We start from the raw sequence: 57,671 nt of genomic DNA on the forward strand, positions 1-57,671 counted from the left end.
TCACCTGCGGGAGAGTTTCTACCACCAATTTGCCCCCAAAATGCCTCTGCGGTAACTGCTGTTGTGTTGGGTGTGCCATCCGCATTGACTACTTCCAAATTTGGGAATATATTCTGCCCAAATACTAAAGAACCATCCCTACCTGCCAATGTTCTGGTCAAAGCTCCGTCCGATGCCAAGATGGCGTTGGTAAATGTAGCAACCTCACCTCCTTGACGGATATCTATCAAAAAGCTAAAACTAAAGTTTTTATAATCAAAACTATTTAAAATGCCGCCCAACCAATCTGGATTGAAATTACCGATAAGTACTTCCTGACCACCGGTAACCTGAGGCAGACCTGTATCGGTTACCAATGCCCTACCTTGGTCGTCACGAGCAAAACCTCTGGAATATATATTACCCCATTCATCCCCTACGTTCAATTCAAATCTCCTAAAAAATTCTCCTCCAAAGTTTAAAGTTTCTAGACCATCTGCAAGTGCAAGAACTTCACTATCATTTTTAGTAAAGTTGGCCGTAATGTTCCAATTGAAATCAGTGGTTCGAATTGGGTTTGCTGTCAAAATAATCTCAACTCCCTTATTTTGAATATCGGCTCCATTAATAAAACGTGTAGCGATACCCGATCCCTGAGGTACTTGTTGACCGAACAACTGATCGATACTATTGGATTTATAGTAGTTGAAATCTATCCCCAAACGACTATCTAAAAATCTAACATCAAATCCAAATTCCAATGATTGGGTTCGTTCTGGTTTTAAATCTGCATTGGGCAAAACAGTACTTAATTGAATGAAACCTCCGGTTTGAAGATTTGCAACTCTAGATAAACTAAAAGGAGATGTGTCATTACCCACCTCTGCATAGTTGGCTTTTAACTTTAGAAACGAAATGGCATCTGGCAAGGTCATCATATCTGAAAGTACAGCACTTAAACCAGCAGAATAATAATCAAATCTATTGTTTTCAATAGGTAAGGTAGAACTCCAGTCACTTCTATAAGTCAAATCTAAAAACAGGGCATCTTTATACGACCCTTGACCAAATCCATACAATGAGTTAACTTCTCTACGATTCAAATCTTGGCGCGCAGATAGGTTTTGGGCATTGCTAATAGCAAATATGTTTGGTGCGTTCAAACCGTTGTTACTGGTCTCTACAAACTTTGAATTGGCTATCCTGTGGTTACCGCCCACGCTTAGATTAAAAGCGAAATCATCATTGAGCTGTTTGTTATAGCTCAAAAGAAAATCGGTGTTCCATTCCAAAGCGCTATCGTTTCTGGTTACATAATTTCCATTATCCGCAATAATGTACGAATCGTTAAAAAACCTGTTTTCCCTGGAAGTTGATCTTTGGTCAACCGCTGTACGTGCCAATAAGCTCAGGTCATCGGTAAAATTATAAGTCAATGATAGGTATCCCAAAACTCTGTTGTTGATAATTTCATTCAAGTTTCGATTGATGGTCCAATACGGGTTGGCCCCTCCATTGTTGCCAGGATCCCAATAATTCTGTCTTACGTTTCCGCTGGCATCTACATATTCGAACACCTCTATGTCCTGTGTTCTAATGTTACGGGGCAGCCTGTAGACATGTCGCAAGGGATTGGCAAAATTTTCACCTGTTGCCAATTGATTGTCAATATTGGTCCTGATATAGTTGATTCTTGCGCTTAAATTCAATTTCCCTTCAATGATCTCATTATCCAATTTAAAATTGGCATTATGCCTATTCAATTCATTTCCTTGAACAATACCCTCCCTATCTTCATAAGTATATCCAAAAAATGTGCGGACCCTTTCACTGCCAGAGCGTACAGAAATATTATAGGCTTGATTAATCCCTGTTTGAAAAAAATCTTCTATGTTGCCAGATTGTGCCGAATAGGGTAATTGACCCGTAATATCTGGACTTGGTGACCAGTTGGCTACTTGAGATCCATCAAGGGCACCTCCCCATGAACCCAGTGCCCCTGTAAGAGGTAATCCCGTATCTGGATTAAAATATGATCCATTGCTTCCTTGACCAAATTGGTTTTGATAATCAAATAGAATGTTGGCGGTCTCAACAGTCGTTGTCGCATTAAAATCTATAGAAAACCCTTCTGCAGATCCTGATTTAGTCGTAATGATAATGGCTCCATTGTTTGCACGGGCTCCATATAGTGCAGCAGCATTTGCACCTTTCAATACGTTGATGGAAGCAACATCATCTGGGCTGATATCAGAAATATCACCTCCCAACGGCACACCATCAACCACATATAATGGTTGGCTACTTCCTGCAATAGAACGGTTACCTCTTAATACTACTTTAGAAGCTCCGCTAACACCATTACCCGATCTTTGAATAGAAAGTCCGGCAACTCGACCAGAAAGACTGTTCACCAGGTTTTGTTGTGGTCTTGCCTCATCAATACCATCCGTCTCAACGGTCTGCGTAGCATAAGTAAGGGATTTCTTTTGTCGCTTTACACCCAATGCAGTCACCACTACCTCATCCAATTGGCTTGCATCTTCCTGCATCACCACATTGATCGTATTCGAGGTTCCGACCGTAATGCTTTGTGTTGAGGTTCCTAAATAGGAGAACACCAGAACATCTCCTTCGGAAACCTCAATAGTATAATTCCCGTCAAAGTCCGTTTGTGTTCCATTTGTTGTACCCTGTACCACAATACTTACTCCTGGAAGAGGCCCACCATCGGAAGCGGCGGTAACCGTTCCTGAAACCGTTTTTTGTACCACTTCCATTTCAACAATCTCCGGAGTCTCTTTTTTTGGTCTTGGCGTTACAGCAATGGTACTATTTATTCTTCTAAAATTCAAAGCGGTCTCTTTACTGATCCGCTCTAAAAGAGCGTATACCGAATGAGGTCCTTGAGCAATGAAAAATTTTGTCTTTTTGTTCACATCTTTCTCGTCATAATTGAACTTGAAAGTTGATTGGTTCTCGATTTCTTCAAAGACATCCAACACTTTTACCTGCCGAACGGAATCCCATTCGAGATAGACGTCTTTTATACTTTGTGTATACCCCTCATTGGCCATTGCAAAACAGCAAAAAACCAGTTGCAAAACAAATATACGAGAGAGCATAGCGATCGTTTTAAATGATTTTAATTTCATATTTTTACATCAGTTTAGTTGATATTCTTAATTAAGCTTTTGATGATAAGTTTGTTTCCATTGAAAGTCCCATTTTCTTTGGAACAAACTTATTTTTTTAAGGATCATTTTTCATTTTTATCAGTTTTAGCGTTAGTTTATTTTTATTCAAAAGATATCGTTATCGCCCTTTCACTTTCCTCATCTATTTTAAAGGAAAATTTTTCAACAAAGGCCATTCGTTCCAAAACCCTTTCTAGGCTCTCACTTGGAAATTCTCCGGTATAGTTAATACGCCTATTTAAGTTACGTACCGTAATATCTACATCGTACCAATTTTCCAATGTTTTTTCAATTTCATCAAAATCGGCAGCTTTAAAGACCAGGATTCTCTCTGCCCACTTATAAAAATCCATATCCTCATATGAGGAAATATCCAATTTTCCACCCTCCGTATCATATGTAGCCTTACCACCGGAGGCAGCAATAATTTCAACATTCCGATTCTCCGAAGCAGCAGCGACGGAAATTTTACCCGTAACCAAACCTACCTCAACTTTTTCTCCTTTATTGGCTTTAATATTAAAGGAAGTCCCTAAAGCTTTGGTCAACAAACCATTGGAATTCACCAAAAATGGTTTTACAGAATCTTTTTCGACTTTAAAAAATGCCTCTCCCTCTAAAAAGATCTCACGCTTATCCTCAAATTTTGAAGCATAGGTAATCTTACTGTTATTATTAAGGAATACGGTAGATCCATCCGGTAATGTTATCCTTGACTTTTGCCCTTTAAAGTTTTCCTTTACTATATACTGAACCGGAACGACTACGGATTCAATTTCCGTAGATGTCAAAAAATAATGTCCTACCGCTAAAGAAATCATAAGCATAATACAGGCCGCCGCTTGAAAAATTAATGACCTATTTATTTTCTTAACCGTAGAAGTTCCTTTTCTTTTCCCTAAAATGGATTTCAATAAATCCTCCTGACTTTTATCATCAATTTCGCTATGGGAATAAAAACTCAAGGATAGTATAATCTCCTTGGCTGCCAATACAACATCTTTCTTGGATGGATTTGCGGCCAACCATTTTTTCCAAAAAAAATGGGAGGCCTGATTTGGCCTCAATACCCAATTTCTAAACTCTGGGTCGGCCAAAAAATCTTCAAGTTCATATTCGTGATAATCCATACGCACGGTCTCTTCATATTATAAGACTCCAGACAATGCTAAATGACATCAAAAAAATCGAACTTTTTTAAACAATTTTTAACATATGTACGAAATTACCCCTATTTTATCCAAAGCGTCCCGCTTTCATTCCTAATGAAATCTTTATCCAAATAGTTTATTTCTGCATAAATCCACTCCAAAAAATATTGATATGCATCATTTTATATAAGGCCGCTATTGGAAATGGGTGATTTATATGGAATATTAACAATTTAACTTGTTCAGATTTGAACATAACAGGGAAAATACAGTACTGCACCAAAAGCCCCTTCTCTAACAATTAAGATATTAGGCCCCGACAAAACAATAGAATAGTTACTGAACCTCTCTTAAAAGTTTGCATGTTTTTTTAGCTCTGAAAGAGATCTATATATTAGGTTCCTAGCTGCGCGAACACTAGAAAACCGCATAACATCCTTAATTTGATGATATGAAAGTCCGTTGTAGTAAAAATAGTATATAGCCTCTCTTTGTCTTCGGGTCAATTTATTCAAAGATTCCTGCATCAACTGAATTTGCTCTTGGCGAAATTGCCTATTAATGAGAATACTTTCATGGGAGGGGGTCAAAAGAAACTCATATGAACCCGTTGAAAAATTCAACTTTAAATCCTTTTTTTGCTTCTTTTGTTCCGTAATGACCTTGTTTCTATAGCATTTTATCAAGAAGGCCTTTACGGAAATTACTTTATGGAGTTTATGGCGTTTCTTTCTAATGGTTATAAAAGTCTCTTGTAAAGAATCCTTCAATAAATCGGTATCACCAGAAAATTGTCTGCCCAAATTATACAACAACTGAAAATAATGATTGTATATCTTAACAAATGCAGCTTCACTGCCATCACAAAACAACCTCCATTCCAACTCAGAATCAAACACCTCTGACTTCCTTGTCAAATCACTTTTTACATCATTCTTGCCGTAATCCAATAAAACTTCAGTAAATGATGGCATTACTTAAATGTTAAGTATTTGCCAACAATATATAAAAAAAGTTTGTATTAGCATATTTAATAGATTGAACTCTTTTGGACTTTTGGGTCGTAACAAATTAATGCTCTTGTATATAGATGATAGCATTTTAGTGCTGCATAGTCACATTACGGAAGGAAAAAATGATAAGAATCGAGTGCAAAAATCAATTTTAGGCTATTTCAGAAAAGTTCAAATAAGTTCTTTACCCTATTCCGCCCTTTGACTAGAAATAGATTGATATTTCAAAATAAACCCAGCCGTTTTGGATGGAGGATCCTCTAAAAGGTCGCTTTGGCCCAAATAACGATAATTTAATCTCAGTACGGTTTGCGGTGTCGGCCTAAAACTGATGGCCGGCATTACGCTCCAAACATCTTCGGCAATATCACCATTGGTTCCCCTAAAGGTACCCCTATTAAAATCTACATATTCCAGTCTACAGGCCAAATTTACCATGGCGTTCTCCCGGTCCAGTATTTTCTTTTTCAAGATTGGCTGCACAATATTAAGATATCCACCTTGTTGTTCCCCAAACTGTTGGGTAAAAGTATCTGGTATGTCCAACTTGACCCAGGCCCATTCCCCTGCGATATAGGTATCCCATTTAGGAGTCCATCGAGATTTTTCAATCTTTTTAAACTTCCTCTATCCGTTCTTCATAAGAATCCTTTGTCCCGTTCCGTAGCTTTAAGAATTCCCTTATTTGAAATTCTAGATGTGAGGGGTATCTATTTTAATCTCTACGTCATCAAACTTTTTAGAAAGCCCTTCCAGTTTACCAATGGAGTTGCTGAACCTAGTTATTTCTCGGGTAAGCACCTCCATATATTCTTCCCTGGCCACTAATAGGAAAAAGTCAAGATGAGCTCATTCTCTTAAGCTAAACGTTCCTCATGAATCTTGGAAATTAAATGCTTTAACATATTTTCGACGGGAGGTTTTTCATATACACCATCAATGCCCGACTTTTCGGAAAGGGCCTGGACCTCGTCATTTACAAATCCGGTCAATCCAAATATTGGAATGTCAATACCCTTGCTCCGAATTTGTTTGGCCAAATCATAACCGTTTATCCCGGGCATATTGATATCCGTAAAAATCAAATCGGGATTTATCGCTTCTACCTGATCAAGTAGCACTTCCCCATCTTCCAACATGGTGATGTTTCCTCCAATTTTGCTGAATACCACTTCAGAGAGGGTCCGCATGAGAATATCATCATCCACCACCACAATATTTAACTTTTCATCGCCCGTATGCACAACTTGATCTTTGGTCTGGGTTGGCATGGGTTCTGGAATTTCCAATTCTTTGATGGGAAAATCTATGTTAAAACAGGACCCGATCCCCACCTTGCTGGTTACGGTTAATTCCGCTTGGTGCGCATCCACAATTTTCTTTACGATCATAAGTCCCAATCCCGTGCTTTTTTCACCTGCCGTGGACTTTACCGAGGTTTTGACAAAGGGGTCGAACAAATTGACCATTTCATTTTTGGGGATACCTTGTCCTTCATCCTTTAAGGATAGTAATAAATGATTTCCCTTCTGTCGGGCCTTCAAATATATCGATGTGCCCTCATGAGAAAATTTTATGGCATTGGTAATCAAGTTATTGAATACCTGGTGCATCTTGTTCCGATCAAAAGCGGCCTCCAGGTCATCCACTTTAATATCCCCGACCAGGCTGATGTTCTTTTTGTTGGCGAAGACCTGGTTAAATTGAATACTGTTCTCCAGAAAACGGCGAACGTTTACCATTTCTTCCTCAAGCTCAATGTTTCCGGATTCTATTTTACTAATGTCCAAAAACTCATTGACCAGGTTTTGGGCAAACTTTGTGGAAACAAAAATATTCTCCAGCTCTTGGATTTTGGATGGGTCCTTTAAAATAGGCCCTAATTCATTAAGCAATGATTTGGAATAAAATTCGATAATAGCCAATGGGTTTCTAAGATCGTGTGCCGCTATTCCAAGAAATTTGTTTTTAAGTTGGTTCAACGTATCCAGTTCTTGATATTGGTGTTCCAACTCCCGTTTTTGGTTGTAGAGGGTAACAAAAATGTCAACCTTTGCGGATACGATGTCCGGGTCGAGCGGTTTATACAAATAATCGACCGCACCTTCCGAATATCCTTTTATGACATATTCCTTCTCTTTGTTTATCGCCGTGGCAAATATGACCGGAACATTCTGGGTATTCTTCTTGCTCCTAAAGATTTCCACAAATTCAAAACCATTCATTTCAGGCATTTGGACATCGGTAATGACCAAGGCAAATTCATGCTTTCTAGCTAATTTCAAGGCCTCGTTCCCGCTGGTTGCCGAAATTATTTCCCGGTCTTCCCTTTCAATAATCTGTTCCAGGGAATATAGGTTTTCCACCAGATCATCTACGATAAGAATTTTTGCTTTGTCCATTTTAAAAGTATTTAGCGGCGGTATTATAAAGTTTATTTACGGGTACAATGTGGTCTACCTTATCAATGGCTTCTATAACCGCACTTGGCATTTTTTTGGCAAAAGCTTCCTCAGGATTTTGCACAATAATTTTTCCTTTTCTTTTGAATACACATTTGGCCCCGGCCGCTCCATCTGCATTTGCCCCGCTAACAATTATGGCAATCAGGCGTTCTCTTAGATTGTAGGAGAAAGATTCCAACGAGACATCGGCGGAAGGCCTGGAAAACATCACTTTTTCACTCAGATCAAGGCTTAGGGTCATATCTTTTTCCATAATGCAATGGTATCCTGCGGGAGCCATATAGATGATGCCTTTTTCCAGAGGCATTCCATGTTCTATGGCCCGTACCTTTATGTTCAACTTTTTGTCCAAATACCTGACCAGGTAATCTTGCGTGCCGGTTTTTCTATGCAATAGCACTACTATGGCGGCTTTCATACTTTGGTCGGCATCCAATAAAAAGTGTTCCAAGACCTCTATGGCTCCAGAAGAACCACAAAAAAGCACCACTTTGATGGTTTCTTGGTTATCCTTTTTTTCTATATATCTTGAGTTTGCCATTGACTATTTCCAGTTCGTTTAACACCGTTGAAAAAACTGCACTTTCCTTTGCCCCCAAAATAAGATATCCACGGGGAGCCAGACTATCCATAAACAACCGTAATACCTTATTTTGCTGCTCCGTGGTCAGATAAATAAAGACATTACGGCACATAATCATATGCATTTGGTTGAATGAGGTGCCATTCACCAAATTATGCTTGGTAAATATCATGTTCTTACCTAATTCCTTGTTCATTTTTACTTTCCCGTAATTCGCTACATAATAATCCGATAATGAAAGTGCACCTCCCGATTTTATATAATTGGCAGAGTATTCTTTCATTTCCTTTAGCTCATAAATCCCTTTTTTGGCTTGGGCAAGTACTTCGGAGTTAATATCCGTACAGTATTGAACCGATCTCTTTAGCAGCCCTTGTTCTTTTAACAATATGGCAAGGCTCAAAGGTTCTTGTCCCGTGGAGCATCCCGCATGCCAAATATTGATTCTGGGATAGGTTTCCAACACACCGAATACTTCTTCCCCTAAAAATTTGAAAACCTCAAAATCCCTGAACATTTCCGTGGTGTTCACCGTAATCTCGTTCAATATATCATCGTCACTAAGTTCCTGATTGGTCAGAAAATATTTGAAAGCGGCAAATGAATCGCATGATTTCAACTTCATGAGCCGCAATACCCTTCTCCTCAATGATTCCATTGCGTATCCCGAAAAATCGAGACCGTAAAGTTTGTTGGACAATTGTATAAAATCACCCAGGTCGTTTTCAGATATTTCCAGCAGTGCTTCCATTAATTATATAACCAAACTCTTAACAGGGACAATAACTTTTCAACATCCAAGGGTTTGGACATATAGTCGCTTACTCCGGCTTCCAGGCATTTTTCACGATCTCCCTTCATGGCTTTAGCGGTCAACGCAATAATAGGAAGCTTGTCGTGGCCCATCTCCCTAATTTTCTTAGTAGCCTCATAGCCGTCCATAACCGGCATCATAATATCCATTAGCACAGCATCGAACTCGCCATTTTTCACCTCATCCACTGCTTCGGCACCGTTGGTGGCAATAGTTACGGCCACCTGTTCTTCTTCCAATACAGTTTCCAGGGCGTAGATGTTTCTCATATCATCGTCCACGATAAGGATCCGTTTTCCTTTGATGATATCGTCAGAATCGAATTCCTTGGGAGGCAAAACAGGATAATCGGTCTGTGTGGAGTTGAGCATGTTCAAAAAGAGTTCCGTCTCTTCCGATAGACGATCAAAAGATTTCGTGGTCTTTAATACTACAGAAGTGTCTTTGTGGCGTTCTATCTGTTTCAGTTCTTTTTTGGTTAGTTCACGACCTGTAAACACAATTACCGGAACTTCCTTTTTCTGCATTTTTAGCTCGCTCAATAGTTCAATACCATCAATATCGGGCAGACCAAGATCCAGAACGACCAAATCTGGATGTTCGTTTTTAAACAATCTACGGGCATCTTTGGCATTTTTTGCCGCAACGGCCTCCAAGTGCTTGCTTTTGATCATTTCCTGCAAGGCCTTGTTGTTTAATTCGTCATCTTCAATGATCAGTACTTTTTTCACACCTGTACCGGCAATGGTCCTTGAAATATTGGAAAACGTTTGCTCAAGGATATCAAGGGCAATGGGTTTTACCAAATATTCCACCGCACCCAATTCCAGACCTAACTTGGTCTTGTCTATTCCAGATATAATATGCACGGGAATATGGGCATGTGCTTCGCTTGCTTTTAGTTTTTTAAGTACGGTCCATCCATCCATTACGGGCAACTGCATATCCAATATAATGGCATTTGGACGGTATTCTTCCACGTGTTGCAGGGCGGTGTCACCTTGGTTGGCAACCAGTACCTTAAAACCGTTTTCCCTGGCCTGGTCCAAAAGGACTTTGGCAAATTGAAGGTCATCCTCGACCACCAGCAGCGTACTATCGCCTTCTTGCAACTGATCGCGATCATCTGCAATAACCGCCTCAAGCTTTTTGCTTGAAACCCTTTTCTTCACATTTGTTATTTCCGGTCGGTCAACACCATCTATTTCAACTACAGGTTTTGTTTCTTCTTCCAATGGCATACGGGCTTCCTCCGCAGCCTTTTCCATACTTGGTCCTTGCTCGACCACTTCTGAGCTGTCAAATGGCAGGAAGAGAGTAAAGGTAGAACCTTCTCCAATTGTACTTTCCACAAAAATCTCTCCGCCCAGTAGCCTCACCAATTCTTTGGAAATACTCAGGCCAAGACCGGTTCCCCCATATTTTCTTTGCGTGCTGCCGTCCTCTTGTACAAAAGCTTCAAATACAGATCCAAGCTTTTCCTCCGCTATACCAATTCCGGTATCGGTTACGGCAATTTGTAGTACTTGTTCCTGTTTTAAAAGTGCAGGGCTCGTAAATTTTGATAGTGCTTTACTATTTTTGAACTCCAAAGTAACCGTTCCTTCTGAATCGGTGAATTTGAAGGCGTTGCTGAGCAGGTTTTTTACAACCTGATTTAATCTTTGTTCGTCCGTTATGAAGGTTTCCGGGAGGGATTCATCAATATTCAAGACAAAATCCACCCCTTTATCCTGTGCTATGGCGATAAATGTTTTTTTACTTTCCTCGGCATAAGCGCGTAAGTCCTGCGTTTCCATTTCCAGTTCGATTTTTCCTGATTCTACCTTGGCCAGATCCAGCACTTCATTGATCAAACTGAGTAAGTCTTCGCCAGATTTGTTGATGATTTGCGCAAACTCGATCTGTTTTTCCGTGAGATTGTCTGTTTTATTACCCTGAAGCAACTTTGAAAGGATGATCACACTGTTGAGCGGTGTTCTAAGTTCATGGGACATATTGGCCAAAAACTCCGATTTGTACCTACCACTTTTTTCAAGTTCTTCGGATTTAAGGACCAACGCAGCCTGGGCTTGTTCCAATGCGGCATTTTTTTCAACGGTAAATAAGTGTTGCTCTTCCAATTGTTGGGCTTTCTCCTCCAATAGCACATTTGCTTTTTCCAGCTCTTCCTGTTGTTGTCTCAATTCTTCTTCCGAAGCCTGCAATTGGTTGGCCTGTTTGGTCAATTCTTCATTGGACACCCTTAGTTCTTCTTCCTGTGCTTCCACTATTTCTTTCTGTTTCTGCACCTGAAACTGAATTTCTTTTTGTTCCGTAATATCCACCGCTATTTTCAGCACTTTATAAGGCTGACCCTCCATATCGAGAATGGGATTGTACGAACCCTGTATCCAAACGGGTTTTCTATCTTTCCTTCTCCGCTCGAACTCCCCTTGTTTGAACTCCCCGTTTTTGAGTCCTTTCCAGAACCCTTTGTATTCGCTGGATCCGGCATAGGTTTTTCCAACGAATATTTTGTGGTGCTTGCCCTTAATTTCGTCCAGGGTGTAGCCCATCAGGTCCAGGAAAAGGTCGTTGGCGGTGAGCACGTGCCCATCAAGGTCAAACTCAATGGCTGCATTGGATCGGTTGATGGCAGAGATCTGGTTATTGACCTCTACGGAAAGTTCCTCCGTTTTTATCTGCTGTTCTTTTTGTTTAGTGATGTCTACCGCCACCTTGAGAACCTTGTAGGGTTGGCCTTCCACATCCAAGATAGGGTTGTACGACCCTTGGATCCAAACGGACTTCCCTTCTTTCCCCCTCCGTTCAAACTCCCCTTGCTTGAACGCCCCTTGTTTGAGCTCTTTCCAGAAGTTCTTATACTCGTTAGACTTGGCATAGGTGTTTCCCACAAATATTTTGTGGTGCTTGCCCTTGATCTCGTCCAAAGTATAACCCATTAGATCCAGAAAAAGATCGTTGGCGGTGAGGATGTTTCCATCAAGGTCAAACTCGATCGCGGCATTGGACCGGTTGATGGCCGAAATCTGATTGTTGATCTCTATGGAGAGTTCCTCGGTTTTACCCCTTTCGACCACTCCTTTGATAATAATTCCGATAGAAGAAGATATTTCTTCAATAAATTCTTGCTGTGCACCATTGAAACCAGTGGTTGTGCCAAACTCCATCACCCCAATGATTTCTTTATTGTGCTTAATGGGAATTATGGTTATTTCCTTGGGTTTTGTTTTTCCTGCACCAGAATTTATTTCTAAATAATCCCCTGGGACATCAGCAATAACAATGGTATTCCCTTCAAGTGCACATTGACCGATCAAACCCTCGCCAAACTTGAAACTATTGGGCAATCTTGTGGTATTTTTAAAGGCATAACTTCCATACAACTTCAATTCATCCGATTCGGAAACAAAAAGATTCTGATTCAAATAAAAGGTACCCACGGACGCTTCCAAGAGCTTGCTTATTACCCCACTCAATATAACCGTTAGTGCGGTAACATCTTGAACCTCTTTGGTAGCTTCATATACCTGGGAAATGGCCGTTTTTATCCAGTTCTGTTTTTCGATTTCCCGGGTTCTTTTTTCCAACTCCTCCTGTTGCCGGGTCTCTTCGGATAGATCACGCATTATTCCGGTAAGAATCAATTTATCCTCGACCCGAACTTCTGTAATGGAAATGTTAATGTGAAAAATGGTTCCGTCCTTTTTTCGGGCCAATACTTTATGGTCCATGCCGATCATGGCGGAATTCCCGGTTTTATTGGAATTGTCCGTGGACCCGTCCTGATTTTGAACGAATTCATCGGATAGTAATACGTTTATATTCTTTCCCTTTATTTCCTCTTCTTTATATTGAAATAAAAGTTCTGCGGCCCTGTTAAAAGATTGGATCAACTTAGCTCCGTCCATGGTAACAATGCCATCGGCCGCAGTATCTATGATAGCCCTGCTTTTGGCCTCATTTTGGGCCAGTAACTCCGCATTTTCACGTAGGTTGACGGTCATTTGGTTAAATGAAGTGGATAACAACCCTATCTCATCATTGGATATAACCTCAACTTGTTTGTCATAATCTCCACTATTTACGCTTTGAACAGCTTTCATTAGTTTGTTCGTGGGAAGTACTATTGTTCTTACCAGTTTTTTCAAATTGTTATATGCAAAAACCCCGGAGATGATCATAAATAACAACAGACCGATAATGGAAATCCAATTAAGGATTTTTACCATGGTCGCTTTACTTTCCATTTGCGTTAGTTGAGAGGTATTGATCAAGGTCATTTTATCACGGATCTGTTCTATGATAGGCGTGGCTTCATTTTCGATTATCTTTTTTGCCTTGTTTAACCGTTCAGGTGTATTGTTCGTTATGTTACCAATACTATTTAAAGCCCTTAACTGGGCCGCTTCTAAAGCATAGATCAGTTTTTCGGTCTTGGATAGAAATCTTTGGTCGTTTCCTTCCCAATCCCGACCAATTTTTTTGAGTGCTTCCAGTGTTGGAACTATATCCTTTCGCCAAATAGCTTCCCTTTTGTTTTTTTGCTTTTCTTCCGAAAGCGTGACCCAATTGAGCAAACTCAATTCAGATTCGTAGATACTGCCCAATAATTTCTCTGAATAGTGAACGGTTGGTGCGTTTACCTTGGACACCTGAATTGCATTATGACCCAACCAGGAAATAAGTACAAGGGATAATAGCATTAACAACAGCGATAAAGCGGTTGTCCATATAAATGAATGGTTTAATTTATCTTTTACCGATACTCTTTTTAATGTTGACCCCATAGATTTTTACAATAAATACTATAATTCTTGTAAGTTTTTACTTATAACGAAAAAATATTCCATTTGTATATATATGGAGGTAAAAGTTTTTAGCCTATCTGAAAATATGAAGCCATTTCATGAATTTTCAGCTTTGGTTTCGGCCGCTCTATTTTGGCCAAAGGACTCCATATCCATCTCGACAATTTCTGTTAGAGACATTTTGAAATTCTCGGGTTCTCTAGCATTTTCTGGGGGATATACCCATCTTTGGCAGCCTGTAATTTCCTTTCTGGTTTCCTGAATTACATAATCGTATGGCTCGCATTCCTCTTTAACAATTTTTCATTGTTCTAGAAACAAATAAGTTTGACCTATCCATGACAAAAATCATGTTTTTGATTTTAACGATATTCTACATTTGATTTTTCTTTGATAATCCTTAATTGAACCAACTTATGAAAAATCAAATTTTCTACATTTGTTTGCTTTTGATCTTGCTGAATACCACAATGGCAAGTGCACAGTTGACCGTTGATGCGGATATTAGGGCCCGTTTTGAATACCGCCATGGATTCGGGAACCTGTTTCCGGACAATGCAGACCCCGCTTCCTTTGTAGTTCAGCGTTCCAGACTCAACATTGGTTACACGGAACAAAGGCTTAAACTCTTCTTAAGCGTACAAGATGTGAGTACTTGGGGTGATACCCGGCAAATATTGAGTAATGATGGCAATGATTCCTTTGCGTTGTTTCAGGCTTGGGCTCAGGTATATATGGATGAAAAATGGTCCATAAAAGCGGGTAGACAAGTTATTTCCTATGATAACCAACGTATTTTTGGTGGATTGGACTGGGCCATGCAGGGACGGTTCCATGATGCCGCCCTGATCAAATATAAAGATGATGGTTTTATTGCGGATTTTGGTTTTGCCTTCAATCAACAAAATATTTCCAGTGAAGGAACGGCATTCAATATTCTAGGAGCCTTTACCTATAAGACGATGCAATATGCTTATTTGAAGAAAAAATGGGAGAATGCTTCCGCAAGTTTCCTTTTCCTGAACAATGGCTTTCAAAAGTTCGATATCATCAATAATCCGGACGGCACTTTCAACAGGCAGACCACAGGTACGTATTTCGAATTTCCAATAGAAAGCATCAAATTTTCTGGAAGTGCCTATTATCAATTTGGAAAGGCCGCAGCGGATATTGATCTAAGTGCCTATCAATTTTCATTGGAAGGTTCCTATAAACCCAACAAAACGCTCTATGCCCTTGGCTTTGAATTATTGAGCGGAACCGACCAAAATGGCGATAACAAGAACAAGTCATTTTTTCCACTGTACGGTACCAATCACAAGTTCAACGGATTCATGGATTACTTTTATGTGGGCAACCACGCCAACAACGTAGGGCTCAACGATCTTTATGCCAAAATGGTTTTTAGCACGGGTGAAAAATCCTCCTTCTTATTGAAAGGGCATTATTTTGCGGCCAATGCCGATTTATCCAACGGTGCCGATAAATATTTGGGTACCGAACTTGATGTGGTCTTTAACCAAAAACTAATGAAAGGGGTTACATTGAATTTAGGGTACTCCCATATGTTCGCCGCTGAAAGCATGAGCCTTATAAAAGGAGGTAGACCCTATGACAATACCAATAATTGGGCATGGGCACAATTATCGATCAAACCCAATCTGATCACTTGGGACAATAAAAAAACCATTTTGCAAAACTAAAAGGTTATTATGCTGCTACTACCGTACAAATATTCAAGATGGCGTACCATCGCAATTATGTCCATAGCGGCCATTATTGGGTTGGGGCTGTTCCTTGCAAAAGAAGCAGAGGTGGTATCCTATATGTCCGACGATCCAAAAGCCTGCGTCAACTGCCATGTAATGACCCCGGTCTACAATTCGTGGATGCACAGTTCGCACCGTGAATGGGCCAACTGCAATGATTGTCACGTGCCCCATAACAATATTGCCAACAAGTATTTTTTTAAGGCCAAGGATGGTCTGTACCATGCTTCCATCTTTACCTTAAGAAAAGAACCAGAGGTGATTTTTATGAGGGAAGCCTCACAAGAAGTAGTGCAGGATAATTGTATTCGATGTCATGTACAACAAGTAACCCAAACCAAATATGACGGCTGGATTACGGACCATACACAAAACCGTACCGAACGTAAGTGCTGGAGCTGCCACCAAGAAATACCCCATGGCAGCGTACATGGCACCTCTACCATACAATATAATATAGCTCCCCTACCTACAGATACCGGGGAGACCATAATCCCGGAATGGATCAAACAAGAATTAAAAACCAGCAAAAATGAAGAATAAAATCCTATTTATCATCACCGTTATCGTCGTCTTTTTACTAGGGTTATTGGCCTCTAGTATCATCAATAGAAAAAATGAGGCACGTTATAAGTTTGTGCCCAAAGTGGACATATCGGAAACAGAACCGCGCAATGAGGTCTGGGGAGAAAACTACCCCAAGGAATACCAATCGTTCCTGCAGACCTCAGAATCTGAATTTGCCACCTACCAAGGTGGTTCCGCCATGCGTGATATGTTGGAGGAGGATCCCCGCCTGGTGGTGTTATGGGCCGGCTATGGTTTTTCCAAGGATTATAATCAGGGTCGAGGCCATTATTATGCCATAGAAGACCTTCAGAACACCCTTCGAACCGGTGGTCCAAAAGGTAAAGGGGACGGTCCCATGCCCGCCACCTGTTGGACTTGTAAAGGTCCGGATGTTCCCAGGTTGATGAAAGAAAACGGCATAACGGAATATTATTCGGGAAAATGGGCGGATAAGGGATCCGAAGTAATCAACCCGATCGGGTGTGCCGATTGCCACGATTCCAAGACCATGAAACTGAAAATATCACGCCCTGCCCTGGTTGAGGCCTTTGAGGCCATGGGGAAAGATATTAATAAGGCTACACACCAAGAAATGCGCTCATTGGTATGTGCACAATGCCATGCAGAATATTACTTTAACAAAAACCTACCGGGCAGGGAAGGGGTTCCATATCTCGTATTTCCATGGAAAAACGGTACTTCTGTAGAGCAAATGGAAGCTTACTATGATAGTATCAACTTTAAGGATTGGACACACAAGATCAGTAAAGCCCCTATGCTCAAGGCACAGCACCCGGGTTGGGAAGTGTTCCAGACCGGTATTCATTCACAAAGAGGGGTTTCTTGCGCCGATTGCCATATGCCGTACAAAAGTGAAGGTGGACAAAAGTTTACGGACCACCACATTCAATCGCCCCTTAACAATGTAAATAATGCCTGCCAGGTATGCCACAGGGAAAATGCCGATAATTTGATCCAGAACGTATATGAACGCCAGAGAAAATCTACGGAAACCCGTTTAAAACTGGAAGGCCTCTTGGTAAAGGCCCATGTGGAAGCGGGAAAATGTTGGGAATTGGGCGCTACCGAAAATCAAATGAAAGAGATTCTAATGGACATAAGACATGCCCAATGGCGATGGGATTATTCCGCAGCTGCCCACGGATCTTCGTTCCACTCACCTGTTGAAACAGGGCGGGTTATCGGCAGTGCACTGGTAAAGGCCCAAGAGGCCCGATTAAAATTGGCCCGCCTGTTGGCCGAGTTGGGGCATAACGAACCCGTGACCATGCCAGATATTTCTTCTAAGGAGAAAGCTCAGGAGTTTATTGGTCTGGATATGGAGAAGTTAGAGCATGAAAAAGCGGTCTTTTTAGAAAATGTACTTCCAAAATGGTTGGAAGATGCCAAGGAGCGGGAATCCAAAATGCCCGTTGGCACAAAATAACCTTAAATTAAAAAGACCGGCTCATTTGTTCTTTCGTTCCAATCGAAAATTCTGAATGGGCCTTTCTTTTGACCTTTAAACTTTGGTAAGGAATTTATCATATACGTAAACAGATATGGGCAGATTATTTCGTTTTTTTTCTTCACCTGTACTGGCTTTGGCCCTATTATTTGTATTTGCCATGGCCATGGGTATCGCTACTTTTATTGAAAATGATTTTGGCATAGCCACTTCCTGGAAGTTAATATACGATGCCCTCTGGTTTGAGTTGGTCATGTTGGGACTTGGCGTGTGCTTTTTGTTCAATATTCCCAAATATCGTCTTTGGCGAAAAGAAAAATGGGCCGTGTTGTGCTTTCACTTGGCCTTTATCCTTATACTTATTGGCGCAGGCATCACCCGTTACCATTCAGAAAGTGGGATCATGCGTATTCGCGAAGGGGCAGAAAGCAACCACATCATTTCAGATGCCGACCATTTAAGTGTACGTATAAGCGGCAAAGGCACTACCAAGGTCATAAAGAAAAAGTTGGACCTATCCTCCAAAGGAGGTAATGATTTTGAAATTAAGAACAGCTATGATGGAAAACCCCTGCACATCTCCTATGCTGATTATATTATTGATGCGGAGGCACAAATAGTAAGTGATTCCCAAAAAGGTGAAGCACTACTAGAAATGGTAGTTTCCGACGGGGTAAAAAAAAAGACGGTCATTTTAAAAAAAGGTGAAATTGAATCCATTGGGGAACATAGACATTTAATCGGATTTGAATCCGGTAATCAAGACGCCGTGAACATCCATGAAAAGAACGGGGCCTTTTTTATTAAAGGCCCTGCCCCCATGGACTTCTTTATTATGGCATCACAAACGGCCGGAAAAATAACTGAAGACAGTCTACAAGCCATACAGCTCAAGACTTTGTTCCGTTGGCACGATATTTCCTTCGTGCCCAATACCTTTCACAAAAAAGGTCGAGTCGGTTTGGTTTCCTCACAGGACCGCCCGAAGGACAATGATGATAACAAAGACGATGTTCTTAAAGTGAGTATCAACTACGGCGGAGAGGAAAAAATGGCCAACCTTCTGTACCGAAGAGGTTTTTTGGCCAGCTCCCATAGTATTGACCTGAATGGCACGAACCTTCGCCTTTCTTATGGCTCCGATTCCATTGTGCTGCCCTTTGCCCTAAAGCTGATCGATTTTCAATTGGAACGTTATCCAGGCTCTTCAAGCCCTTCCTCTTATGCCAGTGAAGTGCAAATTTTGGATGGGGGCAAAGCCGAACCCTATCGAATTTACATGAACAATGTATTGGATCATAAAGGCTATCGCTTTTACCAAGCCAGTTACGATACCGATGAACACGGAACGGTATTGGCCGTTAATAAGGACGCTGCCGGCACATGGATTACCTATTTGGGTTATCTGCTCATGGGCATAGGCATGTTCTTTACCCTTTTTGGAAGGACCTCACGTTTTCGCTTGATCAATTCCAAACTCCGAAAATTGCAGAAAAAGCGAACGACTTTGCTCACGGCATTAGTATTGATCGGATTTCTCGGAAAAGCACAGGAACCGGAACCCTTTACCATGGCCGATAAAGAGCATGCGGAAGCGTTTGGACATTTGTTCGTACAAGATTTGGACGGTCGCATAAAACCAGTGAACACCTTGGCTTCGGAATTTCTTAGAAAGCTGTCCGGCAGACCTTACCTTAAGTACAACAATGAACGTTTGACCGCCGATCAGGTATTCTTGGCCATGCATGCCTCCCCCAATGACTGGAAAAGGATTCCTGTAATTAAATTGGACCGGGAAAAAGTGACGGCACTCCTGCCCTCACTTCCCGAAACTTCGAACGGATTGGTAGCATTCAACCATTTTTTGGCCGGTGATGATGGCTACCTTTTGGCCAACGAAGTGGAACGGGCCAACCAAAAAAAACCGAGCGAACGCAATGAGGAAGATAAGGAACTCATCAAAATAGATGAGCGTTTCAATATTCTTTTCAACGTGTTATCGGGCAATTACCTAAAGCTTTTCCCCAATAAGAACGACCCTAACAACACATGGTTTACGCCCACCCACCACTTTACTGATTTTCCAAAGGAAGATGCCAATTTTGCCAAAGGTATTATGCCACTGTATTTTAGGGATATCATCAATGGTGCCTATGGGGCGGCACATGAAAAACTATCCTATTTGGCCGTTTACCAAAATACTTTGGCCAAGGACATTATTCCTTCCGAACGAAAGCTCAATGCCGAGTTGTGGTATAACAAACTGAACATTAATTTTTGGATGTTCCAAGCGTTCTTTACATTAGGAGCAATCTTGCTGATTCTTTCGGTAATCACGGTTCTTTCTCCCAAAAAATGGATCTACACACTCTGGAACTTATTTTTCCTATCTACCCTCATCGCTTTTTTGATTTTGACCGGTAATTTGATGCTACGCTGGTACGTGGCCGGCCATGCTCCATGGAGCAACGGGTACGAGATGTTGGTCTTTGTGGCATGGGCCTTGGTATTATCGGGCATGATCTGTTTTAGGCGGTCGGTATTTGTCCTTCCGTTGGCCACCCTATTTTCAGGCGCCTTGTTGTTTGTAAGCTATCTGGATTGGCTCAATCCTGAAATCACCAATCTGATGCCCGTATTAAAATCGTACTGGTTAAAAATACACGTGGCCACTATTGTAAGTAGTTATGCACCTTTGGCCCTAGGGGCCGTATTGGGCATGATGGCCCTTATATTGGTGCTTTTTAGGACCAGTACCAACCAAGATATAATCCAAAAGCATATTTTGGAGCTTACCTATATGAACGAACTGTTGCTCACGATCGGTCTCTTTCTACTCGCTATCGGCACCTTTCTAGGAGGGATATGGGCCAACGAATCCTGGGGCAGATATTGGGCATGGGATCCCAAGGAAACCTGGGCCTTGATCAGTGTTATCGTATATGCCATTGTGCTCCATTTGAGGTTTGTACCCAGGCTCAACAATCACTTGGTATTCAATATTGCCAGTATGTTCGCCTTTTGGTCCATTATCATGACCTCCTTTGGTGTAAATTATTATCTGACAGGCCTTCACAGCTACGCGACGGGTGACCCGGTACCGATACCTAAATTCATCTATGTACTAGTTACCATTATGTTCATGTTGGCATTATGGGCCATTATAAAAGAGAGAAATAGTAGGTCATAGCTTTTTAATTTTTTAAAATTAAAAAGCTATGATTTAATATGCACCCTCTATTTTTAAAGTTGCAACCCGAATTGTACACCGATTTTGATGCTTATTAAATAAGAAGAAATATTAAAATGTATGTATAATACAGCTAAAGGGACTTTTTGAATAATGTAAAAAAAAAGCTAAAGAAAGGTTATTTAATTGATTTGACCAATTGGAATGGGAGGGTCAATGGGTTCAGCATCACAAGGAATTTCTTGTGTTGTAGCTGGGGATATTTCAACTCCATTAATAACGGTTGCAGGATGTTCTATTGTTTGTGTACAATTATCAGAACATCCGATAAATAATAAAACTAAGAAGAGAAAAGATAAATATTTAATCATAGAAATATTTTGTATAAAAACAAAAAACCCAGTAAAATCAATGTCTTACTGGGCTTATCTGCTCCCCCTCTTGGGCTCGAACCAAGGACCCTCTGATTAACAGTCAGATGCTCTAACCAACTGAGCTAAGGAGGAATATTTCGCCTTAAGCGGCTGCAAATATAATTTTTTCTTTAAAACAGAACAAAGAAAAAATAAATCATTTTATTTAAAAAGCCATTTATATAAATCGTTCCCGTTAGCAAATAACAACAAAGCTATTAATAGGAAAAAACCGGTCATTTGGGCGTATTCCAAAAATTTGTCACTAGGCTTTCTTCCGGTAACCATTTCATACAATAAGAACATTACATGACCACCATCCAATGCGGGAATGGGTAAAATATTCATAAAGGCCAGGATTATGGATATAAATGCCGTAGCGTTCCAAAAGGCGGGCCAGTCCCAGGCGTCGGGAAAAAGACCTCCAATAGCGGCAAATCCCCCAACTCCTTTATAAGCCCCGGTCTCGGGATTGAATATTTTCTTCATTTGTTTTACGTACCCGGATAAGGTATTTATGCCCTTATCTATACCCGCGGGAATAGATTCAAAAAAAGAATAATCGATTTTCTCTATTTTCAATAATCCTTTTTCCTGCATTTTTTCTAGACCGATCAGTCCGGGACGAATGCCTATGGTTGCAGAATCACTAATATGTACAGGTATTTGTACACGCTGGTTTTGGTTCCTTAAAACGGTCAATTCAACCTTTTCGGATTTAAAACCTTCCAATACGGGCTTGACCTCATCAAAATATTTGATCTCTTTTCCTCCTATGGCAATTATTTCATCTTCGGGCAATAATCCGGCATCTTTATTTTCCGAATCCTCGGAAACTTCGCTTACAACAAAAGGTCTCCGTAGGGAAAGGAACCTTATCTTATCTTCATCATCCAATAGGGTAGCGATAAAATCCACGGGGATTTCCTTATCGAACGTACGGCCATCCCGCTCAATGGTTATGGTATTACCGTTGACAATTTCAATGGGCAGGGCACTGTATTTCTCCACTTTTTCCCCATCGACCGCCACGATCAGATCTCCCGTTTGCACACCCAGCTTATCCCCGATGCTTTTTTCCGTTACCCATAAACCATCCTTGAGACTATCTGCAGGAATAAACTCTTCACCATAGGAATAGGCCATTCCAATGTAGATAATAACCGCCAAAATAAAGTTCACGGTTACCCCGCCCAACATAATGATCAAGCGCTGCCAGGCTGGTTTGCTTCTAAATTCCCATGGTTTGGGCTCTTCCTTCATGACTTCGGTATCCATACTCTCATCTATCATACCGGATATCTTCACATAGCCCCCCAGGGGCAACCAACCTATTCCATATACGGTCTCGCCTATTTTCTTTTTGAACAGGGAAAATTTTACATCAAAAAACAGATAGAATTTCTCTACCCGGGTCTTAAATAACTTTGCCGGAATAAAATGCCCAAGCTCATGTAAAACAATAAGCAGAGAGAGGCTTAAAAAAAATTGTATGGTCTTTATTAGTATGGGACTCATTAGTGTCTTCTATAATTAAAATCGGACAAAAGTACATTTTTACGGGGTCTTAAAAAAAGAAAGTAGGCAGGGCACGGGTATTTTAAGAATATTTTATAGGCATTTATCCCAACTTAGCTTGAAAGCTCAGGGTTACTGGTGTACCTTTGCAAAAAAAAGATGCGTTCTTTTTTGGGTAAATTCAAGCTTTTTGGAATTGTTCTTTTGGGACTATCCGTTATTATCATCTATCTCTTTTACAATGCCCTAAAACCCAAAAAAACACTTCTGGTCTATTACCCGGCCATGGTGAGTACGGCATTGGTAGCCGAGGAAATCCGGCATGTTCGCAAGTACCATACCATTGCCGATTTTTCCCTGACCAATCAAAATGGCAAGACCATTACGCAGGCCGATTATAAGGACAAGATATATATTGCGGATTTCTTCTTTACCACCTGCCCGAGCATATGCCCGGTCATGACAAAGAATATGGCAGAAATTCAGGAGAAAATTAAAAATGATGATGAGGTCATGCTCTTGTCCCATTCCGTAACTCCCATAATAGATTCTGTTGCCCAACTTAAAAAATACGCACTGGAAAAAGGGGTGCTTGATGAAAAATGGAATTTGGTGACGGGAGACAAAAAAGATATCTACGAATTGGCCCGAAAGTCATACCTCGCCGTTAAAACGGATGGTGATGGCGGTCCTTTTGATATGATACATACCGAGAATTTTATTCTGGTGGACAAGGAAAGAAGAATACGGGGTTTTTATGACGGAACTAAAACGGAGGACATGGAGAATTTGATGGTAGATTTAAAAATATTGAAGGCTTCCTACAAAGAATGAAAAGTTAGCAGTTTTTAGCTGTTATCGGCAATACGGATTCAAGCTTCGACACCTAAAGTTTAAACCCGTTTTTTAATTTACGATTTATCTTTTAATGAAGTATCCTGTTCAAGCCAGCTTATCGAATGTTGTAACCGTCCCCTAATTTATTTTGGAACCTGAACTTTATTTTTTTGGTGTTTATAGGCCGTAAACCTCATCTTTTTATACTATTTTTGTCCTTACTTAAAATGAATCTAAATAAAAATTGGAGGTTACCGTTGCGCATCTTAAACGAGGTCAAAAAGGAATCATTAAAGAGTTTCCAGAGGATTTGCTGCCCATCAAGCTATTGGAACTGGGCTGCTTGCCCGGAAATGAGATAGAATTGGTGCAAGTGGCCCCTTTAAAAGACCCCATTTACATTAATGTCAACGGGTCTCATATTGCCATAAGACGGGCCATGGCACTTCAAATTGCCCTGGAACTGGTCGAGGAAGAAAGTGGGAACCTATGAGCAAGCAAATAAACGTAGCCCTTATAGGCAACCCTAATACAGGCAAGACATCGGTCTTTAACCAACTTACCGGACTAAACCAAAAAGTAGGTAATTATCCGGGCATAACCGTAGAAAAAAAAGAGGGGGTCTGCAAACTTCCCAGAGGTGTAAAAGCACATATTTTAGACCTCCCCGGAACCTATAGCCTGAACACCACATCCCTTGATGAGAGCGTTGCCGTAGAACTTTTGTTGAACAAAAACGATAAAGATCATCCAGATGTGGCCCTTGTGGTTTCTGATGTGGAAAACCTAAAAAGAAACCTGCTCCTTTTTACCCAGATCAAAGATTTGAAAATCCCCGCCATTTTGGTCATCAATATGGCGGATAGAATGTCACGCAAGGGTATCAGTATAGATTTGGCACTGCTAGAAGAGAAGCTCGATGCAAAAATAGCGCTGATAAGTACCCGTAAGGGAATAGGCATAGATAAACTAAAAGAGCTTATCGGAGATTATAAGAACCTCACAAAAGTCCCCAACGTAGATACTACGGTAATTGCCCCCGAATATTTTGAAAGATTGCGCCATACGTTTCCCAATGAGGATATATATAAACTGTGGTTGGTCATTACCCAGGATGTCAACTTCATGCCCATTGAAAAGAACCTGATCAAAGATGCCTCCTCTTTTACCACTAAATCCAAATCCGAATTAAAACGATTACAACAAAAAGAAACCATTCTCAGGTACCAATTTATCAATGGGATCTTAAAAGAGACTTATAAAGTAGATACCAGTGCGGCCAAAGGTTTTCGGGCAACATTGGACAAGGTCCTGACACACAAAATATTAGGATATCTTATTTTCTTTGTTATTCTATTGACCATTTTCCAAGCCATTTATGGCTGGAGCGAATATCCCATGGACATGATCGATGGGTTCTTTGCGTCCGCCACGGAATGGGTGAAGGACACATTGCCAGCGGGAGCGTTCACCAATTTGATCGCAGAAGGCATATTGGCCGGTATTGGCGGTATCGTCATCTTTATTCCACAAATTGCCTTTTTGTTTCTGTTCATTGCCTTACTGGAAGAAACAGGATATATGAGCAGGGTAGTGTTTCTTATGGATCGCATTATGCGCCCCTTTGGCCTAAGTGGCAAAAGTATAGTTCCCTTGATTTCGGGAACCGCCTGTGCCATTCCCGCCGTAATGGCCACCCGAACGATCGAAAATTGGAAAGAAAGATTGATCACCATTTTGGTAACTCCTTTTGTTACCTGTTCGGCCCGCCTGCCCGTCTATCTTATTATTATTGCCTTGGTCATTCCCGAGGGGCGGTTTTTAGGGCTCAGTTACAAAGCGCTGACATTAATGTTATTATACCTATTGGGATTTGGAGCGGCCATCCTGTCCGCCATGGCCCTCCATAAAATTTTAAAAATCAAGAGCCGGTCATTTTTTGTGGTAGAAATGCCCAATTATAAACTTCCACTGCTCAAAAATGTAGGCTATACCGTATTGGAGAAGACCAAAAGTTTTGTTCTTGGGGCCGGTAAGATCATTCTGGCCATTTCCATAATACTCTGGTTTTTGGGCTCCAACGGATTTTCGGACAACTTTAAAAATGCCGAGAAGCTCGTTACGGAACGTATTCAAAAAGAAGGTTTCAATACACACAGCCGATCCTACATCCAGAGCAAGCTCCAAGAATACAAAAGCAGGACCAAAGTGAGCATTCTTGAACAGTCCAATGCAATCGGTATATCGGCCTTACAGGATTCCCTGGCCGCCCATACAAAGGTATTGGAAGAAAGTGCCCATAATCAAGAAATTGCCAGTTATAAATTGGAACACTCCTATATGGGGTATATGGGCAAGGCCATTGAGCCTATTGTTCGGCCCTTAGGCTATGATTGGAAAATAGGCATAGCTGTACTTACTTCTTTTGCCGCCCGGGAGGTTTTTGTGGGCACATTGGCCACTATCTATAGTGTGGGGAACGATGAGGAGGAAACCATTAAATATAGAATGGCCGCGGAGGTAAACCCCATCACTAAAAAACCCTTGTTCAATTTGGCATCGGGCATATCCTTACTTCTTTTTTATGCATTCGCCATGCAATGCATGAGTACCCTGGCCATTGTTAAGAGAGAGACCAATTCCTGGAAATGGCCAATGGGCCAATTGGCCTTTATGAGTCTTTTTGCTTATCTTGTTGCTTTGATCGCTTATCAAATCTTGAAATAAGATGGACACACTTCAACACATTTTAGTTTATATCACCGTTGCCATGGCCGTAGGTTATATGCTGAAAAAGTTTGTCTTGCCCAAATCCCTTCTCTCCTCCAAAAAAAGAAATACCAAGGCTTGCGGACAAGAAGATTGTGGATGTCATTAAACGAGTATGTCTCTGGGTCTAATTCACGACATCGCACCAAAATCACGTTAAAAAAACGATAAATACGTCCTAATAAAATCAAAAAGAGCATGGGAAAACGTGTGCCTATGCTTTAGTTTGTATTGTAACGATCATCCTATGAAGACAAGCGTATTTCTTCCATTTCTATTATTTATTTTTTCTTCGTCTATAATTTACGCACAGACCTTAAGTTCCAAAATCCTGGACAGCGTTACCCAAAAACCAATTCCCTACGTAACCGTTTTGTTGAACAACAAAGGAGTGATCACCAACGAGGAAGGCCGGTTTACTTTCTTGTTGGATAAAAAAATAAAGGAAACAGATTCCCTGTTCATATCCTGTATCGGTTATGAATCTCTTGGAAAACCGTTAAATCTATTTGAGGGAAACACCATATATTTAAGTCCGAAGGCCATAGAACTGAAAGAGGTCATCGTATCCAATAAAAATTATACCCCTCGGGAAATCATAGCACGGGTACAGGACAGTCTTCAAAAAAACTATCGCCATGGCTTTACCAAAAAAAGACTGTTCTTGAGGGAAACCTATCACAATGCCATAGAAAAATCCGATTATCGCATTAAGGAATCTACCATTGCCGCCCTCAACAGACCATTTTTGGATAGTGCATTGCGCAGCATTCCCAAAAAGGATGCCTATTACACCGAAATGTTGGGCGATCTTTATGGCAATAGTAAAAAGGATGAGCAGAAGCTACATCTTATCAAGGCTTCGGAGCTGTACGATAAGAGCAAACGGCTAAATCTTGAAGTCCTGGAAGAACGCTTTAATGAAATCATCAAGAAAAATGTAAAAACCGACTCCTATTTTAAGTTAAAATCCGGGCTTTTTGGCACCAAACTCGATGCGGACGAACTTTTTGAAGCCGATGTTGATTCTACCGATGTTGCCGCTTTAAACGAACAGTTGGAAAAAACCAAAAAAGACAAGGAGGCACAAAAAAAATTCTTTGCCGCTTACAAACGGCGTACATTGGGCAACCTGTATTCCAAACTCCCTATTTTTAAGAATACCGATTACAACGTACTATGGAAACCAAGACGTTATGAGCTCACCTTGGAAGATTACACTTATATAGGGGACAAGGCCCTGTATGTTATCCGTTTTGAGCCCAAGGGTTCAGAAGATTTTAAGGGCAGGTTATATATTAATTCTGAAGATTTCGCTTTAGTAAAAATGGATTTTGAAAACGTGGAATCGCTTCGGAAATTCAAACTTTTGGGAATTTCCCTGAACACCTATTTGGCCAAGGGCAGTATTCTTTTTGGAAAAGATGATGACGGTCTTTACAGTTTAAGGTATTATGAGGTCACCAAAGGAAACCGTATTGGATTTAAAAGACCCGTTCAAATCATAGAAAAGAACAAAAATGTAAAAGGAAGAAGAAAACAGAACGAACTACACCTTAAGATCGATGCCGCTTTCAACGGTCAAAACAAGTATGAAGTGGTGGTTTTTGATGTAAACCCCATTGATCGGCCGCAATTTGAATCTTTTAAGGAAATGAACGATGTACTCCCCCAATATATGTCCGATTACGATCCGGAATTCTGGAAGGGATATACCATTATGGAACCTAACTCTGCCATAAAGGAATTTAAGTCCGAAGTACAGACAAACAAATAGTTAGGATCCCTATACGAAATCTCCAATAAAGGAATACAGTAACAAACCCCACCCGACTACCAATAACAAACCTCCAAGCGGGGTGACCGGTCCTAAAAATGCCAATTTCCTTCCTTTTGACGCACTCAGGCAAAGGCCGTAAATACTAAAGGAAAATAGAAAGGTGCCGATCAAAAAGCAATAGCCCATACTTTTCTCCAAACCGGTTTCCAAATTAAAATTAAACCCTATGACCAACAATAACATGGCATGGTACATTTGATATTTTACGCCGGTCTCAAAACTTTTCAACTGTTCCTCCGTAAAACGTTTTTTTAAGGCATGTGCGCCAAAAGCACCAAAAACAACCGCCAATAATCCGTAAAGAGTTCCTAATACCTGTACTGTTAAAACCATAGTTTATTTGTGAATTTAAAGTTTATCATTCATTGTTGGACATGGTCAAATAATGGGTTTTGTGTATGGCCCGTTGCGGAAAATGTCCGACGGGATTTTCCGCTAGAAAATTTGGCCACAATGTGTCATACGCCGCATTAACGGTCCGTGCTTTTATTAGTGATCATACTCTTTTACTTTAACCTTAAAACTCATTTCATTTAGAAATACAGTCCATTTTGCCATACTGGATGTTCTTGAAAAGCTTAGCTTTTTTACATTACTTAACGATAAGTGAGTCGTTCTAAATTCATCATTTGACCAACTTTCAAGTGTTTCTAGTGCAATTATGAAACCCCCATCAACAGCGATATTATAGTCTGACAAATCAACACAGTCCCAACCTTTTTTTTTCTTCGAAACAAACCGTATATCCTCTGTATTTATAATCTCTTGGGGAAATTTATCTTTACCATCGTATATTTTAACTCTATATAAAATACTATCGCAATAATTTTTTCTTACATGAAAGAGTAATTTATCCAAAAGAACAGGTTTGTCATTTTTAATCAATGTGCCAATTTCAGCTCCACTTATTGCTTCGCTCCAAATCCATGACATCATCCCTCTTCTTTTCGCTCCAATATTTACTGGCTGATTATTATTTGGCCTTATGACAACTTCTTGAAGTTTGAATATTCTTTTCTTTAAAGTTATATTCAAAGATTCAGCATGTTTTTTCTTTAATTCTCCAATTTTGAATTCAACACTTTCGTATCCTACATGCGAAAATTTAGCTATTTTTTCATCATCAATACCAGTAATATCGATATTATACAAACCTTTTTTGGATGAAATGGCACCCCTATTTAACCCAATAACGCCAATATTTACATAAGCCATAGGTTTTTTATTCTCATCGATTAGTTTCCCGGAAACTATCTGAGCATTTAATGATGTTTGTCCAATTGTTACAATGACAAATATTAAAAATACTTTCATAGATAGGAACTTCTTTTGTACGACCACTAACGTTCTACATAAAAACAGTAGTGGATCAATACGTACTTGCTTTAAATAGCAATATACTTAAATCAACATAAAAACGGTTCGGGTTTGCACCCGAACCGCTATTGCTTTTATACCTTATTGTACGTTCGTTTTTTCCTCGATCAATTTGGGGAATGTAACCCCATTTTATTGCCTTCCGAATCAAGAAACAATGCGAAATACCCACTTTCATCGGCATGAGCGGTTTTTGGAACAATGATTTTTCCACCATTTTTTTCGACCCTATCAAGAATTACCTGAAGGTTGTCTCCGCCATTTAGATATATGGTTACACCATCTGCCGAAGGCTGGAATCCCTCTCCTTTCATGATAACACCAGTAACCATCTGTCCTTCGTATGGAAATATTCCCATTTCCATTCCCGGCATTTCCATTTGCTCAATGTTAATGTCCAAAATTGCTTGATAAAAATTGACTGCTCGTAAAATATCCGTTGCCGGAATTTCAAAAAGGGAAATAAAACTTTTCATATTATCAGTGGTTTGCTCTTGGCTAGAAGCTACTTTTTGTACTTCTGGATTAGATTTATTTTGATTGTTACAAGCTATAAGATTAAAGGCAAGTATTACAGTAGCGCTTAGTATATATTTTTTCATTTTTCCTGTTTAAATTAATGACATGAAATTAAATTATTGGCAAGGGTTAAAATTGTAAAAATGCGACACTCGATCTATTTGTAGAAAAGCGTTGAAAGCACCATGTTTTCATTTCCTGAAAATTCTTTCGGACTAACTCCGGTAAACTCCTTGAAGTCTTTGCTAAAATGTGCCTGATCATAGTATTCATTTTCATAGGCAATATTGGTCAGGTTTTCCTCTTCGTTAAGCAACATTTTTAAGGCACTTTGCAAACGAATCACTTTCCCCAACTGTTTTGGGCTGATACCGATTTGTTTCACAAATTTTCTTTCAAGTTGTCTCCTTTTGGATAGATCTTCTTTAAGAATATCATGTATAGACGTACTCCCCTTTGTTGATAAGAGGGCATCTACGGTTGTTTTAACAATATTGTCAACCGTTGACCGTTCCCTTAGTTTCTTTAGAAGAAAACGTTCGATTATCTCTATTCTTTGTTTAATACCAATTGCTTGAATTATTTCTTGTTCCAATTTTTTCGCGGTTTTTTCTCCAAATAAGATTTCTATCGGTGTTTCCTTGTTTGCCAACGTCTTAATGGGCACAGTTACGAAATTGGCAAAGCCATATGGATAAAAACGAATTGCAAATGTGTTTACATATCCTGTTGGTTCTATGTAAAAGGGTTCAATGATTTGCCCTAATACCATTGCACGAGGTTGTAGAATAAAATTATCTTCGACAGTATATCGTTTTATATCATCCCCGAGTATAAATGCCATTTCAATGCAACCATCAGGTATGATCCGTTGTCTTTCCGCATCAGTCTCGGCAGGTACTTCCAAAGTCCAATAGCAACTTACGAGCGATTCTAAATCTGGATGGGGCTGAAAAGTTTGATAATTCATTAATTGTTTATTTTTTCTATGTGATGCACAATATCCAACTAAAACTTGTCCGAACACCGGATTGCTTTAACCAGTGTTGTTTTTCGTTCGACATAAATGGTTGGCAACTTTTAATATTTGGCAAGTAGGGTAGAAAACAAGCGATTATTTTCAGTTTAGCCACAAGCCAAAACTTTTGTTCCGTTTTATTTTTTTGTTCATAAAGCCAAATCCAATCCCGATAACTATCGGGATGGCGAACTTGGTTAAAAGCTCTAAGCTTTGGTTCAAGCACCAAAACCCGTATTAATCATAATTGCTGATCTTAGTTTTTATTTCAGTTCTTTCTGATAAAGGTTATATATAGATAAAGGCAACTTTTTTGTTCCAACTTTTTTGAATCCCATTTTTTCATAATAATTACAAAGTTTTGGGTTTTTAGAATCAGCATCGAGCCTTAAATACTCGCAATTATCTTCTTTTGCATTATTCTCTATTTCTTGAATTATTTTGATACCAAAGCCTTTCCCATTGTATTTTTCCTTCACCACTAACGAGTGAATATATTTAGCTTTATGTTCTTGTTTTCCCCAATACAAAATATCTTCATTTAAAATTCTAACCATTCCTAAATTTTCCTTATTCAAAGTTTCAATAAAGAAAAATTCATTTTTTTCAATACCTTCTTCAACCCATTTTATTTTTTCTATAGGAGGATTTTTCCAATATTGCCAATGGTCAATATTCATTTTGTTAATTTTTTCAGCAGTCTCTTTAAATAACGCTAAAACTGTTTTTTTTTCGTGATTTTTTATTTGATTGAAAGTAATATTCATTGCGTATTTTTAATTACGGCCAACAAATTAGTATAAGCGTATATCATGATTACAGCGATAAAAAATACCAAACGATTAATGCGACTTACCGATACTTTGAGTTTTACCGAAATAAAATAATCAATTAGGAGCCTCTTCCGGTTCTATTTTTTCTTCCAACTGGTGAAATAAATCCATGGTCCTAACAGAGTCTTTTAGGTTAAGGTACAACTTAACTGAATCCTTATACACCAATTTTATCTTCCGATCAGCAATATTATCTACAAAAACATGTACTTTTTTAGTGGTCGATGAATCTTTGAATTCCCTAAAAATACCTTTCTCCTTTTCAAGGGCGGAGAATCCGTTCAAACGTTCCATAGGAGGTATCCGTGCTACAAAAACAACACTATCCAATTCATCGTAGCTTATATCCACATAATAAAATCCCGAAACAATCTGGATACCCTGGGGCTTTACCTTGATCCAATTCTTATAGTGCATGACCAAAACGGAAAGACAGACCACTAGGGTAATGACCAATACCAAATTCCAAAACCAATGTCTCTTTTTATCTGTCATATTATTTCTTATCCCGATATTTTTCCATCCAAGCCAAGGTATGTGCAATTTTTGTAATCAAATTACTGGGCCTGCTGGCAATACCGTGACTCGCCCCGGGAATCTCTACCAAAACCGTTTCCACTTTTCTCAATTTTAAGGCATGATACAGTTGTTTTGCCTCACTTGGAGGTGTTCTCAAATCGTTCATGCCCACCATGACCATGGTAGGGGTCTCTATATTACCAACGAGCGAAAGCGGTGAAAATTTCCAATAATCTTCAAAATTTTCCCAGGGCTGACCCGGATAACGGGAATTGGCATACCAAAAATAATTGTCCGCCACCAGGGTCTTACTGATCCAATTCATTATAGGTTTGGCCACAACGGCCGCCTCAAACCTGTTATTCTTCCCTATCATCCAGGCGGACATAATACCTCCTGCGCTTCCTCCGGTCACAAATAACCGATCTTCATGCGCAATTCCTTTGTCAATACAATAATCGACCCCGTCCATAACATCATTATAATCCTCCCCGGGGTAATTATTATACAGCAAATTCCCAAACTCTTCCCCATAACTTGTACTCCCACGGGGATTTGGATAAAAAACAATATAGCCCGCAGCGGCATAAAGTTGCATTTCGGCAGAAAACCGGTCTCCGTAATTTAAGATGGGCCCACCATGATTCTCAACTAAAAAAGGATATGTTTTAGAAGCATCATAATCCGGAGGATATACTACCCAACCCTGGATATCCCGTTGATCTACCGACGATTTGTACCAAACCTCCTCTACTTTCCCCAATTTTTTATAATCCAAAAATGCCTTGTTCAAGGCGGTCAACCTCATCGGGTTTTTTGCTTTTGGCGACACATATACCAATTCGGCCGGATAAGCAGGCCTGCTTTGGGTATAAACAATACCTCCCTGGTCCGAAACGCTAAAAGAACCACTGGCATAGGGTCTCCCAATGGTTGTGCCCCCCATATTGTCCGCCAACGTTTTAATGGCCCCATCCAAGGAAATATGCCCTATTTTGCTATTGCCCTTATCGTCATAAGCAAAATAGAGCCCGTTGCTTTTGGTATTCCATTGAAGTTGGGACACACTCCTATCCAAACCTTGGGAAACGACCTTTTTACCGCTTCCATCAACCTCCATTATATGCAATTTTCGTACTTGATAGGCTTGTACTTTATCTTCAAAACCAATATAGGCTATATATTTACCATCTGGGGAGACCATTGGATCCGTATCCGGTCCGTTTCTGTCCGTAAGGGCCATAATTGTTCCGTTGTCCACGTTTACGGCATAGATTTCACTATTTCTAAAATCATATTCCCAATCCTCTTTTCTATTCCCAGAAAAGAAAATCCGTTTCCCGTCCCTGCTCCAGGATAGGGTACCTTTATGATGATAATCTCCTGTGGTAATCTGCCTTGGAGCCCCACCGTTTGCCGGAATGGTAAAAATATGATGGAATCCGGGTTCTATATACCCCCTGCCATCGGCCTCATGGTACAGCCTGTCCGTAATCCTCGGGCTATCGGCCCATTTCGCACCCTTGGGCTTCTGTGGCATTTTAACCAGTACGGGAGCCGTTTTTTTCACGTTCATGGAAAAGGCCAGTTGCTTTCCGTCCGGTGACCAGGTAAGCGAACCGGGGTTAAAGGGAAGTTGTGATATCTTGGCCAATTTTCCGGTCACCGTCCAGTACATATATATTTCGGAACCCTCATCCGTACTGCTGGTAAAAGCCAAACGATCTCCAGAAGGTGACCATTTGGGCGTGGACTCCCCTACTTCCCGGGATGTCAGCTTTTGATGTTCACTACCGTCCGTCTTTAGCATCCAGAGGTTTCCGGCAGCTTTGTCCTTCATAATATCAAACCCCATTCTCTTGTATATCACCCAATCCCCGTTGGGCGAAATCTGTGGTTCCGATGCATACTGAAGGGCATATACATCCAAATAGGAAAAATTGGTCTTTTGGGCCCGACCGGATTGAACCAAAAATCCAAATAGGAAAAGAAGTGTGAATTTGCGCATCGTTCAGGTATTTTGATGCTCCTAAAGGTAACCGAAAACGTTACCGCTTCAAAATGACACATTCGATCCTATAGAAAGAATGTTCGGCAAGGACGATAAGGGCGACCGGTTTTATGAGCAAATACGGTCTGTATCCACTTAAAAAAAGAATAGCAATTATTTCGGCCGGTCGATAAACTATTTCTTTGGCAAACGATGAAATGTATGGGTTATTGAAAACTGACGAACTTATCAAAGTTTTAAATCAGTCCCGCACCGGATTATGGAAAACTTGAGGAGCCTCCCAGAAACTGCTATCCCAGACCTACATCCAAGGTCATCATAATAATAAAACCGGCAATAAAGCCCATGGTAGCGATGTCCGTGTACTTGTCCTGTTGGGTCTCCGGAATCACCTCCTCTACGACCACAAAGATCATGGCCCCTGCCGCAAAAGACAGTGCATAGGGTAAGATGGGCTGAAAGGTCAATACCGCCCAGGCACCCAATACGGCCGCGATGGGCTCAACTATGGCCGAAGCCTGCCCGTACATAAAACTACGGGTACGGCTTAATCCCTGCCTTCGCAACGGCATGGCAACGGCAAAGCCTTCGGGAAAATTCTGTAATCCTATCCCAAGGGCCAACGCTACCGCACCGCCTATGGAGGCACCATCAAAACCTGCGGCAACACCTCCAAATAGAACACCTACCGCAAGGCCTTCGGGGATGTTGTGCAAGGTGATGGCCAAAGTCAATAAAGTGGTACGGTGCCAGGGTGTCTTAACACCCTCTGCTTCGCTTTCCTTAAAATTAATATGTAAATGAGGAAGCACTTTGTCCAGGCCAAAAATAAAAGCGGCACCCAACAAAAACCCGACCGCAGCGGGGATTACTTTTACAAAACCGTCTCCCGGACTCATTTCTATCCCCGGTGCCAATAAGCTCCAAAAACTGGCCGCGATCATTACACCTCCCGTAAAGCCCAACATACCGTCTAAAACGGCCCGGTTCATTCCTTTGAACAAAAAGACCAATGCCGCTCCGGCCGCCGTTAAGCCCCAAGTAAACAAAGTGGCATAAAATGCCGCCAAAATAGGGTTGATCGATTCAAAATAATTAACTACCTCTTCCATACGTCACAAAATTATTCCAATATATTTTATTCTTCCAATTTCTAAATATCATTCCTACTCCGTTATTTCCAAATACAGATTGGAGGCTATCTGATGGGATATCCGAAGTATTCCCCCAACGGTCTTAAGTTGAACGGACCCATCAAATTCTTCTCTTTCCAATAAGGTAAAACCATCGCCGAGCGCAATTTTGTTCTTATCCAAAAACTTCAAAAAAGCGGGAGAGGAATCCTTGACACCTACACATATACCACTGGTACCTACAGGCACTTCACTGATCAACCGTTTGACCGATTTGGTAAATTTACCTTCTTTTGACGGTATGGGGTCCCCATGTGGGTCTGTTTTGGGGTAGCCTAAATAATCGTCTAATTTATCTATGAGCTGTTCACTCTTAATGTGTTCCAATTGTTCCGCTACCTCATGGACCTCATCCCAGGAAAAGTCTAGTTTTTCTACTAAAAACACTTCCCAAAGGCGATGTTTCCGCACAAGTGAAAGGGCAATTTTTTGTCCAAATTCAGTCAGGCTTACACCCTTGTACGGTTTATAATTGACTACCCTTTTATCAGAAAGTTTCTTGACCATATCGGTGACTGAAGAAGGTTTCGTTTCCATCTGTTCTGCCACTGCATTGGTAGAAACGGTAATATTCTCTCCCTTACCCAAATGGTATATGACTTTTATATAATCTTCTTCAGAAAGTGTCATTAAAAAGTATATCTTAAATTGAATACGACATCTCTACCCTGATTGGGTATGGCGACATCTTCAAATATAGTTTTTAACCTTGACAAATGATCGGTATATACCGTATCAAATATGTTTTTGATCGTAAAATTAATAGCCACCTTTTTGTAAGAAGCACCTATGCCAAGATTAATGAGGGTATATGCATCATTTGGTAATTCTTCTTGCGCGATTCTATCTTGTCTCAAATAATTCTGCATTTGCAGGTAAACACTATGCAATTTCCAATCATTTCCTATATTAAAATCATAGTTTAATCTACTGTTGAAGTTTACTGGTGGTATGAAGGGCAGTGGGTCATTATCACTATTATTACCATACGTCAGGGCTACCGCTGTCTGTAAAGACAGTTCCCTTAATTGTTCCGGCAGATAATTAATATTGACCTCGCCACCGAACAAAGTTGCATTTTCTTGGAGGTAGGCAAAAATGGGTAGGTTTTCCTCTCCCCTTTCTCCTGTAGGGGCAATAAATATATAATTGCTAATACTGTTATAAAATGGGTTCAGAATCAACTTAAAGCCATTTTTACTATAACTGACAGCAAAATCGAATTGGGTGGCCGATTCGCTCTTTAAATTTTGATTGCCCACTTCAATGCGCCCCACACCACCATGTTCACCATTTGAAAGAAGTTCGGAGGTATTGGGGGCCCTATATCCTGAAGCGATATTAAACCTCAAAGAAACATCGCCCAAATCATACTTAGTACCTAGAGAATAGTTAAGCGTATTATAGGTATTATCAAAATCCGCAAAATTACTGATCCCATCAATTTCAACACTTTCAGCTTTTACCACTTTACTATCAAAACGTAAACCTGATTGAAAACGCAAACGATCGGAAGCTTTGTAATTAAACAAACCAAATACCCCATTTTCAGCGGTACTACCGTCAGGAATCAGAAATACGGTACCCTTATTCTCATTCTTTTGAAACAAGCCTTGTCCTCCAAAAACAAGATCTATTTTATCAGATTTCAAAAAATCGGAAACCTTAATATTATAGCTATACACATTCAAATTTAGGTGTAAGTCCGGAGCTTCTTCCACTTCGTTGAATTCTTGCCGGTCATTTATAGCATAACCAAGGGTAATGTTGGCACGAGCTCCATTTAAATCGATGTTATTTTCAAAAGCGATATTATGTTGGGTAACATCTTGAAAAGGAAGTACAAATTCTCTTGTAAAATCCGATACAAAAGGAACGATAGCAGGAATACCAAAAAAGTTGTTCAAATAACTATACGTCAGTTTTGAAGTAATTTCATCTTTTATCAGGCCCAAGGAAATTTTGGCACTTTTCTCATTAAAACGTGTATTGAATATTCGTTGCCCGAGTGCCTGTTGTTGCTCTGTTTGACCATCTTTTGATATCTGATAGTCTCCTGATGTATTATATCCTATATATACATTGGTCTTAAAATCACCAATATTGGTTTTAACCCCCAATTTATTCTGAGAACCTTGCGCGTTTGTAAAATATCCTGTTTCAAAAGCACCTTCGACACCTTTGGAAGTATAATTTTCTTCAACAAAATAGAGCACACCGCCAATAGCATCTGAACCGTACAGTAAAGATGCGGGGCCTTTTATAACTTCAACACTTTTAATTCCATTATTACTAACGCCCAAGCCATGTTCAGCTCCCCATTGTTGATTTTCTATTCGTGTACCTTGGGCATAAGTAACCACTCGATTACTAGTAAGCCCCCTGATAACAGGTTTTCCTATACTGCCTCCCGTAGAATTTTGGGAAACACCATTAAGGTTGGTAATACTTTCAGCAAGAGTAACTGACGATGCTATATTAATTTTGGTCAGGGGCTGCTTTTCTACATTAACCACTAAATCTTTTTGCAACCTTGAGCCAGGAACGGAGATCACCACCTCATCCAAGAAAAGATTGCTCTCTAAGTTTGCCTCTATATGAGACGTTACCCCCTCTTTTACGGTTACTTTTATTTTGGCAGAAGAAGCTCCAACATATGAAAACACCACCTCTCTTTCCCCAACGGGGGTCGACTCTAAAATAAAATTTCCATTTTCATCACTAACAGTGCCATACCCGTTTTGGCTCTTCAAATACACGTTGCCCCCTAATAATGGTTCTCCATCAAGTGTTACTGTACCTTCTACCTTACCATACTGTTGCGCCACTATGAATTGAGCTGCCAAAACAAAAATAATTGTACTTATTCTTTTCACGTCCATATTTAATTAAACTATCTTTTTGATATTGGCAAAAATAATTATTAATATTAATATAAAAAATATTTTAGATGAATCTAAAATATTTTTTATTGACATGTACGTCTTTTTTAGATGATAATGTTGGGCGTGAGTCTTAAAAATAAATTACTGGTATTAGGATCCTTTGTTCTTGGATGTCCTTTATTGACAAAACGATTTAGGTGCGATATTTTTGAATGGTTATTCAAAAAAAGAAACTTCAAGTTATCTTCAGGTTTCTGGATGAGGAAACCAACTTCATGGAAAATCTATCTTTTACGGGTGTCTTTTTTGGTCTTTTACAAAGGTGCTGCTCAAAAGAATATTTTAAACTTTTCGCCTCATCAACTGTTCTCCGATCTGCCTAAGTATTATTTTTTTTTCATCTACAATATCCAAGCGGTCCAAAACATCAAAAGCCCTTTTTGTATAGTCTTGTATTGCTTTTTGTGTAGCTTGTGATGCGCCGCTATCCAAAAATATTTCCTTTACACCATTTACTTTCTCCGATGGATCTGCGGGTTGGATCGAAAATAAATCCATTAATTCTTTACGCTGTGTCTTGGTTCCCAATTCCAATACCTTGAGATACAGGTATGTCTTTTTATTTTCTATAATATCCCCACCTACTTGTTTCCCAAAGGTTTTGGGGTCTCCAAAGGCATCCAGGTAATCATCTTGCAATTGAAAGGCCAGACCAAGATTTCGTCCAAAATCATAGATATATTCCTGTTCCTTTCCAGAAGCACCCGCAATAATTCCGCCCATTTTTAATGCTGCGGCCACCAAAACGGCGGTCTTGTATTCGATCATTTTAAGATACTCGGCAATGGTAACATCATCCCTGGTCTCAAAATCCACATCATACTGTTGCCCTTCACAAACTTCCAAGGCCGTCTTACTAAATAGTTTGGCCAAATCCCTAAAAGTATCGGCCTGATAATTCTCGAACAGTTGATAAGCATTGATCAGCATGGCATCTCCGGAAAGGATTCCGGTATTCACGTCCCATTTTTCATGTACCGTAGATTTTCCCCTTCTCAAAGGGGCGGCATCCATAATATCATCATGGATCAATGAAAAATTATGAAAGACCTCTATGGCCAAAGCGGCATCCAAAGCTTCTTTATGATCGGAACCAAAAATCTCCGTAGCCAACAAAGTTAAAACGGGCCTTAACCGCTTACCGCCCAAATCTAAAATATAGTTTATGGGTTCATACAGGTTTTTGGGCTCTTTGGTGATAATCTTAGACTCTAAATACGCAATGAACTCAGAACGATAATATTCAATGGAATGCATAGATCAATTTTTATCAAAAATACGCTCATTGTTACAAATAGTTTCCACAACCGTCATATTCTTATAGGACTCATCTTGAAAATCATCCTAAAAATGCAATAGTTTTCAAATTTATCGTCTTTACTATTGAAGACCTCAAGAAAAGCCTTTAATGGTTTCTGAAAAACAACAAAATAACAACCTTAATAAATTCTTTAGAGAAGAATACTATTCGCTTAAAGGTTATGTACGTTCAAAAATAGAACATACCACGGAAAGCGATGCAGAAGATATCATCCAGGAAGTAGCCTTACGGATATTTTCAAGACCTATGGATGCTTTGCCCATACAAAATATTGGAGGGTTCGTGTACAATGCCATCAAGAATAAGATTATTGATGTGATGCGCACAAAAAAAGAAAAAATCTATGACGAAAAGGTCCTGGAACAATTATGGACGGAATTCACGGCCTTGTTCTATGAGGGCGATGCCAAAGAATATCCCGATCAACTAAAGGACAATCTGAAAAAAGCGATCATGAAGTTAAAACCGGCATATCGTGATATTATCATAGCAGTCGATTTTGAAGGATACACCTATAGGGAAATTTCCATGGAAACAGGAATTCCTTCAGGTACCTTAATGTCACGAAGACATAGGGCGATGTCCTTATTATTAAAAAGTTTAGAAACCGAAAAAAAATTAAAAAATTTAGATTATGGAAAACAAGGATAAAATGGAAAGACACATGGAACAAAAAATAAAATACTATACCACCAAGGTATTTAAGATATTGTTCTATATCCTACTTGGATTGGCCATAGCCTTTCTGGTAGGGTATATAGTTATGCAACTATGGAATTGGTTAATGCCGGAACTGTTCGGGTTGCCGGAGGTCGATTATTGGCAGGCCGTGGGCATTCTCATTTTGGCAAAGATCATTTTTGGCTTTGGCAGTGGCGACGGTCCGGGGAAAAGCGGTAATTCGAAAAAACATTCCGGTCCAAGAAAATGTGGATCCTTAAGAAAGGATTTCACCGAATGGAAACACTACGACGAATTTTGGAAAGAAGAGGGTGAGCAGGCTTACAATAACTATTTGGAAAGGATACAAAACGAAAAAAAGAACTAATGGCAAATAAAAAGAACGATCCAAGGAAAAGAAGGTATGGGCACAAGACTTTCTTCTGGAGCCTGAACAACAACATAGCACGACGTTCCACCGAACAACAGGTAAACGAAGCGGACAAAAAAGACCCCCATGCCCACGTTAAGAAATTGTAAAACTTAAGAAACTTTTATTGTTTTTAAAGTTTCCATGTTTATATTTGCGGTCGTTATGAAAGAGAAGATTTTAGAAAAAGCGACGGATATGTTCTTGAACCTGGGGTTTAAGAGCGTTACCATGGACGACCTGGCAAATGAAATGGGGATTTCCAAAAAAACGATCTATACCCATTATGAGAACAAGACAAAGCTCGTTGAAGAAAGCACATCACATCTATTACACTGTATATCACACGGTATTGACCATATCTGCGGTTTGGAAAAAAATCCGATCAAGGAGCTCTACGAAATAAAAAAATTCGTAATGCTGCATTTAAAAGATGAAAAATCCTCGCCACAATATCAGCTTCAAAAATACTATCCCAAAGTTTATGGGATGATGCGGGAGCGGCAATACGAACTCATGGAAGATTGTGTACTGGACAACATCAGAAGAGGTGTGGAGCAAGGAATTTATCGGGAAAATTTAAACAAGGATTTTGTGGCCCGAATTTATTTTATGGGAGTGACCAGTATAAAGGATCAAAAACTATTCCCAATGAACAAATTTCCGGTCGCGACGCTCATGGACGATTATCTGGAGTATCATTTAAGGGGAATCATAACCCCAAAAGGAAGAAAAATATTAAATGCAATCATCAACTCAAACCAAGAATAATAATGCGTAACTATTTATATGTTCTCATCGTTTTGTCCGCATTAGGGCAATTACGCGGGCAGGAAGAAAAAACATATAGCTTCTCCTTGCAGGAAGCCATTGATTTTGCCCTGGAAAATAATTACAAGGTCATAAATGCGGATAGGGATATTGTGGATGCCCAAAAACAGAAATGGGAGACCATAGCGTCCGGACTTCCCCAAATAAGTGGTGCCATCAGTTATCAAAACCAGTTAAAGCAACCACAGACCTTATTCCCCTCCATATTGATCCCGGAACAGTTTTTACCCCCTGGAACACAACAAGGTCCCGACATTTTTGTGCCATTGATATTTACCCAACCCCAAACGGCAACGGCAACGGCAACACTCAAGCAACAAATATTCGACGGTTCCTATATTGTAGGGGTACAGGCCACCAAAGCTTTTCTGAACTATAGTGCCAATAACCGGGAAAAAACGGGCCAGGAAGTCACAAAGGCAACCGTTGAGGCCTACGGTAATGTATTACTCGCCCAGGAAAGTGTGTCCATTTTTGAAAGGAACAAGGCTACTTTGCAAAAGAACCTGAATGAAACCGTTAAAATATTTGAAAACGGCCTGGGCGACGAGGAAAGCGTAGAACAACTTCAAATTACCCTGTCCTCTGTGGACAATCAATTAAAAAATGCCATACGGCTCCAGGCCATTACGCTTAAAATGTTGAATCTGGTCATGGGCATTGCCTTGGATGCCCCTACCCAATTGGAAGAGACTTTGGATGACCTCACCCAAAAACAAATTGATTTTGGTCTCCTCGAAAGTGAGTTGAACATAGAGAACAACGTAGACTATAAATTGGTCGCCAATTTGAACGAGCAACGTTATTTTGAGTGGAAACTGGCCAAGAGCAGGGCACTCCCTACATTGAACGCCTTTATCAATTATGGAAGTTCCGCCTTTTCGGACAACTTTAGTTTTTTTAATGGCGATCAGGAATGGTTTAATTCTTCCGTACTCGGGTTTGACCTCAGCATTCCCATCTTTAGTTCGCTCAAGAGGAGTGCCAGTACGCAACGGGCCAAAATTGCCATGGAAAAAGCAAAGACCCAATTAACGGAGGCTGAAGAACAGGTCCGGCTTCAATTGGAGAATACCAAAAGCAATTATACCTTGTCCATAGAGCAATACCAGAATGCCAAGCATAACCTTGACCTTGCGGAAAGGATCGAGCATAAAAACGAAATCAAGTATTTTGAGGGTCTTGCCACCAGTTTTGAACTAAGGCAGGCCCAAACCCAACTCTATAATGCACAGCAAGAATACTTGCAGTCTATGGTAGAGGTCATTAACAAGAAAACGGAATTGGAAATTATACTCAATAACAAATCCTAAAGAATCAATCATAAAAACTTTATCCATGAAAAAAATAATATACTTTGGAACCGCCTTGCTATTGTTTTCATGTGGCAACACCTCCCAACAGTCTATTGACGATTTGATCGAACAAGGAAATTTAGAGGCCCTGCGGGCCAGAAAAACTGAATTATCCGATAGTCAAAAAACCCTACAGGTCGATTTAAGAAAATTGGATTCTGCCATAGCTTCAAAGACCGGGAAAGCCAATCTTGATCTGGTGACCACAATTACGGCCAAAGAAGAAGTATTCAATCATTATCTGGAGCTTCAGGGCAATGTAAAAACAAAACAGAATGTCCTTATCTATCCCGAAATGCCCGGAACCTTGCAACGGGTTTACGTTACGGAAGGGCAGCGTGTAAAAAAAGGACAGCTTTTAGCCTCGATCGATGATGGCGGAATGTCCAGTCAATTGGCACAACTAAAGACCCAGGCAGAACTTGCAAAGACTACCTATGAGCGTCAAAAAAGGTTATGGGAGCAAAAGATAGGCTCTGAAATCCAGTTCTTACAGGCCAAAACAAATTACGAGGCCACACAAAATTCCGTGAATCAGGCACAAAGCCAGTTGGGGAAATCCAGTATAAGAGCCCCCTTTTCCGGTATCATAGACAATGTCATCAAAGATCAGGGAACGGTAGTAGCACCGGGGCAAGGTTCCGAGGTGTTCAGGATCGTGAATCTAAACGATATGTACATTGAAGTTGATGTGCCAGAGAATTACCTGCCCGGTATCGCGGTAGGCAAGGAAGCAAAGGTTTATTTCCCCGTATTGGGAGATACCATAAATACAAAGGTGAGGCAAACGGGAAATTTCATTAATCCGAACAACAGGGCTTTTAACGTGGAAATTCCTGTACCCAATAAAGAAGGTACCATTAAACCCAACCTCACGGCCAAGGTCAATATCAACGACTATACCAATGATAAGGCCATTGTTGTACCACAGAGCATTATTTCGGAGAATGCCGAAGGGGAACAATACATCTATATAGCGGAACGTACCGGTTCCGACAAGGAAGCAACAATTTCCAAACGGATCGTAACAACAGGAAAGACCCAGGGAACTGTAGTAGAAATACTGGCGGGTATTTCCGAGGGCGATTTTGTTATCATGGAAGGGGCCAGAAGTGTAAAAGATGGTCAAAAGGTGGAAATAAAGGATCAGACAGTGGACAGTAATCAGTAATCAGTTGGCAGTTGGCAGTTGGCAGTTGGCAGTTGGCAGTTGGCAGTTAAAAAAATCGATCAAAAACCAAAGCATTCGCAAACATGAGTAAACAAAAGAAAAATGCAAATAAAGAGTTCAGGTTCTCTTCCTGGGCCATTGACAATCCGTCCGTAATCTATGTGATGATCGCCCTGTTTTTGTGGTTTGGTTTTACGGCATATCAGGCCATGCCCCGAGAGGACTTTCCGGAAATAGTGGAAACAAAAGTATATATAAGTACTCCTTATCCGGGGAATACCGCTGAAGATATTGAACGGTTGATTACCGACCCTCTGGAGGATCGTCTAAAAAACGTAAGCAATGTGGTAAAGGTTACTTCTACCTCTCAAGAAGACTATTCCATCATAACCGTGGAATTTGATGAGGAATTGACCGTGGAACAGGCCAAACAAAAGGTAAAGGACGAGGTAGATGGTGAAAAGGCAAGTGAAGACTGGCCCACTTTTAATAATGCCAAGGTAGAACCCAATGTTTTTGACCTAAACCTATCCGAGTCATTTCCCATAATGAACATCAATTTTACCGGGGACTATCCCATTGAAAAATTAAAGGAGTTTGCAGAGTACCTACAGGATGAAATAGAGGATTTACAGGAGATAAAGGAAGTAAGTATCCGTGGGGCCCAGGAAAAAGAAGTGGAAGTTGCCGTAGACGTTTATAAAATGATGGCCGCCAAAGTGAGTTTTCAGGATGTTATCGGTGCTATTGCCAATGGTAACATGACCATGTCCGCAGGGAATATCAAGAACAAGGAACAACGCAGGACCATACGGGTTCTCGGAGAAATACAAGATCCCGAACAACTGGAGAATTTTGTGGTCAAGTCCGAAAAAGGAGCTATATACCTGCGGGACATTGCCACCGTAACTTTTTCCGAAGAGGATAAGACCACCTACGCAAGGGAATTCGGCGAAAGTGTGGTAATGCTGGACATTAAGAAAAGATCGGGCAAAAACATGATAGAAGCTTCCCGAAAAATACGGGAAATCGTAAAAAAGGAGCAAGTGGATTATTATCCGTCCGATCTTAATATTTCCATTGCCAACGATTCTTCGGGCAGGACCTTGAACCAGGTAGACGATCTGGTCAACAACATTATTTTTGGAATCATTTTGGTGGTCACCGTTCTAATGTTCTTCCTGGGGTTCAGGAACGCACTGTTCGTTGGTTTCGCCATCCCTATGTCCATGTTCATGTCCTTTATGATCTTGAACAATCTGGGTTATACGCTAAATACCATGATTCTTTTTGGAATGATCATGGGCCTTGGTATGATGGTAGATAATGGGATCGTAGTCGTAGAGAACGTATATCGCCTAATGGATGAAGGCATGTCCCGAACAGAAGCGGCCAAAAAAGGTATCGGTGAAATTGCCTTTCCTATCATTATCTCTACGGTTACTACGGTTGCGGCCTTTGTACCGTTAGGATTATGGCCCGGTATCTTTGGTCAGTTTATGATCTATTTCCCCATTACCCTATCCGTAGTTTTGGGCTCCTCGTTATTTGTCGCCATTTTTATGAACTCCATGTTGGTCTCCCAATTTATGGAAATAGGCGAAAAGGAACTTAAAATAAAGCAGCTGATCCGAATTAGCGTCATATTAGGTGGATTTGGTATTCTTATCCTATTGTTCGGCGGAGCCATGCGGGGATTGGGAACCGTTATGATCTTGACCGCGGCCATGTTCTGGGTCTATAAGTATGCACTTAAAAAATGGGCGCTACATTTTCAAAAAAACACCATGGTCCGATTTGAAAACTGGTATGAACGTCGGATAAAACACGCCCTAAAAGGCAGTAATGTATATTGGTATTCGGGCATTACCTTCTTGATGTTGATCATGGTTTTTATGCTATTCGGCATGTCCGTCGGTTCGGGAAGAACAAAGATCGAGTTCTTTCCGGATAACATTCCCAACGAGATTTATGCCTATATAGAATATCCGCAGGGAACGGCCATTGAAAAGACCGATCAGATTACCAAAGAAGTGGAGGAACGGGTATATGCCGTTGTCAATAGTGAAAAATACACCAATGGCGAATTTAATTATTTAGTGGAATCCGCCGTTTCACAGGTGGGAGAAGGTGCCGGCAATCCACAAACGGACGGTGGCTCCACGGCAGAAATGCCACATCGTGGCAAGGTTACCGTTTCTATGCGGGAGTTTAAGTACCGCAATGGGCTGGATACCGAAGTATTGCGAAAAGAGGTACAGGAAGCCCTTACGGGTATATATCCGGGTGTATCCATCTCTGTGGAAAAGGACTATAATGGCCCTCCGGCAGGTTATCCCATAAACCTGGAACTGGAAGGTAAGGATTATACGGAATTGATCAATACGGCGGAAGATATCCGAAACTTCATCAACACCAAGAACATTGCGGGTATCGAAGAGCTTAAAATCGATGTGAACAAGAGCAAACCCTCCATGCAGGTAGTGGTTGATCGCGAAAAGGCAGGAGAGTTGGGTGTTGCCGTAGGACAAGTAGGCCAACAGCTCAGAAGGTCGTTATTTGGTGAAAAAGCGGGAATCTATAAATTGGATGGTGAAGATTATGATATCAACGTCCGTTTTAAAGAGGACATCAGATATGATAAAAACGCACTCTTCAACCAGAACATCATATTTAGGGATCCCGCCTCGGGACAAATTAAGGAAGTGCCGGTGTCCGCAGTGGCCCAACAAAGAAACTCTTCGGGATTCAGTGCCATTAAGCACAGGGACAAGAAAAGGGTAGTAACAGTCTATTCTGGCCTAAAACCCGGTTTTACGGATGCAGGGGCCATTGTCGCCGAAATTCAAAAAGAGATGGAAAACTATGAAGGCCTTCCCGAAGACATTAAAATTGACTATACCGGACAAATTGAAGAACAGAACAAGCAAATGCAGTTTTTGGTAGGTGCATTTTTCTCAGGATTGGGTCTGATCATGCTGATACTTATTTTCCAGTTCGGGGGCATTTCCAAACCATTGATCATCATGATCGCCATATTCCTGAGCTTTATAGGCGTTTTTGGAGGTCTTATGCTCACAGGATGGTCCTTTGTGATTATGATGACCATGATGGGCATTATTTCCTTGGCGGGAATCGTGGTCAACAACGGGGTAGTACTGTTGGACTATACACAAATTCTTATCGATAGGAAAAAGGTGGCCTTGGACATGGAAGACAGTGATCTATTGACCATGGACGATGCTACCCAGATTATTATAAGAAGTGGCAAGGCCAGATTACGACCGGTAATATTAACGGCAATTACAACGGTTCTCGGATTGATTCCGTTGGCCATTGGACTGAATATAGATTTCTTTTCATTATTCTCCCAGTTTGATCCAAAAATCTATATTGGTGGAGACAATGTAATCTTTTGGGGGCCTTTGGCATGGACCGTAATCTTTGGGTTGATCGTAGCTACCTTTCTTACCTTGATCATTGTTCCGGTATTGTTCAATATAGTGTACAGGATCAAGGTTAGATTAAGAGGGAGCGGAAATAAAAAAGAGGTTAAAGGAGAACTATTGGAAAGTGCGGCGTAGCTGTTTATTGCTGTTCCCTATATGAACAACCATTGAGCGGACCACAAAGTCTTAAAAAAAAAAGGGCCCCTATTCAAATGAATCGGGGCCCTTTTTATTTTCCAAACGGAATTTAGTTATTTGCCAATGGTTTTGAAGATTTGGTATCAACAACGGCAGCAATTACATTATCGGCAAAATTCACCTCTTTAACCGTATCGCCATCCCAAAACAACCATTTCCCGGTTTTTACGCCTTTGGTATAATTCCCCATGGCAATTTTTTCACCTTTGGCATTGAACATCTTCCATTCCCCTTCCAGTCTTTCATTTAAAAAATAACCTTGTTGGGAGATTTCGCCATTGGCATGAAAATAAGTTGCCTTTACCTTATCTCCCTCTTTTTCAAATTTTGGTTCCACGGTCTGGGCTGTCATTCCTATAGAAACAAGGAAGATTGCTATAAATAATATCTTTTTCATCGTATGTAGGATTTAATGTTATTTCTATTCTTTGTATTACGAAGATACATTTATTTTACTTTAAATAACGTTTAATTTACATTAAATTTACATTAAGCTTGTAAGTAATTGATTTTTAATATATTGACTATTTTAAAAAGTTTTGGCCGATAATCGATAAAACCTACTTTTTATGTACAGTTATAGTCCTCTAGACTTCTTAAATTTGCCCTTTATTAAAAGTTGCGATTATGTATAGAAGCCATTCCTGCGGAGCCTTAAGGGAATCCCATATTGATACTTTGGTAACCCTGTCCGGTTGGGTACAGAAAACACGTGATAAGGGATTTGTAGTTTGGGTAGATATCCGTGATCGTTACGGCATTACCCAGTTGGTATTCGATGAGGACCGGACTCCTTCGGAACTTTTGGAAAAAGCCCGCAACCTGGGTAGGGAATTTGTTGTACAGGCCAAAGGAAAAGTTATAGAACGAGCTTCAAAAAACAATAACATTCCCACGGGTAACATAGAAGTATTGGTCCAAGAACTTACTGTTCTGAACGAATCCAAGACACCGCCTTTTACCATAGAAGATGAAACCGATGGAGGCGAGGACCTACGGATGAAGTTCCGTTATCTGGACCTTAGAAGAAACCCTATCAAGAACAATCTTGTTTTTAGGAGCAAAGTAAGCATGGAGGTTCGTAAATACCTTTCGGAACAAGGTTTTATAGAGGTTGAAACACCGTATTTGATCAAATCCACACCCGAAGGTGCGCGTGATTTTGTAGTGCCAAGCAGAATGAACGAAGGGCAGTTTTATGCGTTGCCGCAATCCCCACAAACATTTAAACAACTCTTGATGGTGGGCGGATTGGACAAATATTTCCAGATCGTAAAGTGTTTTAGGGATGAAGATCTACGGGCCGACAGACAACCGGAATTCACACAAATCGACTGTGAAATGGCTTTTGTGGAACAGGAAGATATTTTAAACGTTTTTGAAGGATTGACGACTTATTTATTAAAGGAAATAAAGGGTATTGAAGTTGATGCGTTTCCAAGGATAACTTTTGACGAAGCCATGAAAAAGTATGGAAACGACAAACCGGATATCCGCTTTGGCATGGAATTCGGTGAGCTCAACGCCGTAGCCCAACACAAAGATTTCAATGTGTTCAATTCGGCGGAACTTGTGGTAGGGATAGCGGTTCCCGGCGGTGCCGGCTATACCAGAAAAGAAATAGATAAACTCATCGACTGGGTAAGACGGCCACAAATTGGTGCCAAGGGAATGGTCTATGTAAAATGTAATGAAGACGGTACGTTTAAATCTTCCGTCGACAAATTTTATGACCGGGAAGATCTGGCCAATTGGGCCAAAGAGACACAAGCAAGGGCCGGGGATTTAATTTGTGTACTTTCCGGGGATGTCAACAAGACCAGAACCCAACTTAGTGCTTTGCGCATGGAACTGGCGGAACGCATGGGGCTCCGTAAACCAAATGAGTTTGCCCCCCTTTGGGTCATTGATTTTCCTTTATTGGAACTGGATGAGGAAACAGGTCATTACCATGCCATGCACCATCCCTTTACCTCTCCAAAACCCGGTCAGTTGGAATTGTTGGATACCGATCCGGGAGCGGTCCGTGCCAACGCCTATGATCTGGTGTTGAACGGCAACGAAATTGGTGGTGGATCAATACGGATACACGATAAGGAAACGCAGGCCGTAATGTTCAAACACTTAGGTTTTACCCCAGAAGAGGCCAAGGCACAATTTGGTTTTCTAATGGACGCTTTTCAATATGGAGCACCCCCGCACGGTGGTATCGCTTTTGGATTGGACCGTCTGGTAGCCATTCTTGGCGGTCAGGAAACCATCCGCGATTTTATTGCCTTCCCCAAGAACAATAGTGGTCGGGATGTGATGATAGATGCTCCCTCCCCCATTGACAAAGTACAATTGGAAGAACTTAACCTAAAACTCGATATAAAATCTTAACCTCTGAAATTCTGTTCATAAGCGGGATTTTTTAATACTTTTAGTTTAAGTTTAGCGCAATGCCGACCCAAGACCAAAGTATTTTTAAGCGGATCCTAATTTGGAGATATAAACATATTTCCAATAAAATGTTCATTTATATTCTTAGTATCCTGGTAGGTTTTTTGGCCGGTCTGGCCTCCGTAACATTAAAAAATATCACTTATTTTATTGAGTCTTCATTAGAAGGCGGTATTATTTTTTCCAGAAACCAGTTGTACTTTATTCTGCCCATTGCGGGGTTGACATTGGTATATCTTTATGTGAAATTTGTGCATAAGCAAAAGCTGCAACATGCCGTTTCCTCCATTCTCTTTTCACTTTCCAAAAAGAAGGGGGTCATTCCAAGAAAGCAAATTTTAACACAACTGGTCGCCGCACCGCTTACCGTTGGATTTGGAGGTTCCGTAGGTCTATTGGGTCCGGCGGTAGCCACAGGAGCCGCCATAAGTTCCAACCTAGGGCAACTTTTTCATGTTACCGTAAAAACCCGCTCCTTATTGATTGCCTGTGCATCTGCAGGGGCCATTGCTTCCATATTCCAATCACCCATAGCGGCCATTATTTTTGCCGTTGAGGTCTTTAGTCTGGACTTGACCATGATTTCTATGTTGCCCTTGTTATTGGCCTCGATCTCCGGGGTACTTACCTCCTATTTCTTTCTGGGAAACGAGTCTCTTTTTAATTTTACGATAACCGAGGAATTTGAAATCAAGGATACCTTGTTTTACATCGCGCTAGGTGTCGGCACAGCAGTGGCATCCATTTATTTCACCAAAATGTATTTTGGCATTATTAAGCTCTTCAAACCTTTAAAAAGCCCTAAATATCGACTTTTAGTAGGTGGATTGGCCATTGGGACCATGTTGTATTTTATTCCTCCGCTTTATGGCGAGGGTTTTGGTTTTATCAATCACCTATTGGACGGCAATCATTTAAAGGCATTGGGGACAACACCTTTCGATATGTATTTGGATAATATTTGGGTGGTTATCGCACTGCTCTTTGGTATTACCATTTTTAAGGCCGTAGCCATGACCACAACATTTGCGGCAGGAGGTGCGGGTGGAATTTTCATCCCCACCATGGTAATGGGCAGTGCTTTGGGGAACGTTGTGGCCAAATTGATCAACCATATTGGTCTGGGTTTCTCCGTATCCGAAAGTAATTTTACATTAATCGGTATGGCCGGCCTCATTGCGGGAGTGCTACATGCACCTTTGACCGCAATATTCCTTATCGCGGAAATTACGGGGGGTTATGCCCTTTTTGTCCCTTTAATGATTACGGCTTCCATCTCTTATCTGATAACAAAGAACGCCGTGGATCACACCATCTATACCCGGGAGTTGGCAGAACGGGGCGACCTACTTACCCATGATAAGGACAAGGCCGTTCTGACCTTGATGCAATTGGATGATATCATAGAGAAAAACTTTAGACCCGTTACCCCGGAAACCACTTTGGGCGACATGCTGCATGAAGCGGTAGCAAAATCTACCCGTAATATTTTTCCCGTTGTGGATGAAAACAGATCTTTGGTGGGCATTATCCTATTGGATGACATTCGTGAGTTTATGTTCGACACAAGGTTGTATGGCACCACCAAAGTGAAAACCTTTATGCACAATGCACCGGAACATATTTTTTATGGAAAGGACAGCATGCAAAAAGTAATGCGGAAGTTTCAGGATAGTGGAGCATGGAACCTTCCGGTAGTCAAGAACGGCAAATACGAAGGGTTTGTATCCAAATCCAAACTATTGACCGCATATAGAAGGGAACTCATTAATTTCACCAAATAGCACTGGATCCCTATATTTCCTAATTTTGAACATGAAATTAAAATGGATGAAATATTTTATAACATTGATCGTAATCGCATCTTTTGGATTAATTATCTATGGTTTCTCCCTGGAAGAAAATGAACAACATTTAGCAAATAAATATATTGGTTCGGGAACATTGGGACTGTTCCTGATCGCAATGCCCCTCTTTCTGATAAAGGAAAGTAAAGGCAAAAAAATGAAGGATTATATGCTAACAGACGAGAATATCCGGAAAATGCAGGGAAAAAGCCCTAAGAAATCCGAAACCCAAGAATAGGCAATTAATGTATTGATTTTCATGTATTTCCCATAAAAAATATTAAATTAGGGATATTAATTTCTAATTTTTATTTTAATGACCGGCACAGTAAAATTTTTTAATGAATCCAAAGGATATGGATTTATTACCAATGACGACACAGGCAAGGACATTTTTGTTCATGCGACCGCTCTTAACGGAACGGAGATACGAGAAGGGGATAAGGTGGAATATATTGAAGAGGAAGGAAGAAAAGGCATCGTTGCAGGACAAGTTCAGGTCCTTTAACTATACGTATTGCTTTTTGAAAAATCGACAGACCACGCCAAGCGTGGTTTTTTTATTTCCGCAATTTCTCAAAGAATTTATTTAAAAGTATCGAGGCTTCGTTTTCAAGTATTCCTCCAAGAACTTCAGTCTTTGGGTGAAGTTTTGTTCCCATGGTTTTATATCCCCGTTTTGGGTCTTTTGCGGCATAAACTACCTTGGATACCTGGCTCCAATACAGTGCCCCGGCACACATTTGACAAGGTTCCAGAGTTACGTACAATGTACAATCGTGAAGGTATTTTCCGCCCAGAAAATTGGCCGCCGCCGTAATGGCCTGCATTTCGGCATGGGCCGTAACATCGTTCAGCTGTTCCGTCAGATTATGGGCACGGGCTATAATCCTATCCCCGATAACGATTATGGCACCCACCGGAATCTCATTCTTTTCAAAAGCCGTTTCTGCCTCTTGCAGTGCTTTCTTCATGAAATAAGTATCGTCAAACGGTAAAATCATCGCTTAAAAATACAACATTGTCAGCACTGATCATCATGTAATAAAACAATTGTTATCCGTTGTAAAAAAAGTACTTTTGTTACTTGCAACCTTTTCATTGAAAACACTCTTAGACCATATTAAAGTCCCAAAGGACTTAAGAGAACTGGACACAGGACAATTACCCAAACTTGCCCAGGAACTAAGGGCCTTCATAATAGATGTTTTAGCTACAAAAGAAGGTCATTTGGGGGCCAGTCTAGGCGTTATAGAATTAACCATTGCCCTGCACTATGTATTTGACACACCAAATGATAAATTGATATGGGATGTTGGGCATCAGGCCTATGGGCATAAGATTTTGACCGGCCGCAAGAACATTTTTGACACTAACAGACAATTGTGTGGCATAAGCGGGTTTCCGAAAATAGGTGAAAGTAAATATGATGCTTTTGGCACGGGGCATAGTTCCACTTCCATCTCGGCCATATTGGGAATGGCTATCGCTTCGCAATTGAACGGAGAAAGAGATAGACAACATATCGCTGTTATCGGAGATGCGTCCATTGCCAGTGGAATGGCTTTTGAAGGGCTAAATCATTTAGGCGTGACCAATGCCAACGTATTGATTATTTTAAACGATAACGCCATTGGTATAGATCCCAGTGTGGGTGCGTTAAAAAAATACCTGACCAATGTAAAAAAAGGAACGGCCAAAGAGGAGAATATCTTTGAATGCCTTAACCTAAATTATTTTGGACCGATCTATGGGCATGACCTTACAGGGTTGATCAATGAATTTGAACGGTTGAAAAAAATATCCGGCCCTAAATTGCTTCATATAATCACCACCAAGGGCAAAGGGTTGCGGAAGGCCGAGGAAAATCAAGTAACCTATCACGCTCCGGGCAAGTTCAATAAAGATACCGGGGAATTACTTAAAAAACCTACACTGGGACAGCCTCCCAAGTTTCAGGACGTATTTGGAAAGACCATTGTTGCATTGGCCAGAAAAAATAAAAAGATTGTGGGCATTACCCCCGCCATGCCAACCGGTAGTTCATTAAAATATATGATGGACGAAATTCCCGAACGTGCTTTTGATGTTGGTATTGCAGAGCAACATGCCGTTACACTGGCCGCGGGAATGGCCGTAGAGGGGTTGATTCCCTTTTGCAATGTCTATTCAACTTTTTTGCAGCGTGCCTATGACCAAGTAATCCATGATGTGGCACTTCAAAATCTGCCTGTCGTCTTCTGTTTGGACAGAGCAGGTCTGGTGGGCCGGGACGGTGCCACTCATCACGGTGTTTTTGATATTCCCTATCTACGTTGTATCCCAAACCTCATCATCTTTTCGCCACTGAACGAAATAGCTTTACGCAACATAATGTTTACCGCACAATTGGGCCTGCCCCATCCTATTGCTATACGATACCCCCGGGGAAGAGGCATATTAACGGACTGGGAAAAACCCATGGAAAAAATAAAAATAGGTAAGGCCACGGAAATCAAAACAGGTGAAAATATAGCCATTTTAAGTACCGGCCCCATTGGAAACATGGCAACCGAGATTACATTGGAACTCGATAAAGAAAAAATTGGCCATTATGATTTTTCATTTATAAAACCTTTAGATGTTATATTACTAAAGCAAATTTGTGAAAAATACACACATATCATTACTTTGGAAGACGGTTCTGTAAAAGGTGGGTTTGGAAGTGCCGTTCTTGAGTTCATGAACGAGTTTAAAATCCGTAAGAATATTAAGATGTTTGGCATCCCGGACAAGTTTATGGAACATGGTTCGGTACAGGAACTTTATACCATAGCGGGGTTGGACAAGGAATCCATTAAAAAATATATACAGGAAATCTTATGAAAAAACAGGTCACGCCCAAGAAATTGTTGCCTCTTTTCATTTTTCTCATAGTGGTAACCACGGGGCTTTCCCAAGATAGCATTCCCGTTCCGATAGCACCGGATTCCGTTCGTATTGATTCTATCGTTATTGATACCATAGTCATCCGAAAAACACAGGATAAGATAAAATATATTCCAAGGGGGGTAAACCTGACCCACCCTGTTATCTCCTTTAAAAAGACCAAACCTTTAAAAGACAGGTTCAAACGTTTTAGGATACCTTCTTTCTGGCAAAAAGAAAATAATGTTGGTATCAACCTGAGCGAAGTAGCCTTCGTAAACTGGAATGCTGGTGGGAATAATGCGGTAAGTGGATTGGGTTTCTTGAAATTTAAGCGGAATTATAAATTCAGATACTTTAAATGGGACAATAACCTGGACTTAAGATATGGGCTTAACGCCCAAGAGGGAAGAAGGTTGCGCAAGTCCGAAGATGTTATACGCCTTAACTCCAACGTGGGTTATAGAAGGGATACTATTAACAATTGGTATTATTCTATACAGTTAAACTTTAACACACAGTTTTCCAATGGGTACAAATATCCCGATAGGGATACTCCTATTTCCCGTTTTATGGCCCCGGGATATCTGTTTTTCGGTGCAGGTACATCCTACATTAGTAAAGACCAAAGGTTTAATCTTTATATTTCGCCACTTACACAAAAATCTACATTTGTATTGGATCAGGAACTTGCGGACAAAGGTGCTTTTGGAGTTGCCAAGGCCATATTGGATACGGACGGAAATGTTATAACCCCAGGGGAAAACCATCTATTGGAACTCGGATTTCTGATTACCCACAATTGGGATTGGAACATCTCAAAAAATATCGATCTAAAGAGTAGGGTCAACCTATATTCCGATTATTTGAATAGCTTTGGAAATGTAGATATCGACTGGGAACTGAATTTAAAACTTAGGGTAAACAAGTATATTTTGACCACTTTGGGCACACAGGTTATCTATGATGACGATATTCTTTTTGATGAGATAAAAGATGCCAATGGTATTGTCACAAATCCCGGTGAACCCAGAATACAGTTTAAACAGGTACTCGGGGTAGGTGCATCCTATAGTTTTTAAAGCTGGCTTCCTTTTATTTTATTATGGATATGAACGGCCGAGCTATCGGATAAACTGGCTACATAACAGCAGGTATTCAATAAAATTTCATAGAGCGATACCTCTGTCCTTTGATAGAATTCTGGAAGGGTCCTTAAAATCAGTTTATGATAGTTGGAGACAGTACCTTTCTTTTTTTGTACCAATGCATCCACATATACATCTAAAATATCCGATATTATCCGGTAGCCCGCAATCTCTTTTTCCACCACTTCGGCCGATCGGTATACTTTTTCCACGCTCAGGCTTATAATATCCTTGATTTGGGCATCGTATTTACTTTTATCCATGAGCGAGACCCCAAAATCCCCTTGCCGTATTTTTTCTTCATTTTCGATAAAAATAGAGACGGCATCCTGAATCAAAGTATTAATGGCAAGGGCGCGCAGATAACTCAAACGATCTTCCCTATACTCCAAAGCATTGTACTTTTTGGTATTTATGGTATCCTTGACCAGTTTAATCAGGTATTCCAAAGCATAATCCTCAGAAATAAGGCCTAAATTGATTCCGTCTTCAAAATCGATTATAGTATAGCAAATATCATCTGCCGCTTCTACCAAATAGGTAAGAGGGTGCCGTGCAAAAGAAACGGATGCTCCCTCCTTACCGTTATCGGAACGGGTCTGTATCAACCCCAACTCCTGCGCTATCTCTACAAAAGCCGTTTTCTCGGTTTGAAAAAACCCGAATTTTTTATCCGCTATATGTTTTGATGGTCTTTTGGGCAAGGATTCCTTGGGGTATTTCATAAAGGCCCCCAACGTAGCATAACTCAATCTAAGCCCTCCGGATGTACCCGCTTTGTTTTGGGTCATTAACCTAAATCCATTGGCATTCCCCTCAAAATCAATAATATCTTGATATTCTTTCTCCGAAAGTACCTCTTTAAAGGCCTTACCATTGCCCGTCTTAAAATATTCCCCTATCGATTTTTCGCCACTATGGCCAAAAGGAGGGTTCCCGATATCATGCGCCAATGCCGCAGCGGCCACTATAGCTCCAAAATCATTAAAGCCGTATCCGTGTATTTCTTTGAGATAAGGATGTTTTTCCAATATTTTTTGTCCCGCAAGTCGTCCCAAGCTTCTTCCTACAACGGAAACTTCCAGGCTATGGGTAAGCCGTGTATGT

Annotated in this window: 47 protein-coding genes and 1 tRNA gene (2 of these 48 running past the window's edge); 22 read left to right on the forward strand and 26 right to left on the reverse strand. The window is 40.5% G+C overall.

The window, feature by feature from the left end:
• From ACKWB9_RS03105 to ACKWB9_RS03145, 9 genes are all read right to left on the reverse strand, one after another.
• Positions 1-3,134, reverse strand: partial view of a SusC/RagA family TonB-linked outer membrane protein gene (locus tag ACKWB9_RS03105; protein ID WP_414001528.1) — the 5' portion only. 280 nt of this gene lie to the left of the window's left edge; 3,134 of the gene's 3,414 nt are visible here — the first part of the coding sequence; its start codon is at positions 3,132-3,134; its stop codon lies beyond the left edge, outside the window.
• Between the two features lie 143 nt (positions 3,135-3,277).
• Positions 3,278-4,306: a FecR family protein gene (locus ACKWB9_RS03110; protein WP_414001529.1), complete on the reverse strand. Its 1,029-nt coding sequence runs from the start codon at positions 4,304-4,306 to the stop codon at positions 3,278-3,280.
• Between the two features lie 371 nt (positions 4,307-4,677).
• Complete coding sequence (locus tag ACKWB9_RS03115) at positions 4,678-5,301, reverse strand: RNA polymerase sigma factor (protein WP_414001530.1); 624 nt, start codon at positions 5,299-5,301, stop codon at positions 4,678-4,680.
• A gap of 228 nt (positions 5,302-5,529) precedes the next feature.
• Positions 5,530-5,811, reverse strand: a complete 282-nt coding sequence (locus ACKWB9_RS03120; protein WP_414001531.1) for a hypothetical protein — start codon at positions 5,809-5,811, stop codon at positions 5,530-5,532.
• 222 nt (positions 5,812-6,033) lie between these two features.
• Positions 6,034-6,165 (reverse strand): DUF6730 family protein, encoded by a 132-nt coding sequence (locus ACKWB9_RS03125; protein WP_414001532.1) that lies wholly within the window; start codon positions 6,163-6,165, stop codon positions 6,034-6,036.
• 32 nt (positions 6,166-6,197) lie between these two features.
• A complete protein-coding gene (locus ACKWB9_RS03130) occupies positions 6,198-7,742 on the reverse strand; it encodes a hybrid sensor histidine kinase/response regulator (RefSeq protein ID WP_414001533.1) in 1,545 nt (514 codons plus the stop codon).
• 1 nt (position 7,743) lies between these two features.
• Positions 7,744-8,346 (reverse strand): chemotaxis protein CheB, encoded by a 603-nt coding sequence (locus tag ACKWB9_RS03135; protein WP_414001534.1) that lies wholly within the window; start codon positions 8,344-8,346, stop codon positions 7,744-7,746.
• Positions 8,312-9,139, reverse strand: coding sequence for a CheR family methyltransferase (locus tag ACKWB9_RS03140; protein WP_414001535.1), 828 nt, complete (start codon positions 9,137-9,139; stop codon positions 8,312-8,314). Before ACKWB9_RS03140 ends, ACKWB9_RS03135 begins: the two co-directional genes overlap by 35 nt.
• Positions 9,139-13,995, reverse strand: coding sequence for a response regulator (locus ACKWB9_RS03145; RefSeq protein ID WP_414001536.1), 4,857 nt, complete (start codon positions 13,993-13,995; stop codon positions 9,139-9,141). Before ACKWB9_RS03145 ends, ACKWB9_RS03140 begins: the two co-directional genes overlap by 1 nt.
• A gap of 437 nt (positions 13,996-14,432) precedes the next feature.
• On the opposite strand from ACKWB9_RS03145, the gene ACKWB9_RS03150 reads away from it, so the two are divergent.
• The 4 genes from ACKWB9_RS03150 to ACKWB9_RS03165 all read left to right on the forward strand — a co-directional run bounded on the left by ACKWB9_RS03150 (position 14,433) and on the right by ACKWB9_RS03165 (position 21,013).
• The gene (locus ACKWB9_RS03150) at positions 14,433-15,719 is read left to right on the forward strand and encodes an alginate export family protein (RefSeq protein ID WP_414001537.1); all 1,287 of its coding nucleotides are present in this window, start codon (positions 14,433-14,435) and stop codon (positions 15,717-15,719) included.
• 9 nt (positions 15,720-15,728) lie between these two features.
• Positions 15,729-16,328, forward strand: coding sequence for a cytochrome c nitrite reductase small subunit (nrfH, locus tag ACKWB9_RS03155; RefSeq protein WP_414001538.1), 600 nt, complete (start codon positions 15,729-15,731; stop codon positions 16,326-16,328).
• A complete protein-coding gene (gene nrfA, locus ACKWB9_RS03160; protein WP_414001539.1) occupies positions 16,318-17,802 on the forward strand; it encodes an ammonia-forming cytochrome c nitrite reductase in 1,485 nt (494 codons plus the stop codon). Before nrfH ends, nrfA begins: the two co-directional genes overlap by 11 nt.
• A 115-nt stretch (positions 17,803-17,917) precedes the next feature.
• Positions 17,918-21,013, forward strand: coding sequence for a cytochrome c biogenesis protein CcsA (locus ACKWB9_RS03165; RefSeq protein WP_414001540.1), 3,096 nt, complete (start codon positions 17,918-17,920; stop codon positions 21,011-21,013).
• Positions 21,014-21,195: 182 nt separating this feature from the next.
• Here ACKWB9_RS03165 and ACKWB9_RS03170 read toward each other — a convergent pair whose 3' ends face one another.
• From ACKWB9_RS03170 to rseP, 3 genes are all read right to left on the reverse strand, one after another.
• A complete protein-coding gene (locus ACKWB9_RS03170) occupies positions 21,196-21,384 on the reverse strand; it encodes a hypothetical protein (protein WP_414001541.1) in 189 nt (62 codons plus the stop codon).
• A gap of 61 nt (positions 21,385-21,445) precedes the next feature.
• Positions 21,446-21,519: transfer RNA gene (locus ACKWB9_RS03175), tRNA-Asn, on the reverse strand.
• A gap of 69 nt (positions 21,520-21,588) precedes the next feature.
• Positions 21,589-22,944, reverse strand: a complete 1,356-nt coding sequence (rseP, locus tag ACKWB9_RS03180; RefSeq protein ID WP_414001542.1) for an RIP metalloprotease RseP — start codon at positions 22,942-22,944, stop codon at positions 21,589-21,591.
• A gap of 159 nt (positions 22,945-23,103) precedes the next feature.
• Between rseP and ACKWB9_RS03185 the strand changes: the two genes are divergently transcribed.
• The 5 genes from ACKWB9_RS03185 (at position 23,104) to ACKWB9_RS03205 (ending at position 28,327) form a co-directional block, all read left to right on the forward strand.
• The gene (locus ACKWB9_RS03185) at positions 23,104-23,778 is read left to right on the forward strand and encodes an SCO family protein (RefSeq protein WP_414001543.1); all 675 of its coding nucleotides are present in this window, start codon (positions 23,104-23,106) and stop codon (positions 23,776-23,778) included.
• Between the two features lie 247 nt (positions 23,779-24,025).
• Positions 24,026-24,274 carry a FeoA family protein gene (locus tag ACKWB9_RS03190; protein ID WP_414001544.1) on the forward strand — a complete coding sequence of 83 codons (249 nt, stop codon included), beginning with the start codon at positions 24,026-24,028 and terminating at the stop codon, positions 24,272-24,274.
• A complete protein-coding gene (feoB, locus tag ACKWB9_RS03195; RefSeq protein ID WP_414001545.1) occupies positions 24,271-26,508 on the forward strand; it encodes a ferrous iron transport protein B in 2,238 nt (745 codons plus the stop codon). The genes ACKWB9_RS03190 and feoB overlap by 4 nt, the downstream gene beginning before the upstream one ends.
• Position 26,509: 1 nt before the next feature.
• Complete coding sequence (locus ACKWB9_RS03200) at positions 26,510-26,659, forward strand: hypothetical protein (RefSeq protein ID WP_414001546.1); 150 nt, start codon at positions 26,510-26,512, stop codon at positions 26,657-26,659.
• A gap of 138 nt (positions 26,660-26,797) precedes the next feature.
• Positions 26,798-28,327: a carboxypeptidase-like regulatory domain-containing protein gene (locus ACKWB9_RS03205; RefSeq protein ID WP_414001547.1), complete on the forward strand. Its 1,530-nt coding sequence runs from the start codon at positions 26,798-26,800 to the stop codon at positions 28,325-28,327.
• Between the two features lie 9 nt (positions 28,328-28,336).
• Here ACKWB9_RS03205 and ACKWB9_RS03210 read toward each other — a convergent pair whose 3' ends face one another.
• The 11 genes from ACKWB9_RS03210 to ACKWB9_RS03260 all read right to left on the reverse strand — a co-directional run bounded on the left by ACKWB9_RS03210 (position 28,337) and on the right by ACKWB9_RS03260 (position 40,062).
• The gene (locus ACKWB9_RS03210; protein ID WP_414001548.1) at positions 28,337-28,723 is read right to left on the reverse strand and encodes a DUF423 domain-containing protein; all 387 of its coding nucleotides are present in this window, start codon (positions 28,721-28,723) and stop codon (positions 28,337-28,339) included.
• Positions 28,724-28,879: 156 nt separating this feature from the next.
• On the reverse strand, positions 28,880-29,704 hold the full coding sequence (locus tag ACKWB9_RS03215) for a carboxypeptidase-like regulatory domain-containing protein (RefSeq protein ID WP_414001549.1): 825 nt from the start codon (positions 29,702-29,704) through the stop codon (positions 28,880-28,882).
• 170 nt (positions 29,705-29,874) lie between these two features.
• Positions 29,875-30,369 (reverse strand): VOC family protein, encoded by a 495-nt coding sequence (locus tag ACKWB9_RS03220; protein ID WP_414001550.1) that lies wholly within the window; start codon positions 30,367-30,369, stop codon positions 29,875-29,877.
• Positions 30,370-30,443: 74 nt separating this feature from the next.
• The gene (locus ACKWB9_RS03225; protein WP_414001551.1) at positions 30,444-31,313 is read right to left on the reverse strand and encodes a DUF6597 domain-containing transcriptional factor; all 870 of its coding nucleotides are present in this window, start codon (positions 31,311-31,313) and stop codon (positions 30,444-30,446) included.
• A 254-nt stretch (positions 31,314-31,567) separates the two neighbouring features.
• Positions 31,568-32,071: a GNAT family N-acetyltransferase gene (locus ACKWB9_RS03230; protein WP_414001552.1), complete on the reverse strand. Its 504-nt coding sequence runs from the start codon at positions 32,069-32,071 to the stop codon at positions 31,568-31,570.
• Between the two features lie 120 nt (positions 32,072-32,191).
• Complete coding sequence (locus ACKWB9_RS03235) at positions 32,192-32,632, reverse strand: hypothetical protein (protein ID WP_414001553.1); 441 nt, start codon at positions 32,630-32,632, stop codon at positions 32,192-32,194.
• Position 32,633: 1 nt separating this feature from the next.
• A complete protein-coding gene (locus ACKWB9_RS03240; RefSeq protein WP_414001554.1) occupies positions 32,634-34,664 on the reverse strand; it encodes a S9 family peptidase in 2,031 nt (676 codons plus the stop codon).
• A gap of 293 nt (positions 34,665-34,957) precedes the next feature.
• Positions 34,958-35,779 (reverse strand): ZIP family metal transporter, encoded by an 822-nt coding sequence (locus tag ACKWB9_RS03245; protein WP_414001555.1) that lies wholly within the window; start codon positions 35,777-35,779, stop codon positions 34,958-34,960.
• 54 nt (positions 35,780-35,833) lie between these two features.
• Positions 35,834-36,490 (reverse strand): metal-dependent transcriptional regulator, encoded by a 657-nt coding sequence (locus tag ACKWB9_RS03250; RefSeq protein WP_414001556.1) that lies wholly within the window; start codon positions 36,488-36,490, stop codon positions 35,834-35,836.
• Complete coding sequence (locus tag ACKWB9_RS03255; protein WP_414001557.1) at positions 36,490-38,736, reverse strand: TonB-dependent receptor; 2,247 nt, start codon at positions 38,734-38,736, stop codon at positions 36,490-36,492. Before ACKWB9_RS03255 ends, ACKWB9_RS03250 begins: the two co-directional genes overlap by 1 nt.
• A 351-nt stretch (positions 38,737-39,087) precedes the next feature.
• Positions 39,088-40,062, reverse strand: coding sequence for a polyprenyl synthetase family protein (locus ACKWB9_RS03260; RefSeq protein ID WP_414001558.1), 975 nt, complete (start codon positions 40,060-40,062; stop codon positions 39,088-39,090).
• A gap of 151 nt (positions 40,063-40,213) precedes the next feature.
• Between ACKWB9_RS03260 and ACKWB9_RS03265 the strand changes: the two genes are divergently transcribed.
• The 7 genes from ACKWB9_RS03265 (at position 40,214) to ACKWB9_RS03295 (ending at position 48,157) form a co-directional block, all read left to right on the forward strand.
• Complete coding sequence (locus ACKWB9_RS03265) at positions 40,214-40,777, forward strand: RNA polymerase sigma factor (RefSeq protein ID WP_414001559.1); 564 nt, start codon at positions 40,214-40,216, stop codon at positions 40,775-40,777.
• Complete coding sequence (locus tag ACKWB9_RS03270) at positions 40,761-41,174, forward strand: hypothetical protein (protein WP_414001560.1); 414 nt, start codon at positions 40,761-40,763, stop codon at positions 41,172-41,174. Before ACKWB9_RS03265 ends, ACKWB9_RS03270 begins: the two co-directional genes overlap by 17 nt.
• Positions 41,174-41,326 carry a hypothetical protein gene (locus tag ACKWB9_RS03275; RefSeq protein ID WP_414001561.1) on the forward strand — a complete coding sequence of 51 codons (153 nt, stop codon included), beginning with the start codon at positions 41,174-41,176 and terminating at the stop codon, positions 41,324-41,326. Before ACKWB9_RS03270 ends, ACKWB9_RS03275 begins: the two co-directional genes overlap by 1 nt.
• Positions 41,327-41,381: 55 nt before the next feature.
• Positions 41,382-41,987, forward strand: a complete 606-nt coding sequence (locus ACKWB9_RS03280) for a TetR/AcrR family transcriptional regulator (RefSeq protein WP_414001562.1) — start codon at positions 41,382-41,384, stop codon at positions 41,985-41,987.
• Positions 41,988-41,989: 2 nt separating this feature from the next.
• The gene (locus ACKWB9_RS03285) at positions 41,990-43,360 is read left to right on the forward strand and encodes a TolC family protein (RefSeq protein ID WP_414001563.1); all 1,371 of its coding nucleotides are present in this window, start codon (positions 41,990-41,992) and stop codon (positions 43,358-43,360) included.
• A 25-nt stretch (positions 43,361-43,385) separates the two neighbouring features.
• Entirely contained in the window at positions 43,386-44,573 is a 1,188-nt protein-coding gene (locus tag ACKWB9_RS03290) for an efflux RND transporter periplasmic adaptor subunit (RefSeq protein ID WP_414001564.1), read from the forward strand.
• An 83-nt stretch (positions 44,574-44,656) separates the two neighbouring features.
• Positions 44,657-48,157 carry an efflux RND transporter permease subunit gene (locus ACKWB9_RS03295; protein WP_414001565.1) on the forward strand — a complete coding sequence of 1,167 codons (3,501 nt, stop codon included), beginning with the start codon at positions 44,657-44,659 and terminating at the stop codon, positions 48,155-48,157.
• Positions 48,158-48,269: 112 nt separating this feature from the next.
• Here ACKWB9_RS03295 and ACKWB9_RS03300 read toward each other — a convergent pair whose 3' ends face one another.
• Complete coding sequence (locus ACKWB9_RS03300; RefSeq protein ID WP_414001566.1) at positions 48,270-48,617, reverse strand: toxin-antitoxin system YwqK family antitoxin; 348 nt, start codon at positions 48,615-48,617, stop codon at positions 48,270-48,272.
• A 230-nt stretch (positions 48,618-48,847) separates the two neighbouring features.
• Here ACKWB9_RS03300 and aspS point away from each other — a divergent pair, with 230 nt between their 5' ends.
• The 4 genes from aspS (at position 48,848) to ACKWB9_RS03320 (ending at position 53,017) form a co-directional block, all read left to right on the forward strand.
• A complete protein-coding gene (gene aspS, locus ACKWB9_RS03305; RefSeq protein WP_414001567.1) occupies positions 48,848-50,602 on the forward strand; it encodes an aspartate--tRNA ligase in 1,755 nt (584 codons plus the stop codon).
• A gap of 128 nt (positions 50,603-50,730) precedes the next feature.
• Complete coding sequence (locus ACKWB9_RS03310; protein WP_414001568.1) at positions 50,731-52,446, forward strand: chloride channel protein; 1,716 nt, start codon at positions 50,731-50,733, stop codon at positions 52,444-52,446.
• Between the two features lie 46 nt (positions 52,447-52,492).
• Positions 52,493-52,747 carry a hypothetical protein gene (locus ACKWB9_RS03315; protein WP_414001569.1) on the forward strand — a complete coding sequence of 85 codons (255 nt, stop codon included), beginning with the start codon at positions 52,493-52,495 and terminating at the stop codon, positions 52,745-52,747.
• A 78-nt stretch (positions 52,748-52,825) separates the two neighbouring features.
• A complete protein-coding gene (locus tag ACKWB9_RS03320; protein WP_414001570.1) occupies positions 52,826-53,017 on the forward strand; it encodes a cold-shock protein in 192 nt (63 codons plus the stop codon).
• A 52-nt stretch (positions 53,018-53,069) separates the two neighbouring features.
• Here the strand turns inward: ACKWB9_RS03320 and ACKWB9_RS03325 are convergent, their stop codons facing one another.
• Entirely contained in the window at positions 53,070-53,513 is a 444-nt protein-coding gene (locus tag ACKWB9_RS03325) for a nucleoside deaminase (RefSeq protein ID WP_414001571.1), read from the reverse strand.
• Positions 53,514-53,610: 97 nt separating this feature from the next.
• On the opposite strand from ACKWB9_RS03325, the gene ACKWB9_RS03330 reads away from it, so the two are divergent.
• Together ACKWB9_RS03330 and ACKWB9_RS03335 are read left to right on the forward strand one after the other, a co-directional pair.
• Positions 53,611-55,374, forward strand: a complete 1,764-nt coding sequence (locus ACKWB9_RS03330; protein ID WP_414001572.1) for a 1-deoxy-D-xylulose-5-phosphate synthase — start codon at positions 53,611-53,613, stop codon at positions 55,372-55,374.
• Positions 55,371-56,498 carry a DUF3078 domain-containing protein gene (locus tag ACKWB9_RS03335; protein ID WP_414001573.1) on the forward strand — a complete coding sequence of 376 codons (1,128 nt, stop codon included), beginning with the start codon at positions 55,371-55,373 and terminating at the stop codon, positions 56,496-56,498. Before ACKWB9_RS03330 ends, ACKWB9_RS03335 begins: the two co-directional genes overlap by 4 nt.
• Here the strand turns inward: ACKWB9_RS03335 and dgt are convergent.
• Positions 56,495-57,671, reverse strand: the 3' portion of a protein-coding gene (gene dgt / locus ACKWB9_RS03340; protein ID WP_414001574.1) for a dGTP triphosphohydrolase. The gene runs 182 nt beyond the window's last position; 1,177 of the gene's 1,359 nt are visible here — the last part of the coding sequence; its start codon lies beyond the right edge, outside the window — the gene reads right to left on this strand; it ends in the stop codon at positions 56,495-56,497. The two genes, ACKWB9_RS03335 and dgt, sit on opposite strands and share 4 nt — an antisense overlap.

Origin of the sequence: Maribacter spongiae (genome assembly GCF_047345125.1) — a bacterium.
Taxonomy (GTDB): Bacteria; Bacteroidota; Bacteroidia; order Flavobacteriales; family Flavobacteriaceae; genus Maribacter.

Coding starts and splice junctions, on each gene's coding strand:
- ACKWB9_RS03110 (WP_414001529.1), bottom strand. CDS start 4,306: ATGGATTATCACGAATATGAACTTGAAGATTTTTTGGCCGACCCAGAG.
- ACKWB9_RS03115 (WP_414001530.1), bottom strand. CDS start 5,301: ATGCCATCATTTACTGAAGTTTTATTGGATTACGGCAAGAATGATGTA.
- ACKWB9_RS03130 (WP_414001533.1), bottom strand. CDS start 7,742: ATGGACAAAGCAAAAATTCTTATCGTAGATGATCTGGTGGAAAACCTA.
- ACKWB9_RS03135 (WP_414001534.1), bottom strand. CDS start 8,346: ATGGCAAACTCAAGATATATAGAAAAAAAGGATAACCAAGAAACCATC.
- ACKWB9_RS03140 (WP_414001535.1), bottom strand. CDS start 9,139: ATGGAAGCACTGCTGGAAATATCTGAAAACGACCTGGGTGATTTTATA.
- ACKWB9_RS03145 (WP_414001536.1), bottom strand. CDS start 13,995: ATGGGGTCAACATTAAAAAGAGTATCGGTAAAAGATAAATTAAACCAT.
- ACKWB9_RS03150 (WP_414001537.1), top strand. CDS start 14,433: ATGAAAAATCAAATTTTCTACATTTGTTTGCTTTTGATCTTGCTGAAT.
- nrfH (WP_414001538.1), top strand. CDS start 15,729: ATGCTGCTACTACCGTACAAATATTCAAGATGGCGTACCATCGCAATT.
- nrfA (WP_414001539.1), top strand. CDS start 16,318: ATGAAGAATAAAATCCTATTTATCATCACCGTTATCGTCGTCTTTTTA.
- ACKWB9_RS03165 (WP_414001540.1), top strand. CDS start 17,918: ATGGGCAGATTATTTCGTTTTTTTTCTTCACCTGTACTGGCTTTGGCC.
- ACKWB9_RS03170 (WP_414001541.1), bottom strand. CDS start 21,384: ATGATTAAATATTTATCTTTTCTCTTCTTAGTTTTATTATTTATCGGA.
- rseP (WP_414001542.1), bottom strand. CDS start 22,944: ATGAGTCCCATACTAATAAAGACCATACAATTTTTTTTAAGCCTCTCT.
- ACKWB9_RS03185 (WP_414001543.1), top strand. CDS start 23,104: ATGCGTTCTTTTTTGGGTAAATTCAAGCTTTTTGGAATTGTTCTTTTG.
- feoB (WP_414001545.1), top strand. CDS start 24,271: ATGAGCAAGCAAATAAACGTAGCCCTTATAGGCAACCCTAATACAGGC.
- ACKWB9_RS03200 (WP_414001546.1), top strand. CDS start 26,510: ATGGACACACTTCAACACATTTTAGTTTATATCACCGTTGCCATGGCC.
- ACKWB9_RS03205 (WP_414001547.1), top strand. CDS start 26,798: ATGAAGACAAGCGTATTTCTTCCATTTCTATTATTTATTTTTTCTTCG.
- ACKWB9_RS03210 (WP_414001548.1), bottom strand. CDS start 28,723: ATGGTTTTAACAGTACAGGTATTAGGAACTCTTTACGGATTATTGGCG.
- ACKWB9_RS03215 (WP_414001549.1), bottom strand. CDS start 29,704: ATGAAAGTATTTTTAATATTTGTCATTGTAACAATTGGACAAACATCA.
- ACKWB9_RS03220 (WP_414001550.1), bottom strand. CDS start 30,369: ATGAAAAAATATATACTAAGCGCTACTGTAATACTTGCCTTTAATCTT.
- ACKWB9_RS03230 (WP_414001552.1), bottom strand. CDS start 32,071: ATGAATATTACTTTCAATCAAATAAAAAATCACGAAAAAAAAACAGTT.
- ACKWB9_RS03235 (WP_414001553.1), bottom strand. CDS start 32,632: ATGACAGATAAAAAGAGACATTGGTTTTGGAATTTGGTATTGGTCATT.
- ACKWB9_RS03240 (WP_414001554.1), bottom strand. CDS start 34,664: ATGCGCAAATTCACACTTCTTTTCCTATTTGGATTTTTGGTTCAATCC.
- ACKWB9_RS03245 (WP_414001555.1), bottom strand. CDS start 35,779: ATGGAAGAGGTAGTTAATTATTTTGAATCGATCAACCCTATTTTGGCG.
- ACKWB9_RS03250 (WP_414001556.1), bottom strand. CDS start 36,490: ATGACACTTTCTGAAGAAGATTATATAAAAGTCATATACCATTTGGGT.
- ACKWB9_RS03260 (WP_414001558.1), bottom strand. CDS start 40,062: ATGCATTCCATTGAATATTATCGTTCTGAGTTCATTGCGTATTTAGAG.
- ACKWB9_RS03265 (WP_414001559.1), top strand. CDS start 40,214: ATGGTTTCTGAAAAACAACAAAATAACAACCTTAATAAATTCTTTAGA.
- ACKWB9_RS03270 (WP_414001560.1), top strand. CDS start 40,761: ATGGAAAACAAGGATAAAATGGAAAGACACATGGAACAAAAAATAAAA.
- ACKWB9_RS03275 (WP_414001561.1), top strand. CDS start 41,174: ATGGCAAATAAAAAGAACGATCCAAGGAAAAGAAGGTATGGGCACAAG.
- ACKWB9_RS03280 (WP_414001562.1), top strand. CDS start 41,382: ATGAAAGAGAAGATTTTAGAAAAAGCGACGGATATGTTCTTGAACCTG.
- ACKWB9_RS03285 (WP_414001563.1), top strand. CDS start 41,990: ATGCGTAACTATTTATATGTTCTCATCGTTTTGTCCGCATTAGGGCAA.
- ACKWB9_RS03290 (WP_414001564.1), top strand. CDS start 43,386: ATGAAAAAAATAATATACTTTGGAACCGCCTTGCTATTGTTTTCATGT.
- ACKWB9_RS03295 (WP_414001565.1), top strand. CDS start 44,657: ATGAGTAAACAAAAGAAAAATGCAAATAAAGAGTTCAGGTTCTCTTCC.
- ACKWB9_RS03300 (WP_414001566.1), bottom strand. CDS start 48,617: ATGAAAAAGATATTATTTATAGCAATCTTCCTTGTTTCTATAGGAATG.
- aspS (WP_414001567.1), top strand. CDS start 48,848: ATGTATAGAAGCCATTCCTGCGGAGCCTTAAGGGAATCCCATATTGAT.
- ACKWB9_RS03310 (WP_414001568.1), top strand. CDS start 50,731: ATGTTCATTTATATTCTTAGTATCCTGGTAGGTTTTTTGGCCGGTCTG.
- ACKWB9_RS03315 (WP_414001569.1), top strand. CDS start 52,493: ATGAAATATTTTATAACATTGATCGTAATCGCATCTTTTGGATTAATT.
- ACKWB9_RS03320 (WP_414001570.1), top strand. CDS start 52,826: ATGACCGGCACAGTAAAATTTTTTAATGAATCCAAAGGATATGGATTT.
- ACKWB9_RS03325 (WP_414001571.1), bottom strand. CDS start 53,513: ATGATTTTACCGTTTGACGATACTTATTTCATGAAGAAAGCACTGCAA.
- ACKWB9_RS03335 (WP_414001573.1), top strand. CDS start 55,371: ATGAAAAAACAGGTCACGCCCAAGAAATTGTTGCCTCTTTTCATTTTT.